55 protein-coding genes and 1 tRNA gene (2 of these 56 running past the window's edge) are annotated in these 56,348 nt (G+C 64.4%); 34 read left to right on the top strand and 22 right to left on the bottom strand.

The window, feature by feature from the left end; all coding sequences use genetic code 11:
- The 9 genes from nuoI to ACFSX5_RS00810 all read left to right on the top strand — a co-directional run.
- Window positions 1–98: the 3' portion of an NADH-quinone oxidoreductase subunit NuoI gene (gene nuoI / locus ACFSX5_RS00850; protein WP_386830871.1), read on the top strand. 391 nt of this gene lie to the left of the window's left edge; 98 of the gene's 489 nt are visible here — the last part of the coding sequence; its start codon lies beyond the left edge, outside the window; it ends in the stop codon at window positions 96–98.
- A gap of 8 nt (window positions 99–106) precedes the next feature.
- Complete coding sequence (locus ACFSX5_RS00845; RefSeq protein WP_386830869.1) at window positions 107–715, top strand: NADH-quinone oxidoreductase subunit J; 609 nt, start codon at window positions 107–109, stop codon at window positions 713–715.
- Between the two features lie 15 nt (window positions 716–730).
- Window positions 731–1,039, top strand: coding sequence for an NADH-quinone oxidoreductase subunit NuoK (gene nuoK / locus ACFSX5_RS00840; protein WP_386835541.1), 309 nt, complete (start codon window positions 731–733; stop codon window positions 1,037–1,039).
- Between the two features lie 11 nt (window positions 1,040–1,050).
- The gene (gene nuoL / locus ACFSX5_RS00835; protein ID WP_386830867.1) at window positions 1,051–3,183 is read left to right on the top strand and encodes an NADH-quinone oxidoreductase subunit L; all 2,133 of its coding nucleotides are present in this window, start codon (window positions 1,051–1,053) and stop codon (window positions 3,181–3,183) included.
- Window positions 3,183–4,757 carry an NADH-quinone oxidoreductase subunit M gene (locus ACFSX5_RS00830; protein ID WP_386830865.1) on the top strand — a complete coding sequence of 525 codons (1,575 nt, stop codon included), beginning with the start codon at window positions 3,183–3,185 and terminating at the stop codon, window positions 4,755–4,757. Before nuoL ends, ACFSX5_RS00830 begins: the two co-directional genes overlap by 1 nt.
- Window positions 4,758–4,766: 9 nt before the next feature.
- Window positions 4,767–6,212: an NADH-quinone oxidoreductase subunit NuoN gene (nuoN, locus tag ACFSX5_RS00825; protein ID WP_386830863.1), complete on the top strand. Its 1,446-nt coding sequence runs from the start codon at window positions 4,767–4,769 to the stop codon at window positions 6,210–6,212.
- Complete coding sequence (locus tag ACFSX5_RS00820) at window positions 6,213–7,043, top strand: biotin--[acetyl-CoA-carboxylase] ligase (protein WP_386830861.1); 831 nt, start codon at window positions 6,213–6,215, stop codon at window positions 7,041–7,043.
- Between the two features lie 70 nt (window positions 7,044–7,113).
- Entirely contained in the window at window positions 7,114–8,787 is a 1,674-nt protein-coding gene (locus ACFSX5_RS00815; RefSeq protein ID WP_386830860.1) for a ribonuclease J, read from the top strand.
- Window positions 8,788–8,866: 79 nt separating this feature from the next.
- Window positions 8,867–9,115: a DUF1467 family protein gene (locus ACFSX5_RS00810; protein ID WP_386830858.1), complete on the top strand. Its 249-nt coding sequence runs from the start codon at window positions 8,867–8,869 to the stop codon at window positions 9,113–9,115.
- 1 nt (window position 9,116) lies between these two features.
- Here the strand turns inward: ACFSX5_RS00810 and ACFSX5_RS00805 are convergent, their stop codons facing one another.
- The gene (locus ACFSX5_RS00805; protein WP_386830856.1) at window positions 9,117–9,437 is read right to left on the bottom strand and encodes an MmcQ/YjbR family DNA-binding protein; all 321 of its coding nucleotides are present in this window, start codon (window positions 9,435–9,437) and stop codon (window positions 9,117–9,119) included.
- A 322-nt stretch (window positions 9,438–9,759) separates the two neighbouring features.
- Here ACFSX5_RS00805 and proS point away from each other — a divergent pair, with 322 nt between their 5' ends.
- The 3 genes from proS to ACFSX5_RS00790 are packed head-to-tail and all read left to right on the top strand — an operon-like array spanning window position 9,760 to window position 13,155.
- On the top strand, window positions 9,760–11,109 hold the full coding sequence (gene proS / locus ACFSX5_RS00800) for a proline--tRNA ligase (RefSeq protein ID WP_386830854.1): 1,350 nt from the start codon (window positions 9,760–9,762) through the stop codon (window positions 11,107–11,109).
- 59 nt (window positions 11,110–11,168) lie between these two features.
- A complete protein-coding gene (locus ACFSX5_RS00795; protein WP_386835540.1) occupies window positions 11,169–12,476 on the top strand; it encodes an ABC transporter permease in 1,308 nt (435 codons plus the stop codon).
- Entirely contained in the window at window positions 12,469–13,155 is a 687-nt protein-coding gene (locus ACFSX5_RS00790) for an ABC transporter ATP-binding protein (protein WP_386830852.1), read from the top strand. Before ACFSX5_RS00795 ends, ACFSX5_RS00790 begins: the two co-directional genes overlap by 8 nt.
- A 129-nt stretch (window positions 13,156–13,284) precedes the next feature.
- On the opposite strand, the gene ACFSX5_RS00785 is transcribed toward ACFSX5_RS00790, so the two are convergent.
- From ACFSX5_RS00785 to ACFSX5_RS00760, 6 genes are all read right to left on the bottom strand, one after another.
- Window positions 13,285–13,701: an HIT family protein gene (locus ACFSX5_RS00785; protein WP_386830850.1), complete on the bottom strand. Its 417-nt coding sequence runs from the start codon at window positions 13,699–13,701 to the stop codon at window positions 13,285–13,287.
- Window positions 13,698–14,831, bottom strand: a complete 1,134-nt coding sequence (locus ACFSX5_RS00780) for a hypothetical protein (RefSeq protein WP_386830849.1) — start codon at window positions 14,829–14,831, stop codon at window positions 13,698–13,700. The genes ACFSX5_RS00785 and ACFSX5_RS00780 overlap by 4 nt, the downstream gene beginning before the upstream one ends.
- Before the next feature lie 45 nt (window positions 14,832–14,876).
- A complete protein-coding gene (locus ACFSX5_RS00775; protein ID WP_386830848.1) occupies window positions 14,877–16,037 on the bottom strand; it encodes a GNAT family N-acetyltransferase in 1,161 nt (386 codons plus the stop codon).
- A 113-nt stretch (window positions 16,038–16,150) separates the two neighbouring features.
- A complete protein-coding gene (locus ACFSX5_RS00770; RefSeq protein ID WP_386830846.1) occupies window positions 16,151–16,612 on the bottom strand; it encodes a RidA family protein in 462 nt (153 codons plus the stop codon).
- The gene (locus ACFSX5_RS00765) at window positions 16,609–17,922 is read right to left on the bottom strand and encodes a DNA polymerase IV (protein ID WP_386830845.1); all 1,314 of its coding nucleotides are present in this window, start codon (window positions 17,920–17,922) and stop codon (window positions 16,609–16,611) included. The genes ACFSX5_RS00770 and ACFSX5_RS00765 overlap by 4 nt, the downstream gene beginning before the upstream one ends.
- Window positions 17,919–18,203: a DUF3572 family protein gene (locus tag ACFSX5_RS00760; RefSeq protein WP_386830843.1), complete on the bottom strand. Its 285-nt coding sequence runs from the start codon at window positions 18,201–18,203 to the stop codon at window positions 17,919–17,921. Before ACFSX5_RS00760 ends, ACFSX5_RS00765 begins: the two co-directional genes overlap by 4 nt.
- A 99-nt stretch (window positions 18,204–18,302) precedes the next feature.
- On the opposite strand from ACFSX5_RS00760, the gene ACFSX5_RS00755 reads away from it, so the two are divergent.
- Window positions 18,303–18,674 carry a response regulator gene (locus ACFSX5_RS00755; RefSeq protein WP_386830841.1) on the top strand — a complete coding sequence of 124 codons (372 nt, stop codon included), beginning with the start codon at window positions 18,303–18,305 and terminating at the stop codon, window positions 18,672–18,674.
- A 68-nt stretch (window positions 18,675–18,742) separates the two neighbouring features.
- The gene (locus ACFSX5_RS00750) at window positions 18,743–20,113 is read left to right on the top strand and encodes a PleD family two-component system response regulator (RefSeq protein WP_386830839.1); all 1,371 of its coding nucleotides are present in this window, start codon (window positions 18,743–18,745) and stop codon (window positions 20,111–20,113) included.
- Between the two features lie 428 nt (window positions 20,114–20,541).
- Here ACFSX5_RS00750 and rpmG read toward each other — a convergent pair whose 3' ends face one another.
- Complete coding sequence (gene rpmG, locus ACFSX5_RS00745) at window positions 20,542–20,709, bottom strand: 50S ribosomal protein L33 (RefSeq protein ID WP_386830837.1); 168 nt, start codon at window positions 20,707–20,709, stop codon at window positions 20,542–20,544.
- Between the two features lie 267 nt (window positions 20,710–20,976).
- Complete coding sequence (recG, locus tag ACFSX5_RS00740) at window positions 20,977–23,085, bottom strand: ATP-dependent DNA helicase RecG (RefSeq protein ID WP_386830835.1); 2,109 nt, start codon at window positions 23,083–23,085, stop codon at window positions 20,977–20,979.
- 267 nt (window positions 23,086–23,352) lie between these two features.
- Between recG and ACFSX5_RS00735 the strand changes: the two genes are divergently transcribed.
- Window positions 23,353–23,643, top strand: a complete 291-nt coding sequence (locus ACFSX5_RS00735; RefSeq protein ID WP_386830833.1) for a type II toxin-antitoxin system RelE/ParE family toxin — start codon at window positions 23,353–23,355, stop codon at window positions 23,641–23,643.
- On the top strand, window positions 23,633–23,935 hold the full coding sequence (locus ACFSX5_RS00730) for a HigA family addiction module antitoxin (protein ID WP_386830832.1): 303 nt from the start codon (window positions 23,633–23,635) through the stop codon (window positions 23,933–23,935). The genes ACFSX5_RS00735 and ACFSX5_RS00730 overlap by 11 nt, the downstream gene beginning before the upstream one ends.
- Here the strand turns inward: ACFSX5_RS00730 and ACFSX5_RS00725 are convergent.
- Window positions 23,932–24,249: a hypothetical protein gene (locus ACFSX5_RS00725; RefSeq protein ID WP_386830831.1), complete on the bottom strand. Its 318-nt coding sequence runs from the start codon at window positions 24,247–24,249 to the stop codon at window positions 23,932–23,934. The genes ACFSX5_RS00730 and ACFSX5_RS00725 overlap by 4 nt on opposite strands.
- Window positions 24,250–24,628: 379 nt before the next feature.
- On the opposite strand from ACFSX5_RS00725, the gene ACFSX5_RS00720 reads away from it, so the two are divergent.
- Window positions 24,629–25,873: an epoxide hydrolase family protein gene (locus ACFSX5_RS00720; protein ID WP_386830829.1), complete on the top strand. Its 1,245-nt coding sequence runs from the start codon at window positions 24,629–24,631 to the stop codon at window positions 25,871–25,873.
- 665 nt (window positions 25,874–26,538) lie between these two features.
- Here the strand turns inward: ACFSX5_RS00720 and ACFSX5_RS00715 are convergent.
- The gene (locus ACFSX5_RS00715) at window positions 26,539–27,975 is read right to left on the bottom strand and encodes a response regulator (protein ID WP_386830827.1); all 1,437 of its coding nucleotides are present in this window, start codon (window positions 27,973–27,975) and stop codon (window positions 26,539–26,541) included.
- A complete protein-coding gene (locus ACFSX5_RS00710) occupies window positions 27,976–28,572 on the bottom strand; it encodes a hypothetical protein (RefSeq protein WP_386830825.1) in 597 nt (198 codons plus the stop codon).
- A 131-nt stretch (window positions 28,573–28,703) separates the two neighbouring features.
- Here ACFSX5_RS00710 and ACFSX5_RS00705 point away from each other — a divergent pair, with 131 nt between their 5' ends.
- Window positions 28,704–30,533: a PAS domain S-box protein gene (locus tag ACFSX5_RS00705; RefSeq protein ID WP_386830823.1), complete on the top strand. Its 1,830-nt coding sequence runs from the start codon at window positions 28,704–28,706 to the stop codon at window positions 30,531–30,533.
- Window positions 30,534–30,578: 45 nt separating this feature from the next.
- Here the strand turns inward: ACFSX5_RS00705 and ACFSX5_RS00700 are convergent, their stop codons facing one another.
- The 3 genes from ACFSX5_RS00700 to ACFSX5_RS00690 form a co-directional block, all read right to left on the bottom strand.
- Window positions 30,579–33,026, bottom strand: coding sequence for a PAS domain-containing protein (locus ACFSX5_RS00700; protein ID WP_386830821.1), 2,448 nt, complete (start codon window positions 33,024–33,026; stop codon window positions 30,579–30,581).
- A gap of 189 nt (window positions 33,027–33,215) precedes the next feature.
- Window positions 33,216–33,605: a response regulator gene (locus ACFSX5_RS00695; RefSeq protein ID WP_386830819.1), complete on the bottom strand. Its 390-nt coding sequence runs from the start codon at window positions 33,603–33,605 to the stop codon at window positions 33,216–33,218.
- 343 nt (window positions 33,606–33,948) lie between these two features.
- A complete protein-coding gene (locus ACFSX5_RS00690) occupies window positions 33,949–34,158 on the bottom strand; it encodes a hypothetical protein (RefSeq protein WP_386830817.1) in 210 nt (69 codons plus the stop codon).
- 144 nt (window positions 34,159–34,302) lie between these two features.
- Between ACFSX5_RS00690 and ACFSX5_RS00685 the strand changes: the two genes are divergently transcribed.
- Window positions 34,303–35,121 carry an HlyD family efflux transporter periplasmic adaptor subunit gene (locus tag ACFSX5_RS00685; protein WP_386830815.1) on the top strand — a complete coding sequence of 273 codons (819 nt, stop codon included), beginning with the start codon at window positions 34,303–34,305 and terminating at the stop codon, window positions 35,119–35,121.
- Window positions 35,118–37,088, top strand: a complete 1,971-nt coding sequence (locus tag ACFSX5_RS00680) for a glycosyltransferase family 2 protein (RefSeq protein ID WP_386830813.1) — start codon at window positions 35,118–35,120, stop codon at window positions 37,086–37,088. The genes ACFSX5_RS00685 and ACFSX5_RS00680 overlap by 4 nt, the downstream gene beginning before the upstream one ends.
- Here ACFSX5_RS00680 and ACFSX5_RS00675 read toward each other — a convergent pair.
- Window positions 37,053–38,168, bottom strand: coding sequence for a cache domain-containing protein (locus tag ACFSX5_RS00675; RefSeq protein ID WP_386830811.1), 1,116 nt, complete (start codon window positions 38,166–38,168; stop codon window positions 37,053–37,055). The two genes, ACFSX5_RS00680 and ACFSX5_RS00675, sit on opposite strands and share 36 nt — an antisense overlap.
- A 312-nt stretch (window positions 38,169–38,480) precedes the next feature.
- Window positions 38,481–39,008 (bottom strand): thermonuclease family protein, encoded by a 528-nt coding sequence (locus ACFSX5_RS00670; protein ID WP_386830810.1) that lies wholly within the window; start codon window positions 39,006–39,008, stop codon window positions 38,481–38,483.
- Between the two features lie 161 nt (window positions 39,009–39,169).
- On the opposite strand from ACFSX5_RS00670, the gene ACFSX5_RS00665 reads away from it, so the two are divergent.
- The 3 genes from ACFSX5_RS00665 to ACFSX5_RS00655 all read left to right on the top strand — a co-directional run bounded on the left by ACFSX5_RS00665 (window position 39,170) and on the right by ACFSX5_RS00655 (window position 43,871).
- Window positions 39,170–39,502, top strand: coding sequence for an FAD assembly factor SdhE (locus ACFSX5_RS00665; protein WP_386830808.1), 333 nt, complete (start codon window positions 39,170–39,172; stop codon window positions 39,500–39,502).
- Window positions 39,499–42,990, top strand: coding sequence for a transcription-repair coupling factor (gene mfd / locus ACFSX5_RS00660; RefSeq protein WP_386830806.1), 3,492 nt, complete (start codon window positions 39,499–39,501; stop codon window positions 42,988–42,990). Before ACFSX5_RS00665 ends, mfd begins: the two co-directional genes overlap by 4 nt.
- Window positions 42,991–43,136: 146 nt before the next feature.
- Entirely contained in the window at window positions 43,137–43,871 is a 735-nt protein-coding gene (locus tag ACFSX5_RS00655) for an invasion associated locus B family protein (protein WP_386830804.1), read from the top strand.
- A gap of 199 nt (window positions 43,872–44,070) precedes the next feature.
- On the opposite strand, the gene ACFSX5_RS00650 is transcribed toward ACFSX5_RS00655, so the two are convergent.
- Window positions 44,071–45,291, bottom strand: a complete 1,221-nt coding sequence (locus ACFSX5_RS00650) for an FAD-dependent monooxygenase (protein WP_386830802.1) — start codon at window positions 45,289–45,291, stop codon at window positions 44,071–44,073.
- 154 nt (window positions 45,292–45,445) lie between these two features.
- Here ACFSX5_RS00650 and ACFSX5_RS00645 point away from each other — a divergent pair, with 154 nt between their 5' ends.
- The 5 genes from ACFSX5_RS00645 to ACFSX5_RS00625 all read left to right on the top strand — a co-directional run bounded on the left by ACFSX5_RS00645 (window position 45,446) and on the right by ACFSX5_RS00625 (window position 49,599).
- Window positions 45,446–46,348 carry a TerC family protein gene (locus ACFSX5_RS00645; RefSeq protein ID WP_386830801.1) on the top strand — a complete coding sequence of 301 codons (903 nt, stop codon included), beginning with the start codon at window positions 45,446–45,448 and terminating at the stop codon, window positions 46,346–46,348.
- A complete protein-coding gene (locus ACFSX5_RS00640) occupies window positions 46,345–47,316 on the top strand; it encodes a quinone oxidoreductase family protein (protein ID WP_386830799.1) in 972 nt (323 codons plus the stop codon). Before ACFSX5_RS00645 ends, ACFSX5_RS00640 begins: the two co-directional genes overlap by 4 nt.
- A gap of 49 nt (window positions 47,317–47,365) precedes the next feature.
- A tRNA-Ser gene (locus ACFSX5_RS00635) sits at window positions 47,366–47,455 on the top strand.
- Window positions 47,456–47,639: 184 nt separating this feature from the next.
- Window positions 47,640–48,098 carry a tripartite tricarboxylate transporter TctB family protein gene (locus tag ACFSX5_RS00630; protein ID WP_386830798.1) on the top strand — a complete coding sequence of 153 codons (459 nt, stop codon included), beginning with the start codon at window positions 47,640–47,642 and terminating at the stop codon, window positions 48,096–48,098.
- A gap of 1 nt (window position 48,099) precedes the next feature.
- Window positions 48,100–49,599 (top strand): tripartite tricarboxylate transporter permease, encoded by a 1,500-nt coding sequence (locus tag ACFSX5_RS00625; RefSeq protein WP_386830796.1) that lies wholly within the window; start codon window positions 48,100–48,102, stop codon window positions 49,597–49,599.
- A gap of 3 nt (window positions 49,600–49,602) precedes the next feature.
- Here ACFSX5_RS00625 and ACFSX5_RS00620 read toward each other — a convergent pair whose 3' ends face one another.
- The 3 genes from ACFSX5_RS00620 to ACFSX5_RS00610 all read right to left on the bottom strand — a co-directional run bounded on the left by ACFSX5_RS00620 (window position 49,603) and on the right by ACFSX5_RS00610 (window position 52,614).
- Window positions 49,603–50,985, bottom strand: a complete 1,383-nt coding sequence (locus ACFSX5_RS00620; RefSeq protein ID WP_386830794.1) for an MmgE/PrpD family protein — start codon at window positions 50,983–50,985, stop codon at window positions 49,603–49,605.
- 74 nt (window positions 50,986–51,059) lie between these two features.
- Window positions 51,060–52,013 carry a Bug family tripartite tricarboxylate transporter substrate binding protein gene (locus ACFSX5_RS00615; protein WP_386830792.1) on the bottom strand — a complete coding sequence of 318 codons (954 nt, stop codon included), beginning with the start codon at window positions 52,011–52,013 and terminating at the stop codon, window positions 51,060–51,062.
- 91 nt (window positions 52,014–52,104) lie between these two features.
- Window positions 52,105–52,614, bottom strand: a complete 510-nt coding sequence (locus ACFSX5_RS00610) for a ClbS/DfsB family four-helix bundle protein (RefSeq protein ID WP_386830790.1) — start codon at window positions 52,612–52,614, stop codon at window positions 52,105–52,107.
- Window positions 52,615–52,738: 124 nt separating this feature from the next.
- Between ACFSX5_RS00610 and ACFSX5_RS00605 the strand changes: the two genes are divergently transcribed.
- From ACFSX5_RS00605 to ACFSX5_RS00585, 5 genes are all read left to right on the top strand, one after another.
- Window positions 52,739–52,975, top strand: a complete 237-nt coding sequence (locus tag ACFSX5_RS00605; protein WP_386830788.1) for a hypothetical protein — start codon at window positions 52,739–52,741, stop codon at window positions 52,973–52,975.
- A gap of 117 nt (window positions 52,976–53,092) precedes the next feature.
- Complete coding sequence (locus tag ACFSX5_RS00600) at window positions 53,093–53,269, top strand: hypothetical protein (protein WP_386830787.1); 177 nt, start codon at window positions 53,093–53,095, stop codon at window positions 53,267–53,269.
- A gap of 130 nt (window positions 53,270–53,399) precedes the next feature.
- Window positions 53,400–54,068 (top strand): 5-oxoprolinase subunit B family protein, encoded by a 669-nt coding sequence (locus ACFSX5_RS00595; protein ID WP_386830785.1) that lies wholly within the window; start codon window positions 53,400–53,402, stop codon window positions 54,066–54,068.
- A gap of 5 nt (window positions 54,069–54,073) precedes the next feature.
- On the top strand, window positions 54,074–54,967 hold the full coding sequence (locus ACFSX5_RS00590) for a 5-oxoprolinase subunit C family protein (RefSeq protein ID WP_386830783.1): 894 nt from the start codon (window positions 54,074–54,076) through the stop codon (window positions 54,965–54,967).
- A complete protein-coding gene (locus ACFSX5_RS00585) occupies window positions 54,964–55,743 on the top strand; it encodes a LamB/YcsF family protein (protein WP_386830781.1) in 780 nt (259 codons plus the stop codon). Before ACFSX5_RS00590 ends, ACFSX5_RS00585 begins: the two co-directional genes overlap by 4 nt.
- Here the strand turns inward: ACFSX5_RS00585 and ACFSX5_RS00580 are convergent.
- A complete protein-coding gene (locus ACFSX5_RS00580) occupies window positions 55,740–56,210 on the bottom strand; it encodes an Lrp/AsnC family transcriptional regulator (protein ID WP_386830780.1) in 471 nt (156 codons plus the stop codon). The two genes, ACFSX5_RS00585 and ACFSX5_RS00580, sit on opposite strands and share 4 nt — an antisense overlap.
- Before the next feature lie 119 nt (window positions 56,211–56,329).
- Between ACFSX5_RS00580 and putA the strand changes: the two genes are divergently transcribed.
- On the top strand, window positions 56,330–56,348 hold the start of the coding sequence (gene putA / locus ACFSX5_RS00575; protein ID WP_386830778.1) for a bifunctional proline dehydrogenase/L-glutamate gamma-semialdehyde dehydrogenase PutA. Its footprint extends 3,353 nt past the window's final position; 19 of the gene's 3,372 nt are visible here — the first part of the coding sequence; the start codon lies at window positions 56,330–56,332; the stop codon falls past the right edge of the window.

Raw genomic sequence — 56,348 nt, 5'->3', positions numbered from 1 at the left:
AGGAGCTCTATTTCTCCAAGGAGAAACTGCTCGCCAACGGCGACCGCTGGGAGCGCGAGATCGCTGCCCAAATCGCCGCTGACGCCCCTTACCGCTGAGAGCAAGCATGACCCTTCCGCTCTTCTTCTTCTATCTGTTCTCGGCAGTGGCCATCGCTTCGGCGGTCATGGTCATCTCGGCGCGCAATCCCGTGCACGCCGTGCTGTTCCTGATTCTGGCCTTCTTCAACGCCGCGGGGCTGTTCATGCTCGCGGGGGCGGAATTCCTCGCCCTGCTGCTGATCGTTGTCTATGTGGGCGCCGTAGCGGTCCTGTTCCTGTTCGTCGTCATGATGCTGGACGTGGACTTTGCCTCGCTCAAGCAGGGCTTCTTGCAGTATGCCCCCATCGGGGTCGTCGTTGGGGCGATTCTGCTGCTCGAGTTGTTGCTGCTGGCCGGGACCTTCGTGGTCTCGCCTGAAGCGGCGGCCGCATCGGCACTGCCGATAAGCGATGGCGTCGACAACATGCGGGCGCTGGGGCTGGTGCTCTACACGCGCTACGTATTCCTGTTCCAGGGGGCAGGCGCTGTTCTGCTGGTGGCCATGATCGGTGCCATCGTGCTGACCCTGCGCCATCGCAGCAACGCCAAGCGGCAAAACCCCATCGAGCAGGTGGCGCGTCAGCGCTCCGAGACGCTGGAAGTCGTCAAGGTCAAGAGCGGTCACGGATTGTAGGAGGCAAGAATGGGCTTGGGTATCGGGCTCGGTCACTACCTGACCGTGGCAGCCATTCTGTTCACGCTCGGCGTGTTCGGTATTTTCATCAATCGCAAGAACATCATCGTCATTCTGATGTCGGTCGAACTGCTACTGCTGGCGGTGAACCTGAACCTCGTCGCGTTCAGCGCCGAGCTGAGCGATTTGCAGGGCCAGGTGTTTGCGCTTCTGATCCTCACGGTTGCGGCGGCTGAAGCTGCGATCGGCTTGGCAATCCTGGTGATCTTCTATCGCAGCCGCGGCACCATCGCGGTTGAAGACGTCAACTCACTGAAGGGCTGAGAAGCAGCGCTATGATCATTCAGGCGATCGTTTTCCTGCCCCTGGTGGGGGCGCTCATTGCAGGCCTTCTGGGCCGCAGCATCGGCCATCGGCCGAGCGAGTTCATCACTACTGGCCTGCTAATCATCGCGGCAGTGCTGAGCTGGGTGGTGTTCATCCCCGTGGCCTTCGGTGGCGGTCTTGTAGGAGCCGAGACGGACGGCCACACCGCCGTGCTCAAGGTCGAGGTGATGCGCTGGATTCAGGTCGGCGAGATGGACCTGCGCTGGATCCTGCGCGTGGATACGCTCACTGCCATCATGCTGGTGGTGGTCAACACCGTCTCGGCGTTGGTGCACCTCTACTCCATCGGCTACATGAACGAAGACCCGCACCGTTCGCGCTTCTTCGCGTATCTGTCGCTGTTCACGTTCGCCATGCTGATGCTGGTGACGGCCGACAACTTCCTGCAGATGTTCTTTGGCTGGGAAGGAGTGGGACTGGCGTCCTACCTGCTGATCGGCTTCTGGTACACGCGTCCTTCCGCCAACGCTGCGGCGATGAAGGCGTTCGTGGTCAACCGCGTCGGCGACTTCGGTTTCCTCCTGGGCATCTTCGGTGCCTTCTTCGTCCTGGGCCATATCGACTTCGATAGCGCCTTTCAGGCGGCTGAAGGCTTCGCACAGACCGGCCTTCCGGTGTTCCGCTTCCTTGCCTGGGAAGTCGACGCCATGACCGTGATTTGCCTGCTGCTGTTCATGGGCGCGATGGGCAAGTCCGCGCAGTTCCTGCTGCACACCTGGCTTCCGGATGCGATGGAAGGCCCAACACCGGTGTCGGCCCTGATCCATGCTGCGACCATGGTGACCGCTGGTGTCTTCATGGTGGCGCGCCTGTCGCCGCTGTTCGAGACCTCGCCGGTGGCGCTCACTGTCGTGATCATCATCGGTGCGATCACCGCATTCTTCGCGGCGACCATCGGCCTCGTGCAGAACGACATCAAGCGCGTGATCGCCTACTCGACCTGTTCGCAGCTCGGCTACATGTTCGTGGCGCTTGGGGCAGGGGCTTACTCGGCAGGCGTTTTCCACCTGTTCACCCACGCTTTCTTCAAGGCGCTGCTGTTCCTTGGCGCCGGCTCGGTCATTCACGCGATGCACCATGAGCAGGACATGCGGAACATGGGTGGCCTCAGGAAGAAGATCCCGATCACCTACGCCATGATGCTGATCGGCACCTTAGCGCTGACCGGCGTCGGCATCCCAGGCACGAGCCTCGGCTTCGCCGGCTTCTTCTCCAAGGACTCGATCATCGAGGCGGCCTACGCCGTCGGCGGCAATCTGGGCATGTTCGCCTTCTGGCTGCTGGTTGTGGCCGCCGTGCTGACGAGCTTCTACTCCTGGCGTCTGGTGCACCTGACGTTCCACGGCTCCCCGCGGGACGCTCACCACGATCACTCCGGTCCGCATCCGAGCGCGGCGCATGCCGCCCCGGAGACGCACCAGGAGCCGATCGACGACAGCAACGCCGATCACGCACATGCCGCGCACGCTCACGATGATCACGGTCACGGCCACCACGGCTCGGCCTACGACAATGCACACGAGTCACCGAACGTGATGCTGGTGCCGTTGTATGTCCTGGCTGCCGGTGCCGTGCTGGCAGGTGCGGTGTTCTACGGGATGTTCTTCCACGACGTTGAGCACATCGAGCACTTCTTCGCTGGTTCCATCGTGGTGGACCACGAAATCATCGAGGCGGCTCACCACGTGCCCCTGTGGGTGAAGTGGAGCGCCACGATCGCGATGATCATCGGCTTCGTGACCGCCTGGTACATGTATATCCGTCGTCCGGACGTACCCGGCCGGCTGGCTGCCGCGAACCAGGGCCTCTACAAGTTCCTGCTCAACAAGTGGTACTTCGACGAGCTGTACAACACGATCTTCGTGAAGCCCGCGCTTTGGGTCGGTCGCGCCTTCTGGCATGGCTTTGATGACGCGCTGGTCGACAAGACCCTCACCGAGGGGCTCGGCCGCCGCGTCCAGAACGTCACGTCCTGGGTTGTGAAGCTCCAGTCGGGATACCTCTACCACTATGCCTTCGCCATGCTGATCGGCATCGCGGCGCTGCTGACCTGGGCCATCTCGGCCGGGGGACTGATCTGATGACGTTCGACAACACCATCCTGTCCATCCTGACCTGGCTGCCCCTCCTTGGCGCAGCCGTGCTGATGGTCACTCCCCGGTCCGCCGTGAACGCTATCCGCTGGATGGCGCTGATCGTCACGCTGATCGTCTTCGCGCTATCGCTGGCGCTGTGGCAGAGCTTCGATCCGAGCAACCCGGGCTTCCAGTTCGTCGTCAACATCCCCTGGATCGGCGACAACATCGGCTATCGCGTTGGTGTAGACGGCATTTCGGTGCTGTTCGTCGTGCTCTCGGCGCTGCTGATGCCGGCAGCGATCCTTGCGAGTTGGGGCTCGGTCGAGGAGCGGGTGAAGGAATACATGATCGTATTCCTGATCCTCGAGACCCTCATGATCGGCGTGTTTACCACGCTCGATCTGGCGATGTTCTATGTCTTCTTCGAAGGCACGCTGCTGCCGATGTTCCTGATCATCGGCATCTGGGGCGGCTCGGCGCGTATCCAGGCGGCGTACAAGTTCTTCTTCTACACCTTCGTCGGCTCGGTGCTGATGCTGGTGGCGATGATGGCCATGTACTGGAACGCCGGTACGACCGACATCATGCGGCTGCTCACACACGACTTCCCGTCCTCGTGGGAGCCGTGGCTGTGGTGGGCCTTCTTCCTGTCGCTGGCCGTGAAGATGCCGATGTGGCCGCTGCACCGCTGGCTGCCGGAAGCACACGTGCAGGCGCCGACCGCAGGTTCGGTCATCCTCGCCGCGATCCTGCTGAAGCTCGGTGGCTACGGTTTCCTGCGCTTCAGCCTGCCGATGTTCCCGGAAGCGTCGGCGCAGTTCGCCAACGTGATCTTCTTCCTGTCGGTCGCCGCGATCATCATCACCTCGCTGGTGGCGTTGGTGCAGACCGATATCAAGAAGCTGATCGCCTACTCGTCGGTGGCGCATATGGGCTTCGTGACCATGGGCATCTTTGCGGGCAACGCGCTCGGTATTCAGGGTGCCATGTTCCAGATGCTGTCGCACGGCATCGTGTCTGGTGCGCTGTTCCTGTGTGTCGGCGTGATCTACGACCGCATGCACACCCGCGACATCGCCGCCTATGGTGGTCTGGTGGAGCGGATGCCGCGCTATGCTTTCGCCTTCATGGTCTTCACCATGGCCAATGTCGGCCTGCCCGGCACGTCCGGTTTTGTCGGTGAGTTCCTGACCATGATGGGCGTGTTCCAGGTGAACACCTGGGTGGCCTTTGCAGCGGCAATTGGTGTCATTCTGTCAGCGGCTTACGCGCTTTGGTTGTATCGCCGAGTCATCTTCGGTGCGCTGACCAAGGAAAGCCTCAGGGGCATCCTCGACCTCGACCTCAAGGAAAAGGTCGTCCTGTATCCGCTGCTCGTGCTGACCATCGTCTTCGGCTTCTACCCCATGCCGATCCTCGACACGACGGCTGCGGCCGTGGACAACCTCGTCGCGCAGTATAGCGCCGCCACCGGTGCGGACCCCGCCGTCGCGATGGCGGATGCGCAGGCAGAACTCGTTTATGTAGCGCCGGAAGCCGGGGCTGCCGCCGAAGCAGCCCAGCCGGCTGCACACTAGGAGAGCAAGGTGAACTCAGACGTTATTGATTTCGCGAGCCTCGCTCCCGCTTACCCCGAACTGGTGGTCGCGGTGGGTGCCCTGGTGCTGCTGCTCCTGGGCGTCGTGATCAACAAGGAACGCTCCACCGTTGTCAGCCTGGCGGCAGTTGTTGTGCTGGTTTTGGCGGGAATCGTTCTGCTTTTCGTTCCCGCCGAAGGCGTGTTGTTCAACGGCGTGTTCATCAATGACAGCCTTGCGCGCTTCATGAAGGTGCTGGTGCTGGGCGGCTCGGCTTTCGCGCTGCTGCTGGCGCTGCCGCAAGCCGAGGAGTACGGCACCCACAAGTACGAGTTCTCGGTGCTGGTGGTGTTGTCGACGCTCGGCATGATGGCCATGGTGTCGGCCAACGACCTGATGAGTCTCTATGTCGGTCTCGAGCTGCAGTCGCTGGCTGCCTATGTGCTCGCCTCGATCAAGCGCGACGATAGCCGCTCGACGGAAGCGGGCCTCAAGTACTTCGTGCTGGGTGCGCTGTCCTCGGGCATCCTGCTCTACGGGGCATCGCTGGTCTACGGTTTTACCGGGCACACCAACCTGCAGGAGATCGTTCTGGCGATCGCCGGTGAAGGCCGCTCGATCGGGCTGATCTTCGGCGTGGTGTTCCTGCTAGCAGGCGTCGCCTTCAAGCTCTCGGCCGTGCCGTTCCACATGTGGACGCCGGACGTCTATGAGGGCGCACCGACTCCGGTCACCGCCTTTTTCGCCATGGCGCCGAAGGTCGCGGCGATGACGCTGATGATCCGCCTCGTGATCGAAGCGTTCGAGCCGATCACCCGGGACTGGCAGCAGATCATCATCTTCCTCTCGATCGCTTCCATGGTGCTCGCCGCGTTCGCGGCCATCGGGCAGCGCTCGATCAAGCGCCTGATTGCGTACTCCTCGATCGGCCATGTCGGCTTCGCCCTCGTGGGCTTGTCGTCCGGCACGCAGGTCGGTGTGGAAGGCGTCGCCATCTACATGGCGATCTACGTCGCCATGACCTTTGGCCTGTTCGCCTGCCTCCTGTCGCTTCGTACTGAAGTGGGACCGGTGGAAACCGTCGATGATCTCGCCGGTGCGGCGCAGACCCGGCCGTTCTCGGCCGCCATCATGGCCATCCTGATGTTCTCGCTGATCGGTATGCCGCCGCTCGCTGGGTTCTTTGCCAAGTGGCACGCCTTCCTCGCGGCGGTTGACGCACAGCTTTACCTGCTGGCAGTGATCGGCGTACTCGCCTCGGCCGTCAGCGCCTTCTACTACCTGCGGGTGGTGAAGGTGATGTATTTCGACCAGCCGGTGCGGACGTTCCAAGCGGTGCCGGCGGAGCTGAACATCATCATGGGGCTGAGCGGCTTCCTGATCGTCACCTACTACTTCACCGTGGGTGCGCCTCTTGCCAACCTGGCGCATACCGCGGCCGGAAGCCTGTTCTAGGTGACAGGCTTCGAGCTCGGCGCCAAGGCTCGTGCAGCCGGATACCGGCTGCAGGCCCAGGACAGCATCGGCTCCACCAATGCCGAAGCGCTGTCGGCCGCAGCGGGCGGCGATCCCGGGGGATTGTGGGTGGTTGCGCGCCAGCAGACCGCCGGACGTGGACGAAGAGGGCGACCCTGGTCGAGCCCACACGGCAATCTCGCTGCATCGTTGCTGCTGCTGCCTGACGCGGATCCTTCGGTCTCAGCCACGCTGGGGTTCGTGGCAGGGGTGGCCCTGAGCCGTGCCCTGGCAACCGTGCTGCCCAAGGGGCTCGTTCGCATCGGCATCGATGGGGCAGATGCTGCGGATGGTTCAGGTCGCGTGGCGCTGAAGTGGCCCAATGACGTGCTGGCGGATGGAGCCAAGCTTGCCGGTATTCTGCTCGAGGCCGGCAAGGCAGCGGACGGGCGGCAAGCTGTGGTCGTGGGGATCGGCATCAATGTGGTGGCAGCGCCCGAGGGGCTGCCATACCCGGCCACCAGCATAGCGGCACTCGGGGTCAGCCGGACCGCCGAACAGGTTTTCGAGGTGCTGAGCGACACCTGGGTTGAAGCTTTCGCGCTCTGGAACGAGGGGAGCGGTGTTGCCGCTGTGCTCGAGCAGTGGCGCGGCGCGGCTGCTGGGATCGGAGCGCCCGTGGCAGTTACTCAGGACGGCCAGACCGTTCGTGGGATTTTCGAGACGATAGATGAGGCGGGGCGACTGATCGTCCGGGCCAACGACAACCGTCGCATCGCGATCACCGCGGGCGACGTGCATTTTGGGGCAACGGCCAGCGCCCGAAGCTGACCACAACACTTACGTCCGCGACCGGCGACCGATGATCGCCCGGCGTGACGTCATGAAAGAAAGAAGACCCATGGCCAAGAACCAAAGGGATGAACTCGTTTTCGTGCCGCTCGGCGGCGTTGGCGAGATCGGCATGAACATGGGCGCTTATGGCTTCGGGCCGGAGCGCTCCCGCAAGTGGATCGTGGTGGATTGCGGCGTCACCTTCGGCGGGCCGAGCCTGCCCGGAATCGAGCTGATCATGCCGAACCCCGAGTTCCTGGAAGAGAACGCCGATGACGTTCTGGCGCTGATCCTCACCCACAGCCACGAGGACCACTACGGGGCCGTGCTGGATCTTTGGCCCGGATTCGAACTGCCGGTCTATGCCACGCCTTTCACCGCGGCGATGCTGGCGGCGAAGCGGGCAGGGGATGGCATTGTCGACAATGTGGACGTGACCATCATGCAGCCCGGCAAGGCTTTCGAGGTCGGTCCGTTCACGGTCGAACCGATCAACGTGGCGCACTCCATTCCGGAATCGAACGCCCTGCTGATCACCACGCCGGTGGGGCGGGTGCTGCATACCGGCGACTGGAAGCTCGATCCTACCCCCGTCGCCAACGCTCCGACGGATATCGCTCGCCTGCAGCGTATCGGCGAAGACACCAGCGTGCCCCTGGCGCTGATCTGCGACTCGACCAATGCCGTCAAGGATGGCGAGAGCCCGAGCGAGGCCGACGTTGCTGTCACCCTGGAGAAGCTGATCGCGGAGGCACCGCACCGCGTGGCCGTGACCACCTTCGCGTCCAATGTGGGCCGGGTCATCTCCATCGTTCGCGCTGCCGAGAAGGCCGGGCGCCAGGTGGTGATGTCGGGTCGGTCGCTGCACAGGATCATGGGCATTGCCAAGGAACTCGGCATGCTCGAGGGCCTTCCGCCACTGCTCGACCAGGATGCCTATAAGAGCATTCCGCGGGACAAGTGCGTGCTGATCTGCACCGGCTCGCAAGGTGAGGCGCGGGCGGCAATTGCCCGCATTGCGCGGGGCGAGCACCCGGTGATCGAGCTGAACGCCGGCGACCGCATGATCTTCTCGTCCTGGGCCATTCCCGGCAACGAGCGCGAAGTCATCGATATCCAGAACCGCCTTATCGACAAGGGCATCGAGATCATCACCCGCGACGACGGGCTGGTGCATGTCACAGGCCACCCGCGCCGGGGAGAACTGCGCAAGCTCTACGAGTGGGTGAAGCCGCAGGTGCTGGTGCCGGTTCATGGCGAAGCAACGCACCTGCAGGCACACGCCCGACTGGGGCGCGAAGCTGGCATCCCGAATGTCTGTGAAGCGCGCAATGGCGACATGGTGCGCCTTTTCCCGGAGGCAATGACCTTCCCGGCAGAGGTGCGCGTCGGCGAGCTCTATCTCGACGGGTTGGTGCTCTGCACGCCCGAGGAGTCAGGCGTGAAGGACCGCCGCCGGCTGTCGTTCGGCGGCCATGTGGTGGTCAGCCTCTGCGTCAACAGCAATGGCCAGGTTGTCTCGAAGCCTCAGTATGTGATCGAGGGCCTGCCCGAAACCGAGGACGAGTCGGTCACCGAGCTTGTCGGGGATGCAGTGAACGGAGTGCTCAAGTCGATGCCGCCAAAGCGGCGGGCCGACCCTGAGGCGCTGAACTCCGCCATCTTCAAGGCGGTGCGGAACGAGGTGAACGCCTATTGGGGCCGCAAGCCCAACGTGTCCGTCTTCGTCCATCGCACCTGAGTGATCAGGTGCGTCGGTTCGCGCCCTTTGCTCGCATGACGGCGGCGGCTATTCTGCCGCCGTCCAGAGGGGTCCGCTAATGCTGCAGTTCGGCTCTTACGTCGCGATCTTCTTCGTCGTGTGGTGGTTGTGCTTCGTCGCCGTGCTTCCCATTCGGGCGCGGAGCCAGATCGAAGCTGGTTCCATCGTGGCCGGCACCGAGCCCGCCGCGCCCGTGTTGCCGCGGTTGTGGATGCGCCTCGGCATTGCCACGGCTCTCGCAGTTGTCTGCACCGGGCTGCTCCTGTGGGCGCTCAGCAACGAGACCCTGCTGCGGTACTGGAGCTGAACTAGCGGCGTTTGACTGCTGCGCCGTTTCCGTGGGCCATTTCGAGCGCGGCCCGTAACTCCTCATCGCTGGCGGCGTCCAACGTGATGGTTGTCCAGCCCTGCTTACCCCAGGCATTGGGCACCGGGCTGAACACCTCAGGCGCCAACTGGCACTTGAACTCCTGCTCATCCGGGGTGAACACCAGGTTGGCGGTGCGGCCGTCGGCGGCCAGCGTGGCGTAGGTACGCCTGACCTTGAAGGCCGTCCGGTCGAAGTGAGGGGCCTCGGTTGTGCCGGGCAGCGAAAGAGCTATGCGTCTGAGGTCTGTCGCTGTTGCCACCGCTTCTCCTCCCTCATGGCCTTCTCGACGTTCTCATCCACACAACAAAAAAAGCGGGGCCATGGCGGCCCCGCTAGCAAAGTTGTTCGACAATACGTTGGTCTTAGGCGCGCTACAAAGCGGCTGCCAACGCTCCTCCCTTGACGTTGTCGACGTCCGGCGGTTGTGGACCGCCTTTGCTTTATTGGCAGGGACCGTAGCAACTTGGATTAAGCCTGTCACGCAGATTCTGCATGTCTTCCATGCTTGCAACGGATGGACGAACAGGGTTTGAGTGGGCATCAACACAAGCCTTGAGTCCAGCCGCCCAACGGGGGTTTCCATGCGTCTATCCCGCTATTTCCTGCCCGTGCTGCGGGACGTCCCCAAGGAAGCCGAAATCGTCTCGCACCGGCTGATGCTGCGTGCCGGCATGATCCGGCAGCAGGCCTCGGGCCTCTATTCCTGGCTGCCGCTCGGCTACAAGGTGCTGATGAAGGTGCAGCGCATCATCGAAGAGGAGCAGAACCGCTCCGGCGCGATCGAATTGCTGATGCCCACCATCCAGTCCGCCGATCTCTGGCGCGAGTCCGGCCGCTACGAGGCCTATGGCAAGGAGATGCTGCGCATCGAGGACCGGCACGAGCGCGAATTCCTCTATGGCCCCACCAACGAGGAGATGATCACCGACATCTTCCGGGCCTATGTGAAGTCCTACAAGGATCTGCCGCTCAACCTCTACCATATCCAGTGGAAGTTCCGCGACGAGGTGCGGCCGCGCTTCGGCACCATGCGTTCCCGCGAATTCCTGATGAAGGACGCCTATTCCTTCGACCTCGATAAGGATCGCGCGGTCGAGGCCTACGAGCGCATGTTCGTCGCCTATCTGCGCACCTATGCGCGGATGGGGCTGACGGCGATCCCGATGCGGGCCGACACCGGGCCGATCGGCGGCGATCTCAGCCACGAATTCATTATCCTGGCAGACACCGGCGAGAGCGCCGTGTTCTGCCACCGGGATCTGCTGGACAAGCCGATTCCCTCCAAGGACCTCGACTTCCGCGGCAATCTCAAGCCGATCATCGAGGACTGGACTTCGCTCTATGCCGCGACCGAGGAGATGGTGGACGAGGCCGCGTTCGAAGCCGCCGTCCCGGAGGACAAGCGGGTTTCCGCCCGCGGCATCGAAGTCGGCCATATTTTCTACTTCGGCACGAAGTATTCCGAGCCGATGAAGGCCAGCGTGACCGGGCCGGACGGCAAGGAAGTGACCGTGCATATGGGCTCCTACGGCATCGGGCTGACGCGCGTGGTGCCGGCGATCATCGAGGCGAGCCATGACGAGGCCGGTATCATCTGGCCGGTTTCAGTGGCGCCGTTCGAGGTGGAACTGATCAACCTCAAGGCCGGCGATGCCGACACGGATGCAGCCTGCGACAAGCTCTATGGCGAGCTGGCGGCTGCCGGGCTCGACGTGTTGTTCGACGACCGCGACCAGCCGGCCGGGGCGAAGTTCGCCACTGCCGATCTGATCGGGGTGCCGTACCAGTTGATCCTCGGGCCCCGCGGGCTCAAGTCCGGTGAAGCCGAGATCAAGCATCGCAAGAGCGGTGAGCGTGAAACCCTGCCGCTGGCCCAGGCCGTCGAGCGGCTCAAGGGGCTCATCGAACCGCAGAGGAATGCCCACATTTGACCGACACGTCGCCGCCGGCACTCAACAAGGGCACGCGCCCGTTCTCGCGGTTCGAGTGGATGGTGGCCGGCCGGTACCTGCGCGCTCGCCGCAAGGAAGCGTTCATCTCGGTGATCGCCTCGCTGACCATGGTGGGCGTCGCCATCGGCGTGGCGACGCTGATCGTCGTCATGTCGGTGATGAACGGCTTTCGCGCCGAGCTCCTGACCAAGATCCTCGGGCTCAACGGCCATTTCACCGCCATCCCGATCGAGAGCAAGTTCTCGGACTATGCGGAGACGGTCCGCGTCCTCGAAGAGGTGGATGGCGTGAGCTTTGCCGTCTATTTCGTCGAGGGGCAGGCGCTCGCTTCGGGGCAGGGGAACTCAACCGGTGTCACCGTCCGCGGCATGGACGAGGAGAACATCCAGAAGCTGAACCTGCTCCATCAGGCGGCGGAGCAGGGCGGCTGGGATGGATGGGATGAAAGCCGCGGCATCGCCATCGGCTGGCGCCTGGCGCAGACGCTGGGGGTGACGCTGGGGGATCAGGTGACGATCATCAATCCGAACGGGTCGATGACGCCGTTCGGGACGGCGCCGCAGATCAAGTCCTATCCGGTGAACGTGATCTTCGATCTCGGCATGGTCGAGTTCGACAGCTTCTTCATGTACATGCCGCTCGAGGCGGCGCAGGACTATTTCAAGCTGGTGGACGAGGTGCTGAAGCCGGGCATGGGGCCGCTCGACCCGCTGGCGACGGACGAGGAGATCGATGCCGCCTATGAGCGGATCGGGCTCGCCTCGGCAGCCGAGGTGTTCATCGACAACCCTGATGCGGTGACGCTGATGCGGCAGCGGATCGAGCAGATTCCGGATATGCGGCCCATGGTGCTGACCGACTGGCGGCAGCGCAACGAGACGTTCTTTTCGGCGCTGCAGGTGGAGCGGGTGGTGATGTTCACGATCCTCTCCATGATCATCCTGGTGGCGGCGTTCAACATCATCGCCAGCCTCATCATGCTGGTGAAGGACAAGAGCGCCGATATCGCGGTGCTGCGCACCATGGGGGCGACGCGCGGGGCGATCATGCGGATATTCTCGATCACCGGCACGGCGGTTGGCGTGATCGGCACGCTGACCGGGCTGGTGCTGGGGCTGATCGTGGCGGCCAATGCCGAGTCGCTGCGGGCGTTCGTGTCGAATACGCTGGGGGTGGCGGTGTTTCCGCCGGAGGTGTTCTTCCTCTCCTCGCTGCCGTCCAAGACCGACCCGGTGGAGGTTGCCGTGGTGGTGAGCGTGGCGCTGGGGCTGAGTTTCCTCGCAACGCTCTATCCCGCCTGGCGGGCGGCGCAATACGACCCGGTGGAGGCGCTGCGCTATGAGTGAGCCGCTGCTGGTCCTCAGGGACGTTCATCGCCACTACGGCACCGGCGACACTACCGTGCGCGTGCTCGAGGCGGCCAATCTCAGCGTCAATGGCGGGGAGTTGGTGGCCCTGGTGGCGCCGTCGGGTGCGGGCAAGTCGACGCTGCTGCACCTGTCGGGCCTGCTGGAGAGCCCGCAGTCGGGCGAGGTCGAGATCATGGGGATCAAGACCAGCAAGCTCGGCGATCGGGGCCGCACGCAGCTGCGGCGCTCGACGGTGGGCTATGTCTACCAGTTCCACCACCTGCTGCCGGAGTTCACCGCGCTCGAGAACGTCTCGATGCCGCAGATGATCGCGGGCAAGTCGCCGGACGAGGCGAAAGGGCGCTCGATGGAGTTGCTCGACCTGCTCGGCATTGCGGCCCGCGCCAGCCACCGGCCGGCGGAACTGTCGGGTGGCGAGCAGCAGCGGGTGGCAATTGCGCGGGCGGCGGCCAACCATCCCAAGGTCATCCTGGCCGACGAGCCGACGGGCAATCTCGACCCGGAAACCAGCGACATCGTCTTCGAGGCGCTGCAGTCGCTGATCCGCGTCGAAGGGGCGGCTGCCCTGATCGCCACGCACAATCACGAGCTGGCGCGGCGGGCGAACCGGATCGTGACGCTGCGCGGCGGCCTGGTGGTGGATCACCAGCTATAGCGCGGCAACCTTATCGCAGCGGTTGAGGTTCTTCCTTCGCGAGGAGACCCGAAAATGACGCTGCTGATGATCGCCGGCACCATGGTGGTGCTCGGCGTACTCACCGCAACTTTTCACCGCGCCTAGGCTCTAGAGAGCTGCGGCGATTGCTTTCGCGAGGTCGGCGAGTTCTGCGTCATCGGCCCGGCTGCTGGCGTGTGCACCCAGTTCCGCGCCATCATAGACCGGGATCAGGTGGAAGTGCAGGTGGAACACCGTCTGCCCGGCCGGAGCCTCGTTGAACTGTGCCAGGCGGAGACCATCCGCGCCGGTGACGCTCTTGAGAGCAACGGCCACCCGCTGCACCAGCGGCATAACGGCGGACAGTGCCGCGGGGTCGGCGTCCAGCAGGTTGCGAGAGGCGGCCTTGGGGATCACCAGCGTGTGGCCGCGCGACTGGGGGAAGATGTCCATCATCACCAGCGCGACGTCGTCCTCGTAGACCGTGTGGCAGGGCAGTTCGCCGGCGAGGATCTTGGCGAAGATGTTGCTGGGATCATAGCTCATGGAGTTACGCTCACTGGCTTGAAGTCGTCGGGTTGGCCCTTCTGGAAATAGCGGAAGCGGAAATAGTTCAAAACCGCAAGCCCCGTCAGCGTAACCGGCACATAGCGGAAGCCGCGGCGGATCAGTGAGAGGGTGATCCGCACCGCCGTATCGGCGCTCATGGCGCCCTTGCCCATCGCCGAGGTGAAGGAAGACGGCACGATGTGACGATAGATCAGGTCGTCCGAACGGTAGAACTCCCGCGCCTTGAGGGCGTAGGCGCGCTTGGAGGCGGAGTAGTCCTTCAGGTCATCGAGCCCCATGTCGCCATGGAACTCGACTTCGGAACCAACGGCCCAAACTTCGGGAGCCGTTAGTCGGGTCTTGCCCATGTCGGTGAAGAGTTCGATCAGGTCGCGGAAGGTCGTGTAGTTGGCGTTCCAGCAATCCCCGGTCTTGGCGCCGTGCGCCAGCACCAGAACATCAGCGTTTTCGAGCTTCTGGCGGATGCCTTCATAGTCACCGGGAGCAAAGTCGACGCCGGACTTGGCGGTCTCGACAAGGGCGCCGGCCCGCTTCAGGCGGTCGACCATGGCGCTACCGAAGGCACCACCCGCGCCAGTCACTACGAAGCGCCGCCCTTCGATCTGGCAGCCGGTGCCGAAGACCAGGTCGAAGGCATTGGAGAAGGAGGAGAAGAAGCTGTTGGGGTAGACGTGGTGCATGGCGTGGTAGTTGTTGTCCACCCACAGCCGACCCTGCTGTCCGCCGACGCGGTCCATGGCCATGTGGTTGAAGTCGATGCCTTCCTCGCGCAGCGTCAGCACGAGCATGACGGTGCGGATGACCGCTACCAGTGCCACGGGTTCCCACGGGAAAACGAACAGGAAGACCAGCGTGCCGAGCATGGACGTCAGGTACTCGGGCAGCACGTGAAACCAGATATTGGCTTTCACGTAGGCCGGGTTCACCTGCATATCCATGCCGAGGAACTTGTGGTGAACCCAGTGCCAGGACGAGAACCGGCGGAGCAGCGGGTTGGACGACTTTTCCCAGCGGTGCAGGGCCCAGTGCAGCGCGTCGAAGAGGGCAGTGGAGACCACGAACACGACGGCGGCCTGGACGACGAAAATGAAGATTCCCCAGATCATGATTCCTCATAACCTGCGATGACGGTGGGGGAAAGCGAGGATGGCCTACTGCTTCCGTTCGCCGCGGCGGAACGGTGTATAAGTCTCCAGAACCTCCTGGGACTCGAGGACGGCTTCGCGCTCATGCTCGAGATGGTCGGCTACGGCGCGGCGGAGGCTGGGGTGGGCAATCCAGTGCGTGGAGTGGGTCGAGACGGGTACATAACCGCGCGCGAGCTTGTGCTCGCCCTGGGCGCCGGCTTCCACCACCGCCAGCTTGTGGGCGATGGCGAAATCGATGGCCTGGTAGTAGCAGACCTCGAAGTGGAGGAAGGGCACATTCCTGGTGGCGCCCCAGTTCCGGCCGTAGAGGCGGTTGCGGCCGATGAAGTTGATGGCACCGGCGATCGGCTCCTGGCCGTCATAGGCGAGGATCAGCAGCGTGCGGTCGGCCATGGTCTCGCCGATGCGGGAGAAGAACTCGCGGTTGAGATAGGGGCGGCCCCATTTGCGGGCGCCGGTGTCCTCGTAGAATTCGTAGAACGCGTCCCAGTGCTCCTCACGGATGTCACTGCCGGTCAGCCAGCGGATCGTCACGCCGTCGGCGAGGGCATCCCGCCGCTCGCGCCGGATAGTCTTGCGCTTGCGCGACGACAGGCTGTCGAGGAAGCCATCGAAGCTCGTGAAATCCTCGTTCAGCCAATGGAACTGGGTGTCGAGGCGGTGGAGCCAACCAAGGGACTCCATGGCCGCTGCCTCTTCGTCAGGCACGAAGGTGGCGTGGACCGATGAGGCGTCGCGCTGGACTGCCAGTTGTTGGGCGGCGGAGAGCAGGGCAGGGGCGGCTTCGGGCGTCCCGAGAAGTTTCGGTGCCGTTGCCGGGGTGAATGGGACGGAACACTGGAGTTTCGGGTAGTAGCTGCCGCCGGCGCGTTCGAAGGCGTTGGCCCAACCGTGGTCGAACACATACTCGCCCATGGAGTGGGACTTGAGGAACAGCGGCATGAGGCCCACCGGACTGCCGGCCTCGTCGGACACCAGGATGTGCTGCGGCTGCCAGCCGGTGCGAGCGGTGGCGCAGCCCGACTGCTCGAGCGCCAGGAAGAAGGCGTGGTCCAGGAACGGGTTGTCCGGCCGTCCATCGGTGGAGGGGACAAGACTGTTCCAGGTGGCGGCCGGGATGTCGGCCGTCGCCGGATAGACGGTTGCGGTGAAGCCGCTGGACAAGATCGGGATCGGAGCCTTCGAGGACACTCAGGGCGATATGGGGCCGGCGGGCACCCGCTTCAACACTGGACCCAAAGGCACCGGCTGTCACCGGGCGCTTTGCGCCGGTCCAGTCACATCACGTCGATGACGGCGTCGATCTCGACGGCCGCACCAAGCGGCAGGGCGACCACGCCAAAAGCGGCACGAGCATGCTTGCCCTTGTCGCCGAGCACACCAACGAGCAGGTTGGATGCACCGTTGGCGACGAGGTGCTGCTCGGTGAAATCGGGAGCGGAGGCGACGAGAACGGTGAGCTTCAGCACCTGCTTGATCTCGGTAAGTGGAACGCCTGCGGAATGAACCACTTGCGACAGGATGTTGATCGCTGCGAGTTCGGCCGCGTTGCCACCCTGCTGCACGTTCATGGTGTCGCCGAGCCGACCACCGACGACACCGTTCTCGCCGCTGGAAATCTGACCGGAAACATAGAGCAAATTGCCCGACCGGGTGACGGGAACGTAGCTCGCGACCGGTGCCTTGGGCATCGGCAGCTCGTAGCCGTACTCACGCAGCTTATCGATCGGGTTGGTCATCGCATCTTGCCTTCTATGTTGTCATCGTCCGCCGGTTGTTCCGGCTTAGGAGCGTAGAGTTTGCCGCGAACTACGGCCTCGCGACCGAACCGGGAGCGCACACGGTCCATGGCCCGCTCGGCAGCGGCGCGGCGAGCAACTGCCGGCTCCAGCAAATCGACAGGGTCCTGCCCATCAGACTCTTCCAGTCCCGACAGGCCGATGCCGATAAGCCGATAAGCGGTGCCGTCGACCTCGCGCTCCAGCAGGCTACGGCCGGTCTCGTAGAGCACGCCGGCGAGCTGTGTCGGCATCATCAGGTGGCGGGCGCGGGTGCGCAAGCGAAAACCGGCCGATTTGAGCTTGAGCGTGACGGTGTCGCCCACCAGCCCTTTGGCCTTCACCCGCTCCGACAGGCGCTCCGCCAGTTTGAGCAGTTCCCGAGACAGCGTGTCGAGATCACTGATGTCACTGTTGAAAGTGGTCTCCGAGGAAATCGTCTTCATCTCGCCATCGACGGAGACCGGCCTGGTATCCTGCCCACGCGCGAGCCGCGACAGGCGCGCACCGGATTCACCGTAGCGCCGGATGAGGTTGACCGGATCTTCGGCCTGCAGCTGGCCGATGGTGACGAAGCCGTCCCGCCGCAGGGTCTCGGCGAAAACCTTGCCGACGCCGTAGATAAGGCTGATGGGCTTAGGGGCGAGGAAGTCGACCGTTTCAGCGGTGCCGATGACGGCGAAACCCCGGGGCTTGTCGAGATCGGAGGCGATCTTGGCGAGGAACTTGTTGTGGCTGAGCCCGACCGAGGCGGTGACGCCAAGTTCGGTCTCTACCCGTCGCGCGAAGCGCGCCAGCACCAGGGCCGGCGGGGCGCGGTGAAGGGCTTCTGTCCCGCGCAGATCGAGGAAGGCCTCGTCGATCGACAGCGGTTCCACCAGCGGGGTTAGTTCGTCCATCATGCGTCGAATCTGGCGGCTGACCTCGGCATATTTGGCCATGTTCGGCTTGATGATCACCGCGTTGGGGCAGAGTTCGCGCGCCTTGAACATCGGCATGGCCGAGCGCACTCCGGACTGGCGCGCGATGTAGCAGCAGGTGGAAACGACACCACGGACGCCGCCGCCGATGATCAGCGGCTTGTCGCGCAGGCTCGGATCGTCCCGCTTCTCGACCGAGGCGTAGAAGGCGTCACAGTCCACATGGGCGATGCCAAGCGCGAACAGCTCCTGATGCCCGAAGAGTCGTGGCGAGCCGCATTGGCTGCACCGCCTCGGCAGGGCGGCAGCGGTTCCACTGGTCAGGCAATCGCGGCAGAGCCAGCCGGTCACGACCACTCCGAGCGGTTCTGTTGATGCCAGACCTGCATGAACTGCTCGGGGGTGATGCCGGCATTGGCACACAGGGCGAGCAGAATCGGTTCGTTTGCGGCAAAATAGTCTATGAGCCCGTGCTGCAGGTCGGGGGTGCCGACCGATCGGCGCAGGGCTTCGGGATCGAGGCCGGCCACCTGCATGAAGGCCATGAGTTCTTCCGGGTGTTCCGCCAGGAAGCTCAGGCAGGAGTCGGCGAGGTCGGAAACCCGGGGATTTGCTGAATCGGAACGGGGCACTGCCGGCTCGTTTTGACGTTTCGTAAGAGATTGCATGCTAGCTGAAGCGGGTCGCAAAGCGAAGCGGCACCAGCGCCCCAGAGGCGCGAGGAAGGATCGATGCCCAAGACCGTCATGATCGTTGAGGACAACGAGCTCAACATGAAGCTCTTCAACGATCTGCTTGAATCACGGGGATATTCCGTAATCCAGACCCGCAATGGAATGGAGGCGCTCGATCTTGCGCGCGCCCATCATCCCGACCTGATCCTGATGGATATCCAGCTACCGGAAGTGTCGGGGCTGGTCGTCACCAAGTGGCTCAAGGATGACGAGGAACTGGCGCATATCCCGGTGATTGCCGTCACGGCGTTCGCCATGAAAGGCGACGAGGAGCGAATCCTGCAGGGCGGATGCGAGGGCTACATCAGCAAGCCGATCTCCGTGCCTCACTTTCTGGAAACCATTGCCCGCTACATTGGCCCTGCTTGACCGTGCGCGGCGGGCCGCCCGCCTGGGCCGGCTGATCTGCCGCGACCACCGTTTGCCAGGGCCAGCCAGTGACAGCGCGCGTTCTCATCGTCGACGACATCCCAACCAATGTCCGTCTGCTCGAGGCCCGGCTCGCCGCCGAATACTATGATGTCGTGACGGCCAGTTCTGGCGCGGAGGCGCTGGACATCTGCGCCACCCAGCATGTCGACATCGTGCTGCTCGACGTGATGATGCCGGTGATGGACGGGTTCGAGGTGTGCCGCCGGCTCAAGGCGGACCCGCGCACCCATCACATTCCGGTGCTGATGATCACGGCGCTGGACCAGCCCTCGGACCGGGTGCGGGGCCTGGAGGTGGGCGCCGACGAATTCCTCTCGAAGCCCGTCGACGACATGCAGTTGATGGCGCGGGTGAAAAGTCTCGTCCGGCTGAAGTCGCTCACCGACGAGTTGCGGTCGCGGGCGCTCACGGGTCAGCAGATCGCCGTCGAAGACGCCATTCGGGCGATGGACAGCATCTCGGCGGAAGCAGGTTCGATCCTCCTCATCGACAGCGACGCCCGTCATGCCGAGCGCATCAAGCAGTATCTCACGGCGGAACACCGCGTGGATATACTGACCCAACCTGCTGATGCCGTTTTCCAAGTTGCCGGTGCGCAGTACGAACTGGCGCTGGTGGCGATGGATCTCGTGGACTTCGATCCGCTGCGGGTGTGCTCGCAAATCCGGACGCTGGAGCACACGCGGTCGCTGCCGATCATCCTGATTGCCGACGAGACCGACAAGCCGCGCGTGGTGCGGGCGCTGGACCTCGGCATCAACGATTTCATCATGCGGCCGATCGAGCGCAACGAGCTTGCCGCGCGCGTGCGCACGCAGATCCGCCGGCAGCGCTATGCGCTGGAGCTGCGCCAAAGTGTCAATAATACCATGGCTTTGGCGGTCACGGACGAACTGACCGGGCTCTACAACCGGCGCTATTTCGACCGCCACATGCATGTGATGCTGGGCAAGGCGCACTCGCAGGACCGGCGGCTGGCGCTGATGATGCTCGACATGGACCACTTCAAGGCGGTGAACGACGGCTATGGCCACGACGCCGGCGACATGGTGCTCAAGGAGTTCTCGGCGCGGCTGAAACGCAACATCCGCGGGGTGGACCTGGCCTGTCGGTTCGGCGGCGAGGAGTTCGTGGTGCTGATGCCCGATACCGACCAGAATCAGGCCGAAGCCGTGGCTGAGCGGGTACGGCAGGCGGTGGCGGAGCGGGCGTTCGAGGTACCGGGCGGGCGGGCCTTGCGGATCACGGTGTCAGCGGGGGTGGCGCTGCGCGAGAGCGCGGCGGATACGGCGGAAACGCTGATCAAGCGGGCGGATGTGGCGCTCTACCGGGCCAAGCGCGAGGGGCGAAACCGGGTCGTGTTCGACGCTGCCTGAGATCGGCGCAAGTTTAGCCGTTAGGGTTAGCCGTTATAGCTAACAATCGGTTAGCGGTCGTTAACCCTCTCATTTCCTTGAGTTTTAGCGCGCCGGCAGTAGGGTGAGGCCAACACGACGAGCCGGGCAGAACCGGTGACCGTCGCGGGTTCCCTACGGCTCATCTCAGGTCCGCCGCAACTCCTGAGTCCCGTAGGGCGGTTGGTCCGGATGCGGTGAGAGTGGCCTCTTCGACAAGCCGCTCCGGACCAGCCACTCCCCCCTTTTCCTAGCAGATTCGGTAGTTTCCAGCTGCGAAACGTCACCGCCTGAACGGGTTCTGCAGCGAATCCTGAACGCGGATGAACGAATCCTGACGCGCAAATGAGCATGAAAAAACCCCGCATCAACGATGCGGGGTTTTTCGTGACGTGAAGGTGAGCCGGACCTTACTTGATCTTGGCTTCCTTGAACTCGACGTGCTTGCGGGCGACGGGGTCGTACTTCTTGAACGCCAGCTTCTCGGTTTGAGTGCGGGCGTTCTTCTTGGTCACATAGTAGAAGCCGGTGTCGGCCGTGGACACGAGCTTGATCTTGATGGTGTTGGCTTTGGCCATTCGGGTGTCCTCGACAAACAAAAGTGCGCCGCCCACGAGGCAGCGCCGGAATTTGGGCGCAACCTACGGATTTCGCGGCTGGAGTCAAGGTGAAGCTTTGATGGGCACCATGTTACCGCACCCACAGTGTCATCCCCGCGCAGGCGGGGATCCATCCTGAGATACCCGAACCACCACCTGGCGGCTGTTGAGGCATCTCGGGATGGGCCCCGGCTCAAGGTCGGGGTGACATCGACTGTGTGGGTGGCGCAGCGGAAACCAGAGGAACTAGCCGGCGCGGATGAGCGGGATCGCGAGGTCCTTGCGGAAGATGTAGAGCAAAGCGCGGGCCGCTTCGCCGCGGGGGCCGGTGAGACCGGGGTTGTCGCGGAGGAGGGCCTTGGCCTCCTCATGGGCGTAGTCGAGCAGGTGCCGGTGCACGTCGGGGACGGCGATGCGGTAGCCGGGCATGCCGGACTGCCTGGTGCCGAGCAGGTCGCCCTGGCCGCGCAGTTCGAGGTCGCGCTCGGCGATCTCGAAGCCGTCTTCGGTCGACTTCATGGTCTCGAGGCGGGCCTGGGCGGTCTCGCTCAGCGGCTCCTTGTAGAGCAGCAGGCAGGCGGAGCGGATGGAGCCGCGGCCGACGCGGCCACGGAGCTGGTGGAGCTGGGCGAGGCCGAAGCGCTCGGCGCGCTCGATGATGATGATGGAGGCATTGGGGACGTCGACGCCGACCTCGATGACGGTCGTGGCGACGAGCAGCTTGATCTCGCCGGCGGCGAAGCGGGACATGACGTCCTGCTTGGCGGCGGCGGACATGCGGCCATGGACCAGGGCGACCTGGTCGCCGAACACCTGGCGGAGCTCGGCGGCCCGATCCTCGGCGGAAACGACTTCCAGCGTCTCGCTTTCCTCCACCAGTGGGCAGACCCAATAGGCCTGGGCACCCTCGGCGATGCGGGCGCGGAGGCGGGCGACGACGCGGTCGTATTCGTTGACCGAGAGGACGGCGGTGTCGATCGGCTGGCGGCCGCGCGGTTTTTCCCGGAGGACGCTGACCGCCATGTCGCCGAAATGGGTGAGCACCAGCGTGCGCGGGATCGGCGTTGCCGTCATCACCAGGAGGTCGGTGTGCTGGCCCTTGTCGGAGAGGGCGAGGCGCTGGTGGACGCCGAAGCGGTGCTGCTCGTCGACGACGACGAGGCCGAGATTGCGGAAAGCGATATCGGACTGGAACAGGGCGTGGGTGCCGACGGCGATATGGGCTTCGCCCGAGGCGAGGGCGGCGAGGCGGGCGCGGCGCTCGGCGGCGGGGAGCTTGCCGGTGAGGAGTTCGATGCGCAGGCCCGCGGCGTCGCAGAGGGGTTTCAGCGAATTGTAGTGCTGGGTCGCGAGGATCTCGGTGGGCGCCATCAGCGCCGACTGGGCGCCGTCCTCGACCATGGCGGCCATGGTCATCAGCGCCACGGCGGTCTTGCCGGAGCCGACATCGCCCTGCAGCAGCCGCGACATGCGGTCGGGCGCGGCGAGGTCGGCCCTGATCTCGCTTATGGCCTGCTCCTGGCCGGCGGTGAGGCTATAGGGCAGGGCGGCGCGTACCCTCTCGGTTACGGTTCCGTCGAAGCGGCGGGCGATGCCGCGGGACGAGACCATGGTGGAGCGGATGAGCTGCAGCGCCACCTGGCCGGCGAGGTATTCGTCATAGGCGAGGCGCATGCGGGCGGGGGCCCAGAGCTCGGCCTGTTCAGGATTTTCCGGAGCATGGACCTGGCGCAGGGCGTCGGCGAACGGGGGCCACTGGCGCTCGCGAACGGTGGCGGGATCAAGCCATTCGGGGAGGGGCGGGACGGTATCGAGCACCTGGCGGACGAGTTTGCCGAGCGCCTTGTGCGACAGCCCCTGGGTGAGCGGATAGACCGGCTCGACCAGCGGCAGGGTGCTGAACTGGTCGGCGGGCACCACGTAGTCGGGGTGGGTGATCTGCTTTTGGCCGTTGAAGAAGCCGATCTGGCCGGAAACGTAGCGCTCTTCGCCGACCGGCAGCAGCTTTTCCACCCAGCCGCCCTGCGAGCCGAAATAGACGAGGCTGACCTCGCCGGTCTCGTCATGGGCAAAGACCCGGTGCGGCACCTGCGGCTTGCCGCGCGGCGGCGGCTGGTGGTGATCGATATGGAGGCGGAGGGTGACGGTCTGGTTGAGATACGCCTCGGCGATGCCGACCTGCCGGCGCCGGTCGACCACGCCGGTGGGCATGTGCATCAGCAGGTCGAGCGCAATCGCCTCCTGCCCCTCCGGCGCGCCGAAATAGCGGCGCAGCAGCGCCGCCAGCTTGTCGCCCACGCCCTTTATCGAGGGCAGCGAGCGAAACAGCGGCGAAAGGGCGTCGGGACGGGACACGATTCTGGCAGGGCCTCCTCAGGCGGAGGGTAGTGGAGCGGGGGCGGGGGAGGGAAGGGGGCGGGGAGCGCTCACCGGGTGTCATCCCCGCGAAAGTGGGGATCCATCCTGAGATGCGGCATCACCATCTGGCGGCTGTTCGGGTATCGCAGGATGGGCCCCGGCTCAAGGCCGGGGTGACATCGGGGGTGGGGAGGGATCGGGGTCGAGCATACGCTCCGTCAAGTGACGCTTGACGCTTGACGGCCCGAGGCTTACCTTTGCTGCATGGACGTGGAGAGCATCAGGCACAAAGGGCTTCGCCGGTTCTTCGAGACCGGTGTTGCCAGGGGCCTCGTTGGCGAGGTGGACCGCTTGCGCAAGATGTTGGCTTTCATCGACGCGGCCGAGAGCCTGGACGAACTGTCGGTGCCGCCGAATTTCGGACTGCACGAGCGTACCGGCGACCGAAAGGGCACCTGGGCCATGACCGTGACCCGGAACTGGCGGCTGACCTTTCGCGTCAACGAAGACGGCGCCCTGATCGAACTGGACCTGGAGGACTATCATGGCTCTTAGGATGCACCCGTTCCTGACCGTTCATGTCGGGGACTTCCTGAAGACCGAGATCGTTGAGCCGACCGGCATGAGCATCAAGGCGCTGGCGGAGCATTTCGGTGTGTCGCGGCAGGCGTTGAGTACGCTGCTGAACGGCGGCGCCAGCCTCTCGCCCGACATGGCCATCCGCTTCGAGAAGGCGTTCGGGATCAAGGCGGACACGCTGCTGCGGATGCAGACGGCGTATCAACTGGCGCAGGCGCGGCGGAATGAGGCTCAAATCGAGGTCAAGCCGCTGACACGGGCGGCTTAGCCGACCTGCCGGCGCCGGTCGACGACGGCCGGCTCCTGCCCATCCGGCGCGCCGAAATAGCGGCGCAGCAGCGCCGCCAGCTTGTCACCCTCGCCCTTGATCGAGGGCAGGAAGCGAAACAGCGGCGAAAGGGCGTCGGGACGGCCGCGATTCTGGCGGGGCTCCCTGGCGCGGAGGGTAGTGGATTGGGGGCGGGGTGAAGGGGTGGCGGGAAGGGCAACACCAGTGACCACTAAGGGGTGGGTAGCGGACTGTCGGCTTTCAATCGAGATGCTCTGGACCGTGCCGCAGGGGTTCACCCACGCGCCACGCACCCCGAAAGCCTCGCAGAGCATCTTCTTGGATGTACGATCGAAGGCGTTGAGCGTCCAACTCTGGTTTCAATTTCCCCAAATCTGACCCTTCTGCGGATTGAGGCATCGCGTCAGCCTCCTGATCGTGGTTACGATGTTGCAGACATGATGACATAGCCTCTTATCGCCCTCAGGGCACGGAAGCTCTCATGCAAGGTGCTGCGCTTCGAATTGGCCACGCTGCGGCAGGACTGCGGCACCCCCATCGAGGGCATGCTGGTGGTGGCCGGAAGCCCGAGTAAGGACCCGGCGTAACGGTCGCAGGCTGCTGACATGGGCTGGCATAATGGTGATGCATGGTCCTTTGAACGGCTGCGCTGGTGCCGCCAGGAGAGGACCAATGACCAATATCGATCGCCGCACCTTTACCAGTTCTGCCATTACCCTCCTCGCCGCGGCCGGCCTCGGCTCGGGTTCCGCCATGGCGCAATCGAGCCTCACCAAGCCACAGCCGACGCGCATCGCCATTCCCGAACGCGAACTGGCTGACCTGAAGGAGCGGCTGCGCTCGGCCCGCTGGCCGGTCGAGGTCGATCCTGGCCAGTGGACCCGTGGCGTGCCGCAGGACTATATGCGCCGCGTCGTCGATTACTGGGCCAACAGCTTCGACTGGCGCGCCATCGAAGACCAGCTCAACGAATATGAGCAGGTCAATTTCGAGCATGAGGGCCAAGTGCTGCATGCTTTCCACGTACGCTCCGCCCGGCCCGACGCCATTCCGTTGGTGTTGATCCACGGTTGGCCCAGTTCGGCGGTGGAATATCTCAAGGTCATCGAGCCGCTAACCAATCCTGCCGTGGGACGGGCCTTCCACCTGGTCATTCCCAGCCAGCCGGGCTTCGGTCTGTCGCCGGCCTCGAGCCAGGTCGGCTGGACCTCGGTCAAGACGGCCCAGGCGATTGCCGGGTTGATGGCCGACCTGGGCTATGAGCGCTACGCCATTCACGGCAGCGACATGGGCGCCGATGTCGCCGGGCAGCTCGACCAGATCAGCGCCGGCAAGGTCATCGGTGTGCACGTGGCGACCGATACCGACACCATCGTGGCGGTGGCCTCGTTCATGGGCCAAGACCTTTCCTCCAATACGGTGCTTAACGATGACCAAAAGGTCCGAGTCGGGGCCAAGTTTGCCGCCTTGCCCGACGACATGGGCTATATCGGCATCCAGTCCACGCGACCCAAAACGCTGGGCTATGCTCTGCACGATTCGCCGATCGGCCAGCTCGCCTGGATCGTCGAGAAATTCGATGCCTGGACCAATCCGAGCAAGGCCCTGCCGGAAGACGCCGTCGATCTCGATCAGCTGCTGACCAATGTCACTCTCTATTGGTTCGGCGGCGGTGGTGCGGCCTCCGCAAACGCGGTCTATGAAAGCATGAAGGCCATGAGCTGGGCGCCGCCGACCGACACGCCGCAGGGCGCTTCCGCCTTCAACGCTGACGATCTGGCCCGGCCACTCTTCGACCCCGAAGCCAGTTTGCTGTTTTGGCGCGAGCATGCCGAGGGCGGCCATTTCCCAGCTATGGAAGAGCCCGAGCTCCTGGCCAGCGATATTAGGGACTTCTTCACCAGCCTCGCCGGCTGACGGCTAAGGCTAGGCAAAGCGGGCGGGGCTCGGCAAAGCCTGGCTCCGCCTTGCAGTGAGCCCGCCATGAACACTACCTCTTACGTCCCACAAAAAGCGGTAGGCGCTTCCCATCCAGCCTAAGTTGAACAAAACCGGACACTTTGGAGGCTCGTATGCTTAGACCTGTCCTAATCATAGCGTGCTGCTTGGCATCAGTTGCAGTCGCCAGCGCTTACGAGTGTCCAATAGGCACCGACGATGTTTTGCAGGTGACGAAATGGTCTGCTGAGCGCGTTGACGACCAGTGGACCAAGACGGTGGCCACGCTACGGAACATATCGGGTGCCGAAGTTCTGCCAGTGCGCATGGCAGACTCTTTGTGGATGGCCCTGGTCCTTCAGAATGGGACATGGCTGGCATGATCATCGTCGAAAAAGCGTTGCCATCAGGTAGTGAGACGACCATCACGGTTCAGGGTACCAGTCTGTCCTATTTGGTATCCGTCGACCAATCGACGACCAAACTCCACGCGTGCATGCAGTAGCGGCTACGGGGTGGGAAGCTGACCGTCTGCTTTTCAGATAGCTCATCGAGATTAAGCAGACTTTGGGTACCGGTCATTGGCTTCAGCGTGAGAGACCGTTCTGTCTAGGCTCGGCGTTTCCGTGCAAATCCCGGTAACGCTACATACGATCAAGCGGCACTACGTTCTTGGACGTGTAGGCAGACAACTCGCCCAGCACGGCAGAGAGCGCTGTCCGCAAGGTCTCATCTGCGAATGGCTTGAAGATGATCTTGAAGGGCGACGGGGCCCGGTCCGTCAGGCGATCGCTATAGCCCGTCATCAGCAGGATGCCGAGCGCCGGCCGTAACCGCCTGGCTTCGTGGGCGAGGTCAAGACCGGACATTTCAGGCATGGTGATATCACTGACCATCACGTCGAAGTGCCGCTCGCGCAGCAACGCGAGTCCCTCCGTGGCGCTGAACACTACCTCTGCCGCAACCTCGGCCTGCTGCAGCATATCGGCAACGCTTTGCGCGACCACCGGGTCATCATCGACCACGAGAGCTCGCAATCCGACCAGACCGGGAGTTACGAAGATAGCCCGCGCCACTTCCACGGCCTTCGGGAGCAGGATGTGCACTGCCGTGCCCGCACCGGGCACGCTGCTTATAGTGGCGATGCCGCCAGACCGCCGTGCAAACCCATACACCTGGCTCAGTCCGAGCCCTGCGGCGGGGGGTGGCTTGGTGCTGAAGAACGGATCGAACACCCGGTTCAGCGCCTCGGCGGCGATGCCGGTTCCGGTGTCGCTGACGGTGATCACCACGTGCGGACCGCGCAACTGCTCCGACATGGTTTCGGCGCGCGGTACGTTCCGCATGCTCAGCATCAGCTTGCCACCATTGGCCATGGCGTCGCGTGCATTAGCTGCCAGGTTCACAAGTGCCACTTCCAGCGCCTGCGGATCGATCTTCGCCGGCCACAGGTGATCAGCGATGTCGGCTGACACCTGGATATCTTCCCGAACAGCCTGCCGCATGATGCCAAGAAGCTTCGGTACAGTGCTCGCGAACTCGACCACCACGGCAGACGCATCGGTCTGCCGCGTGAAGCCCGAGAGCCGCTGGACCGCGCCTTTGCCCTTCTCCACTGATTCCAGCATCAGCGCGGTTATCTTGTCAAAGCGCTGATCATCGCCGCGGTGTCGGCGCAGCTGGGCTATGCCGCTCTGCAGCCCCATCAGCAGATTGTTGAAGTCGTGCGAAAGGCCGCCCGCCAGTTTACTGAGGGCGTCGAAGCGCTGCCACATGGCAACCATGGTGTCCTGCTGTCGTCGAGCCAAAATCTCGCGGCGGATGAGGAAACTCGCCAGCAGGATCAGCAGGACCGACACGCCACCGACTAGAACCAACGACTGCATCGCCAGCGTGGCTGGGCCTTGGTAGACCGCCAGGGGCATGCCAACTCTCACGGTCCACCCGGTGCCAACAATGCCGTGCGAGCCGGCGCGCAGGCCTTCGATACTCAACAAACCGTCACCGGCATCTTCGATTTGGCCCACAGCGTCTGGCGTCGCTGCCACCACTCGACCGTCTTCGTCGACGATCCACGACACCTAACCAGATGGCAGAGTGCTGCTGCGCATGGAGTCGATCAGCGTTTCCGGGCGCAGCACGGCACTGACGATGTAGGACACTTGGCCTTGGCGCACGACCGGCACCCGCACCGCGAACCCCGGCTTGCCTTCCGGGCCGTTCACCATCGCGCCGACTACGGGTTCGCCCGTGGCGGCAACCCGTGCGTGGCTCTCTGCATCCACCACCGCTAGAGTCCCGGTTGAGAGAGGCGGTGACGCCACCAGGAACTCGCCACCGAGATCGCTGACGCGCACGCTGAACCATACCGGCACGCTATGGCGCAAGCGCTCCGCCAACTCGGCGAAGGGGGCGACCTGAAGAGGCGGATCAAGACGTGGAGACTCGCTGAGGATGGTCAGCAGCTCGATCTGGTTGGACAGTTCCTTGGCAACGGCAGTCGCCGCACGTTCCGCGGCGCGGGCGAGTTGAGCGTCGTAGTCGCGCTGTTCTGCACCCGCATAAAGCTGGGTAACAACTGCCGCCGTGACCGTCATCGGGATGATGGCCGCGAGCACCAGCAGCATCCCATACCGCATAGCAGAGAGCCGCAGCGCGGCTCGGCGAAACATGTTCATGGCTTCACGATATCAGAACTCAGGGGGGAGAACAGCGGGTCGCAATAGGCTGAACACCTATCTCGATAAGGCGCTCGGCCTGCGTCGGCGTATGCCAAGCTTAGCCGGGTGACGTCACGCGGCTATGGAACTTGACTGTCATTGCTGGCAAGGTCACCGCCAACCGGGCGAATGACTCGGGCATCGCAACAGAGATCGCCAACTTGCCAGAGCAACTTGCTGCCCGATTGTTGTCCCAGACAAGTGACTTCAGGGCCCTGATCGACATCGCTCCGGCCATGGTGTGGGTGGCTACGGAAGACGGTGCATGCACATTTCTGAGCAAATCCTGGGTCAGCTTCACTGGACAAGACGCTGCTGACGGGCTGAGCTCAGGTTGGCTCCAGGCGATACACCCCGACGACCGAACCGGTGTCCAGTCCGCCTTCGTGTCCGCCCGGGCCGACAAGCGCTCGTATCAGACGGAATACCGCGTCAGAACCGCCACGGGTGGGTACCGCTGGGTGCTGGATTCGGCATCTCCGATCATCCGCCCCGATGGTCTGCTTCAGGGCTACATCGGGTCAATCGTCGACAATGAAGACCGCAAGGTGGCGGAGCTGGAGCGCGAGCGCAGTGAGCGCCGGCTGCAGGTCGCCTTAACTGCGTCCGGCATCGGCACCTGGGAATGGGACGTGGTCGGCAATCACTTCACCTTCTCGCCCAGAGCTCTCGAGATTTTCGGGTTCGAACACGGGCCGGTGACTTACGAGCGCCTGCAGGACTGCATCCTTGCCGAGGATCTGCCGGAAGTGCAGCGGCTGTCGAAACTGGCGCTTGATCCGGCGGTCCGCGCACATGCGCCTTACCGCTATCGCATTCGCCGGGAGACAGCCCAGCGGGTCCGCTGGGTGGAGGCGCATGGCGAGGCGCTGTTCGAGAGCCACAACGGCGCCCTGCGGCCCCACACCTACATTGGCACCTTTCTCGACATCACCGAACACGTGGAACAGGAACGGCGGGCCCGTGAGGACGCCACCCGCCTCGAACTCGCACTCCACGCGGCCGATCTTGCGGTGTGGGAACTGGACATCGCCAATGACCGGGTGTCACCGTCTCCGGCGCTGAACAAGCTCTACGGCTTTGCTGACGATGCAACACCGACAGCGGATGAGTTCCGGTCGCGGTATGCCCCCGGAGAGCAGGAACGATTGGAGCAACTCGGCCGGGAGGCGCTGGCCCGCGGGGAGGACCGAATTTGCGCGGAGGTGAAGCACTTGCTGCCGGACGGGACCGTCCGCTGGCTGCTGATCCAGGCGCAGAGCGCTGCTCCCCTTCCCAGTGGCGGCCCCAGAGCGATCGGCGTGGTCATGGACATCACCGAGCGAAAACTCCACGAAGAGAGTTTGGCAGTAGCTGCCCGAGAAATGGAGCACCGCGTCAAGAACTCGCTCACCTTGGTCCAGAGCCTGGTTCAGCAGTCCTTTCGACCGGACCGTCCCTACGACGAGGCAAAGGCCATTTTCGACCAAAGGCTGCGAGCCTATGTGGATGTCACCGATCTGATCTCCGGCCGCGAAAATCAGGACATCGAGATTGCGTCCCTGCTGACCCGAGCCCTGAATCCTTTTCGGCAAAGCGAGGCTGATCAGTTCTTGCTCGAGGGATTAAACAGCTCTGTACCGTCGCGCATCGCATTCGTGCTTGGCCTGGCGCTGCATGAGCTTGCTACCAACTCTGTAAAGTACGGTGCACTCAGCGTCCCTGAGGGACGGGTGAAGGTCTCGTGGTCGACTTCGGACACCGAATTCCGGCTCGACTGGACAGAGATGGGTGGACCGCATGTGACGCCGCCAACACGTAAGGGGTTTGGCACCCGCCTGCTGAGCGGTGCGCTGCTGACCAACGTCAAGGGTACGGCGAACCTGGAGTACAATCCCTCGGGAGTGCGCTTCCAACTTGTAGTAGGTCAACCCCGCTAGCGCCTTGTTTCCGAAGGGCCTTCATTCCGGTGACGCTGATACGTGTCAGTTCGATGAGGAGCCAAGCTCCGCAAGCCGCTGAACCAGGTCTTGCCTTGTGAACGGCTTGTTTAGTTTCGGTAGGCTCGGGTCAATACCATCGAGTTCGGCATAGCCGGTGATGACCAAGGCTTTGCCAATAATGCCCTGCTCCAACAGCCGGAGCGCTAACTGGCATCCATTGATCCCTGGCATCAGGTGATCGGTGACGAGCAGGTCAGGCCGCAAGCCTTCGTCGATCAAGTCAAGCGCCGCCGCGGCAGAGTCGGCTTCCACCACTTCGAACCCCAATTCGGACAACATGTCAGCGGTGCTCAGGCGCACTACGGCTTCATCGTCAACCAGCAACGCAACACCTTCGGATGTGGGCTCACTCTCCAGTGCTCTCGTGTTCTGCTCTCCACCGTCGGCTTGGCCCGTGCTTCTCTTGAGCCAAAGCTCGACATTAGTGCCCAGTCCGGGCTGGCTCGAGATGGTGAGGGCGCCGCCCAGTTGGGCGGCGAGACCATGCACCATGGACAGCCCCAGCCCCGTGCCGCGACCGATGCCCTTCGTCGAAAAGAACGGCTCTATGGCCCGGGCGAGGGTCGCTTGATCCATGCCACTGCCCGTATCGGCAACGGACAGCCGGACATAGCGCCCCGGCGCCAGGCCGGATCGAGTATCAGCGAGCGCCGTCTCGGCTGAGACGGTAATCCTGACTGTGCCGCTATGGTCTACCATTGCATCTCGTGCGTTCACCACCAGATTGAGCAGCGCCATCTCGAGTTGATTGGCATCAGCCCTGGCGGGAGGCACATCGTCTGCTACCTCCACGATCAGCCTGATCTGCGGCCCCATTGTGCTCGAGAGGAGCCCCGACATTCCACGTACGAGCTTAGCGACGTCGACGCCGGTCGGCTGCAGCGGCTGCCGGCGAGAAAAGGCCAGGAGCCGCTGCACCAAGGTTCGCGCTCGATCGGCAGCCTGCAGGGCATTGGTCACAAGGCGCTGTTCGCGCTCGTCGCCAGTGCCTTTGCGATGAAGTCGATCGAGGGTCCCGAGGATCGGTGCCAGCAGGTTGTTGAAGTCATGTGCAACTCCGCCGGTGAGTTGACCCATGGCTTCCATTTTCTGGGATTGGTGCAATGCCTCCTCTGCAAGGATCTGTCGGGTAACGTTTCGGCTGGACCCTATGATACGGCCGATCCGGCCATCGGCGTCCCGCACAGGCACGATGGATGTGTCCCAATATTGCGGGCCGCCGTTGAGTTCAAAGGCCTCTCGGTACTGCAGAACCACTCCGCTCTGGATCACCTGACGGTAGGCGTCGACCACCTTCTTGGCCGCTTCCGGCGGCATGAAGTCCTCGATGCGCTTGCCGCGGATGTCGTCTATCTTGAAGCCGACGCCTGCTTCATGCGCCGGATTGATCTCCTCAGCGGTAAAGGAGCCGTCTGGCTCGACCCGCACCATGAACAGGGCCTCCGGCGCATTCTCGAAGTAGGCGCGATACAGAGCATCGCTCTCCCGCCGGGCCCGCTCAGTTTCCCGCAGTTTCTCCTGCTCGCGCTGGCTTTCCGCCAGAGCCTCAGCCACGCGCCGTTCAAGACTTTCGTTGAGTTCACGTAGTTTCGCTTCGGCTCGGGCCCGCTCCACCGCCTGCCAAGTCTGCTCAACGACCTCCCGAGCCAGGCCGGTTTCGCTCTCCGTCCATTGATGTGGCTCGGGGTGATGCAGATAGAGCATCGCAACAAAGCGACCCTCCTTGAACAGGGGGACGGCAAGTACTGATCGAGTGTCGATAGCTGCGAAAGCTGCAGACGACGGTCCCACCCGTGGGTCGGTGTTCACGTCATCCACCCACATCATGCGCCCGGCGCGCAGTTCACCAACGATTTCCGGCCCGAAGTTGTCCATGCGGTGGCGACCGGCCACACTGCCAATCCGCCCGTCGATCCAGTCGCTTTCGACGATCACGTCCTTACCCGTAGGGTCGACTTCCCCGTACCCGACGCGGGCTATACCCAGTTCGCGTCCCAAGGCTTCTGCGGCCGCCGCCATGATCTGAGCCGCGTCCGCCAAGCCGTGAAGCCTGCGTTCCAGCGACAACCGGAATGCGTCGCGGCGACGACTGATCACCGTCTCTGTGGTCTCAGTGCAGGCGCAGAACATGCCGCCGACGCGGCCCTCATCGTCAAGGATGGGGGAATAGGAGAAGGTGAACCAAGTTTGCTCTTCGAACCCCTTGCGATTCATCAGTAGCGGCAGGTCTTCCTGGAATGTGGCCTCACCGGCTAATGCTGCCTCGATCAGGGAGATAATATCCGGCCAGATCTCCTTCCAAATCTGGTCGAAGCGCCTGCCCAGCGCGTCCGGGTGCTTGGCGCCGAGAACCTGGGCGTAAGCGTCATTGTAGAGAAAGCCGAGCTCCGGCCCCCAAGCCACGAACATCGGGAACTTCGACTGCAGCATCAGGGCTATCGCTGTTCGAAGAGCCTGGGGCCAATTCTCCGGTTTTCCTAGGGGCGACTTCGACCAGTCGTTCTCCCGCATGCGGCGCGCCAGCTCGCTGGTGCCGGCTAAGAACGCAGCGCTGGAAGCTGATAGGTGGGACATGAACTGACCTCTACTTGCCGGAGCAAGTCCAAACCCTCCTCCGGACTAAGACGGCGGAATCGAGTTCGATTGGGTAATGAGCTGGGAAATCGCCGTCACGAGTTGCGCCATGGCGAAGGGTTTCTGCAGGAGAACGCTGTGCGGGACGCCATTGGCCGCCCAATCGGCAGCGCTGTCGCCCGTCATGTAGATGACAGGGATAGTGGGGGAAAGTTCCCGGGCCCGGTGGGCAACGTCCCATCCTGATGGGCCGGCGCCCATCCTTATGTCGGTGATCAAGCCACGAAAGCGGGCGACATCCTTTTCTAGCTCCTCGATTGCTTTGATGCCGTTGTCCACAACAAGGGTGTCGTAACCGCCCTCTGCCAAGGCGTCTTCGAGGTTAGGCAGAAGAAGCGCCTCGTCTTCGGCAAGCAACAGGACGGCAGTGTTCATGTAGAGGCCCCTTCGACGAGAGCGCCCCGGGACGAGGACGTCGGCGTCTCTGCCGAGGTCCCTCAACTTTGGCTCCATCGTAGCCGCTAAGAATGCTGCCGCAGTGTTTTTGTTCCGGCGGCAGAGTGGTAGTGCCGCGACTGACAAGAGATTTCTGCCGGGCTGTTCGTTCGGGGGCGAGAAGCAACTCGGCGACTTAGCCGCTAGAGTACGCTCACTGTACCGGCTTCCAAGCGTACATAGTCTCAGTCCGTTGCGAAAACCTGAGGCGGCATGGGGATTGCTAGCGTGCTAGCCTCAGTCCTACGAGCCTATCCGAAGGGGTCCTTAAAAGAACATCCAATCATGCCGTCCGCGCTTTCCAGCAGATGTCGATGGCCATCAGGGTGACGGTGACCAGGGCGAGCTTGATGAAGATGGCCAGCTCCTGACCTTGCAGCCAAGCGGGGCCGCCATGATGAGTGGCATACAGGCAGGCGAACGCGACCGCCAGGATAGCGGTGAAACCTGTGACCAAGGTCGACAGCAGGTGACGGCGGCTCAGGTGAGGCAAGGGGCGCTCCTGTGAATGGGGGCCACCCTGCCAGCTGCGGTTCACCGCGACCTTTCACGGATCGGCGCATTTTTACGGAAGACTGCAAGTGACCTTTGTCCGGTTTGCGGGCAGCCTTGCCGCTGATTCCTGGACGAGGCGGACATGAAATACGCTCTTCGCATCTTCGGCCTTCTAGCCGTGGTCTTTGCACTCTACGTCATCGTGGGCGAGCAGCTGGTGGGCTCGAGCGGTGATGCCTACGTCAATACGCGCCTCGCTGAGATCCAGAGCCCGACCGACGGGGTGGCGCAGCTTGCCCTTGGGCCGCTTGGCAGCCGCATCGCGCTGAGTGAAGCCATCGGCAACATCGCGCCGCGGGCGGACAATTCCTTATCGTTCCTCGGCCCGGAGCAGCAGCGCGCCATCTACGCGGCGGATCTGGAAGCCAATGCTACCCAGCCGGGAACTGAGCCGGCGGCGGTGCTCGAACGGCGCATCGAGGCACTCGATCGTCTTATCGAAGAACAGCGAGCCCATCTTCTTGCTGGACAGAACACCGCGCTCCGAAGCACGGCCAATGGCATTATCTGGAGCATCAATGCGCATTCGGGACAGTCAGTCGCAGCCGGAGACACCATCGCCACTCTCGCCGACTGCGATGCAGCGTTCATCCACGCCAGCATCGACCAGCGGCTGTATAACCGGCTGAAGGTTGGCGACAACGCCCAGTTCCGCTTCCACGACGGCCCGGTTCTGGATGTAACGGTGGCCCTGTTGGCTGGCACGGGACCGCGTAGTCTGATCGAGACCCTTGCCATCAGTCCCACCGAGCGGCTGCTAGACGGCTATTCGGTGCTGCTTACGTCCCCGGCGCTGAACCAGCAGGGCTCCTGTCCGCTCGGCCGAACCGGACGCGTGGTGTTCAGCGAGGGACCACTCTCCGGTGCCGGCGAGTGGTTCTCCGGACTTGGCCTTCGATGATCCTGTTTCCGGAGTGGCTGGTCGCTTGGGTGCCGAGCCTGCTGGTGGCCGGCATCGGTTTGGGCATCGCGCCTATCTTGTCGCGCCACAACGGCTGGATGCGAGCGGCTTTCATGCTGCTGGCGGCATTCTTTTCAGTGCGCTACCTAGTGTGGCGCCTGACGGAGACCGTGGCGCCGATCGGCTTCACTCTGGATGCGCTCGCCAGTTGGTCCTTCGCCCTGATCGAAGCTGCGACCGTCATTTCGAGCCTGTCGGCCTTCCTCATCCTGTCACGCCACCGGGCTCGCTCCGGCGATGCCGACGCCAATCTTCCGTGGGTGGAGAAGGTCGCTCCAAGTGTGGCGGTCGTTGTCGCCACCTACAACGAGGAATGGTCGGTGCTGGAGCGGACGCTGGCCGGTGCCTTGGCGAGTGAATACCGCAACAAGACCATTCACGTGCTCGATGATGGCCGCCGCGAATGGCTGCGTGAGCGCTGCGCCGAGCTCGGCGTGGAGCATGTGACGCGACCCGACAACGATCACGGCAAGGCTGGCAACATCAATCACTTCCTTCGCGAGCTGCGGAGGCGAGGCGAGGAGCCGGACTTCGTTGCCGTGCTAGACGCGGACTTCGTTCCGCACCGGGATTTTTTCACCCGCACCCTGGCGCTGTTTGCCGACGAGACCATCGGCCTGGTCCAGACTCCGCAGCACTTCTTCAATCCGGACCCGATCCAGCATAATCTCGGCATCAGCCGCTCCTATCCGGACGAGCAGCGCTTCTTCTTCGACTACATGCAGCCGGCCCGAGATGGCTGGGACATTGCAGTGTGCTGCGGCACCTCCTCCATCGTCCGGTGGACGGCGCTGGAGGCTATCGGCGATTTCCCCACCTCCAGCGTCACCGAAGACTACATGCTGACGTCGGTGCTCAAGATGAAGGGCTATTCCACGGCCTATCTGAACGAGCCGCTCAGCGAAGGCCTGGCTCCGGAAGGACTCAAGGAATACATCACCCAGCGATCCCGCTGGTGCCTCGGTCTGATGCAGATCGTGCGCAGTCCTGCTGGCCCCTTCAGCACGGAGCCCCTCCGCTTTCGCGACCGCTGGAGCGTACTCGACTCCTGCCTCTACTGGCTGACGACGTTCCCCTTCAAGATCGCGTGCATCGTCTATCCGCTGCTCTACTGGTATCTCGGCGTTACGGTGGTGGACGCGCCGCTCTATGAGGTTATCAGCTATTTCGGGCCCTACTACCTCGCCACAATGGTGTTCCTGAACTTCGTCTCGATCGGCATGTTCGTGCCCATCGTCAACGATATCAGCCAACTGGTCGGGGCTTGGGAGATCAGCCGGTCCGCAATCACCGGCCTGATCAAGCCGCATGGCCATGCCTTTAAGGTGACCATGAAGGGGGGCGATCGGGACCGTATCGTCATTCAGTGGCCGATCATGCGACGGTTTCTCGCCGCCTTTATTCTGACCGTAGGCGGCCTGTTGATAGGGCTGACCTCGGACTATCTGTTCGACGCCCACGCCGGCGAGGGCAAGATCGTCATCCTGTTCTGGACGCTCTACAATCTACTGGTTCTGGCCGGCACTATGTTGGTCTGCATCGAACTGCCACGAACGGCATCGATCCTGCGCTCCAACCCGGAACAGGTGGAGGTGCTGGTCGATGGGGAAAGCCGCAGGGTGTGGCTCACCGACATCCATGCCGAGGCGCTGCGGCTCCGCGGTTTGGCACTGCCCGTCGGCAAGGCCTTCACGTGTTTTGTACCTGGCGTGGGTGAGATTTCGGCCGAAGTCACCCTCTCACTCAACGCCGCCGTCGATGCTCGAATCACGCTGACGGCGGCTCAGCGGGAAGACCTGATCGAGAAGCTTCACACCCAGACGGGAGCCCCCGGCACTGCTGGTGTCGCAGCAGCGGGGCTCGGAGCCGGGCTATTGCGGCGTCTCATTGCTGGAACTGTTCGCTGAACTTCGTCCCTGAGCACCAAGCCGCGACTGCAACAAGGCAATTGCGTCCGATAGGATCGTAGCTTCTGCGAAGCGTCGGTGCTCGCGCACATAGGGTGTCGGCTCGCCACGGGCGAGTTGCAGGAAGTTCTCGGCCAGGCTGCGCAGCGGCCGGAGCAGGATGGCCGCGATTACCCCGAACGCCACCAGCATCAGTAGGAACACCGCTGCAGCCATAGTCAGCATCTGGGTGCGGAAGGTGGTTTCAGCGCCCTGCACGTAGGTGGGATCCAACCGGGCGACCATGCTCCAGCCGAAAGACGGCAACGACTGGTAGCTGAACTGCGGTAGCGTGGTGGCGAAATAGGTTTCCCCATCAGGCCACACCTCGTTCTCAGTTGTCTCTACACCGAGGGAGGCGGCGCGGAAGCTGCGGAGGCCTGACACATCGGATACCGATGGATCAGTTTGCAGGATGATCGTGCCGGCACGATTCAGAATGAATGCGTCAAGCTGGAGGCGCCCGGCGGCTTCCGTGGCGAGTTGCTCTACCCACTCCCAGTTCACATGCGCGCCGAGGACACCCGCCACCTGTCCGCGCTCATCCCGTATCGGGGCGGAGAAATCCACAAAGCGGATCGGATCATCATTGTTGCTCTCGAGGAGCTTTGCCAGCAGCACCGCTTCATGAACATCGCCGGCGAAGGGACCAGCTAAGCCCTGCTGAAACCAGGGTCTCTGGGCGACATTCTCCCCCTCCAGCATCCCGCCACTCGCTGCGAGCACGGTACCGCTGCGGTCCGCAATGCCGATCCAGGAGAACTTGTCGATGTTCGGCTCAAGGCCAACAATGGTCGCCTCCGCCAATGCCGGCTCGAATTCACCGGAGACACGCTCGGCTGCCCTCTCTACCCGCTGCCATTCTTCAAAGAGGGACCGGCTGAGGAAAGTGCCCAGCGCCTCCGTGCGCACATGCACCGCCTGTTCGGAGGTACTGACGCTGTACGATCGCAGCCCCGATTGGAAAAGCCAGGTCAAGGCCGCTAGGCCCGCACACAACACCAGCGCGAGCACCAAGGAGAGCAAAGACCTCAACTTCATCCGAATCCCCTTCGTGGACAGGCAAGGGGCGAAGGGTTGCTTCGTGCCGGGCGGACGAGAACCCCTCGGCGGCAACTTTGGTGAACATGGCGTTAACGCACTCTCGTGCGGCCTCTTCGCCGATGGTAGTCTGATTGCCAACTAGCTGACAGCCGTTCCCTATCCGGACGAGTGTCGCTCCTACTCGTATTACATACGCCCGGCGGCCCAATGTCGGCTTTCGGGTAGAGACCAACATCAGCCTAATGACCGATACGGGGTCGAAAGCCGCCGCAGCGTTGCCCGTCTTCTTCAATCAGCCAGTCGCCCCAGCTATCGCTTCTCCTGCACCGGCCGCCCCTGCTGGCGTGCCTGCGCTCGCCAGAGCCTCTTCCGGGCATCCACCGGTTCCAGATGACGATACTTCCCGCCGGAGAACTTCGGCCAATCTAGCGCCAGGCCAGAGCGGACGAGTTCGGCGGCTAGGTCGCGCCCGTCGGGCAGGAAGCACTCGGCGACTACGCGGTCGTAGGAGAGTTCGGGCCTGATCCGGGCGGTGACCGTCTGCCCTTTGCACAACTGGACCATGGCCCACTTGGCCTTCTGACCCCAAGGATGGTCGAGTTCGGGGGCGTCGATGCCGGCGAGGCGGATGCGGGTGCCGGCGATGTCGAGGGTGTCGCCGTCAATCACCCAGCACTGGCCGCGCAGGATCGTCTCGCGTGGGCGTGGCGGTGGCGGAGATCGCCGAAGCACCGCGATCGCGTCCTCTGTGGAGCGGAAGGGTGAATCTTCGACGGGCGGCGGAGCCGGCGTGCGGCGGCCGGAGAGAATCCGCACCAGAATGCGAAAGAAGCGCATGTCCTTCCCCCAAAGACTGCGTGTCTCCGGCGGCGATGGCCGGGATGGTGCAGCATTGCCGGAAAAGACCGGCAAGGGAAGCGGACGTGCTCTGTCCGGTAAAGCGAGTGTTGCGAGTTTCCGCAACCACCACCTTTCCCCGGCATTGATGCGGCACCAACATGCGCGTAAGAACGCCGGCACATCCTCAACCCCTCAGCATCATGGTGCGTCGAATGACTGCCGGTGAAGACATTGCCATGCGCAGGAAGCGCCTTCGGTATCGGGCGTGGCACCGGGGGACGCGGGAGATGGACCTGGTGCTGGGGCCGTTCGCGGATGCCGAGATCGAGGGGCTCGACACTGTCGAGCTCGATCGGCTGGAGCGGCTGATGGATGAGGAGGATCCGGCGCTGTTGACCTGGGTGCTGGGGCAGGCGGAGCCGCCGGCGCATGTGGATAGCGAGTTTTTGGAGCGGGTGATCCGGTCGCACCGCCAGCGGATGAGCGCATGAACGAGCACAAGCTTCCCGAGGTGCCGGTGCGCACGCTCGCCAATGTTCCCGACGGCATGCAGCCGATGGTGCTGGCGCGGCTGGTCGAGGAGCGGCTGAAGGCGGCGCCGGACGATCCGGTCAGCCTGGTGTTCGTGGCGCGCGACGGGCGGCGGCTGCAGCGGATGGAGGAGATTCTCTCCGCCATGCTGCCGGGGCATCCGGTGCTGACGCTGCCGGCCTGGGATTGTTTGCCCTATGACCGGGTGTCGCCCAATACCGTCACCATCGCGGCACGGATGAACACGCTGGCGGCGCTGGTGGGCGATGCCAAGGGGGCGGTGGTGATCACCGCCGTCAACGCGCTGATCCAGAAGCTGCCGCCGCGCGAGGCGGTGGAGGAGATGAGTTTTTCGGCCGCCACCGGCAAGGTGGTGGATAGCGAGAAGCTGATCGCCTGGGCGGCCAACAATGGCTATCTCCGGGTGCCGACGGTGCGCGAGAGCGGCGAATATGCGGTGCGCGGCGGGCTGGTGGACCTGTTCCCGGCCGGCTCGGAAACGCCGCTGCGCTTCGATTTCTTCGGCAAGCAGCTCGAATCGATCCGCACCTTCGACGCGGATACGCAGCGCACCACCGGCATGCTGAAGCGGGTGGAACTGACCCCGATCAGCGAGGTGGTGCTGAACGAAGAGAATATCCGCCGGTTCCGCCAGAACTATACGGCCGCCTTCGGCGGCAACACGGTGGACGACACGCTCTATGCCTCGATCAGCGGCGGGTCGCGCTATTCGGGGACGGAGCACTGGCTGCCGTTCTTCTACGAGCATCTGGACCGGCTGAGCGACTATGTGGGCGACGCGCCCTATGTGTTCGACGACCAGGCGGTGGATGCCTACGAGACGCGCGTGGCGCAGATCCGCGACTATTACGAGGCGCGCGAAACCGCGCGGCTGCAGCCGGCGGTGGCCGGGGCAGGGGCGCCGTACAAGCCGGTGAAGCCGGAGCTGCTCTACGACGTCGACACACATCCGTACGGGCTCTCCGGAGCTTCGGTGGTGCAACTGACGCCGTTCCTGGCGCCGGGGGTGAAGCGGAACGACGATGCCGGTGGGCGCATCGCGCCGAGCTTTGCGGCGGAGCGGCAGGCGGCGGATACCAATCTCTTCCAGGCGGTGGTGGAGCGCCTCTTGGCGGAGCGGCGGCGGGGGCGGCGGAGCGTCGTGGCCTGCTGGAGCCCGGGCTCGCGCGATCGCATGGCGCAGGTGCTGCAGGATCACGGGCTGACCAATCCGCGGCTGGCCGAGAACTGGCGCGATGCCGAGACGACGAGCGCGGCGACCACCTCGCTGGTGGTGCTGCCGCTCGAGACGGGGTTCGAGACCGACGAGCTGCTGGTGCTGAGCGAGCAGGATATTCTCGGCGAACGGATCCTGAGGCCGCAGCGGCGGAAGCGCGCGCAGGATGCGCTGACCGAGGCGGCGGGGCTGGCGGCGGGCGATCTGGTCGTCCATGTCGATCACGGTATCGGCCGGTTCCTGGGGCTGGCGGTGATCGAGGCGGGCGGGGCGCCGCATGAGTGCGTCGAGCTCGAATATGCCGGCGACACCAAGCTCTACCTGCCGGTGGAGAACATCGAGCTGTTGACGCGCTACGGCTCGGACGACAGCTCGGTCACGCTCGACAAGCTCGGTGGCGTGGCGTGGCAGGCCAGGAAGGGCAAGCTCAAGAAGCGCATCCGCGAAATGGCGGAGCAGCTGATCAAGATCGCGGCGCAGCGGCAGTTGATGCGGGCGGACCGGGTGGAGCTCAATCCCGGCTCATATGACGAGTTCGTGGCGCGCTTCCCCTATGACGAGACCGAAGACCAGATGGCCGCCATCGAGGCGGTGTTCGACGACCTGACCTCGGGCCGGGTGATGGACCGGCTGGTGTGCGGCGATGTCGGCTTCGGCAAGACCGAGGTGGCACTGCGGGCGGCGTTTGCGGTGGCGCTGAGCGGCAAGCAGGTGGCGGTGGTGGTGCCGACGACACTGCTAGCGCGGCAGCACTTCCGGACTTTTGCGGAGCGCTTCCAGGGGCTGCCGGTGCGGGTGCGGCATGCCTCGCGCATGGTCAGCGCCAGCGAGCTCAAGGCGACCAAGGAAGGGCTGGCGGACGGGCAGGTCGACATCGTGGTCGGCACCCATGCGCTGCTGGGCAAGGGCATCAAGTTCAAGGACCTGGGGCTCCTGATCGTCGACGAGGAGCAGCACTTCGGCGTGTCGCACAAGGAGCGGCTGAAGGAGCTCAAGGCGAACGTGCATGTGCTGACGCTGACGGCGACGCCGATCCCGCGCACGCTGCAACTGGCGCTGACCGGGGTACGCGACCTGTCGCTGCTGGCGACGCCGCCGGTCGACCGGCTGGCCATACGCACCTTCATCTCGCCCTTCGACCCGCTCTCTGTGCGCGAGGCGCTGCTGCGCGAGAAATATCGCGGCGGGCAGAGCTTCTACGTGGTACCGCGGATCAAGGATCAGGGGGACATCGCCGAGTTCCTCCGCACGCAGGTGCCGGAGGTGAGCTTCGTTGCCGCCAATGGGCAGATGGCGCCGGGCGAGCTCGACGACATCATGAACAATTTTTACGACAACAAGTTCGACGTGCTGCTGGCGACGACGATCGTGGAGTCGGGGCTCGATATCCCGAACGCCAACACCTTGATCGTGCACAAGGCGGATCAGTTCGGGCTGGCGCAGCTCTACCAGATCCGCGGCCGCATCGGGCGGAGCAAGCAGCGCGCCTATGCGCTGTTCACGGTGCCGGCGGACAAGAAGCTGACCGATACGGCGGAGCGGCGGCTCGGCGTGCTGCAGTCGCTCGAATCGCTGGGTGCTGGCTTCCAGCTCGCGAGCCACGACCTCGATATCCGCGGGGCCGGCAACCTGCTCGGCGACGAGCAATCGGGCCATATCCGCGAGGTCGGGTTCGAGCTCTACCAGTCGATGCTGGAAGAGGCGGTGGCCAACCTCAAGGCCGGCGGCGACGCCGAGTACGAGGACAAGAACGAGTGGAGCCCGTCGATTTCGCTCGGCATGCCGGTGATGATTCCGGAAGACTATGTGCCGGACCTGCAGCTTCGCATGCAGCTCTACCGGCGCTTGGGCGACCTTACGGAGGTGCGCGAGATCGATGCCGCCGGTGCCGAGCTGATCGACCGCTTCGGACCGCTGCCGGAAGAAGTCGAGGCGCTGCTCAAGGTGATCCTGGTCAAGGCGCTGTGCCGCAAGGCCAATGTCGAGAAGGTGGACGCGGGGCCCAAGGGCGCGGTGCTGACGCTGCGGAACGGGGAGTTCCCGAATCCGACGGGGCTGGTGAAGCTGGTGGCGGACCCGGGCAACCAGGTGCGGGTGAAGCCGGATCAGAAACTCGTGTTCGCCCGCAACTGGCCGACACCGGAGACGCGGCTCAAGGGGGCGGCGGCGATCCTGTCACGGCTGGCGCGGCTTGCCGAAAGCGCCGACTGAGGCCGGCGCATATACCCTTTGGCCATAAAGTTTTGGCAGGAGGGTTCGGTCATGTTATTGCCGGATTTCAGCCCTTGAAGGGCAGTCTCATTCTCCGGCGTGGCGCCCGACGCCTATCGAACCGCCACAAGAGCCAAGGACAGTCTATGAACCTCAGGAAACCTCTCGTTGCTGGCCTTACGGCTGCCGCGCTGACGCTGTCGCCAATGGCCGTGTTCGCCCAGGACGCTGCGCCCGCAACCGATGCCCCCGCTGCCGAAAGCACCGAAGCGCCTGCCACCGATACGGCTGCTGCTCCCGCCGCTGGTGCGGCCCTGCCGAGCCAGAACTGGCTGAAGGTCTGCGACCCGCTTCCCGATGGGCAGCAGGCCTGCATCCTGCGCCAGGTGGTGCTGGCCAATGGTCAGTTCCTCGGCTCGTTCCTTCTGCGCGACGATCCGGGCCAGGAATCGCGGCTGCTGGCCGTTGCCGCGGTGCCGCTCGGGGTGCTGCTGCCGTTCGGCCTGACTTGGCAGATCGATGGCGGCCAGGAAATCAAGGTCCCCTACATGCTGTGCGATCCGCAGTCCTGCGCGACGCAGCTGGTGATCAACGAGCAGTTCATCAACTCGATGAAGCGCGGCAACAAGCTGACGCTGACCGCCAAGAACCGCCAGAACCAGGACCTGAAGATCGAGATCGACCTGGCCGGCTTCACCGCCACCTATGACGGCGATGCCGCGCTGAACTTCGACGAGTTCCAGCAGGCGACCTCGGGTGAGCAGGCTCTGGAGCAGGTGCTGCAGGACCGCGCCGAAGCGCTGCGCCGTCAGCTCTCCGAAGGCGGCGATGGTGAGGCTCCTGCCGAGGGCGATGCTCCGGCCGAGGCACCCGCTCAGTAACGCCGGATTGCAGTTTGATAGAGAGGGCGCGGGAAACCGCGCCCTTTTCGTTTGCCCAGTGCGCAGTCACTGGCAACGCCGGGACAGCGGCGGATCTGGTTTCCGAAACGAGATCTTGCGGCAGTCATGGCATCTCGGGATGGGCCCCGGCTCAAGGCCGGGGTGACATCGTGGGTGTTGTAATTTTTGAGGAAGGCAATCAGCGTCGCGCTACGCCCATGCCGAGGCTGAAGGCGCGGCGGCGCAGGGGGGGCGCGAGCCGCAAGGCCCACAGCCCACTGGCGCGCAGGGCCTGGGCGGGCAGCAGATCGGTGATCAGCGAGCGGAACAGGGCGTCGACCATGCCGCCAGTGCGGCCGAGATCGGCAGCGCGACGGCTGGCATAGGACCGTGCCGCTTCGACGGACCAGGTCGGGCGCGCCGGATCGGCTGCGGCCACGGCAGCGGCAAGATCGGCAACGTCGCGCAGGCCGAGATTGAGCCCCTGGGCGCCGATCGGCGGGAACGCGTGGGCGGCTTCGCCCACAAGGGCGATTCCGTCCTGGCCGGCCCGATCGACGCTGAGGGTCGAGAGTGGGAAGACGAAGGCAGGCGTCACCACCGAGATGCGGCCGAACAGACGCTGCGACTTGTGATTTATCTGGGCCTGGAGCTGTTCGGGCCCGGACGAGCGGATCGTGTCGAGCACGGCATGGTCGTCGATCCAGACGAGGTTGGCGCGCGTGCCCCCCGCCGGCACCAGCGTAAAGGGGCCTTGCGGGTAATGGAATTCCACCGAGGTGCCGTCAAGCGGGCGGCCAAGCTCGAGGTCACAGACCAGAGCGGACTGGGTGAAGGCGTGCTCGCGGACGGTGAAGCCGCCGGCCGAACGAACCAGCGATTTCTTGCCATCGGCGCCGACGACCAGTTCAGCGTTGAGTTCGCTGCCGTCGCTGAGGGTGACGTGATAGGTGTTGCCATCCCGCCTGATGCCAGTAGCGCCAAGGGGGCGCACCTCAAGGTTCGGTAGCGTTTCGGCTACCGATTGGAAGCGCTCCATCAGCTTGATGTTGGGGAAGTTCCAGCCGAAGGCGGCAAGCCCGATTTCCGCGGCGTCGAACAGGGTCTCGGGTGCGCGGATCAACCGGTCCGTGGCGTCGATGATGCGGATGCGGGTCAACGGGTGACCGATGGCTTCCGGTGCGTCGACGAGGCCGGCGGAGCGGAGGAAGTCGACGCTGGGTTGCATCAGCGCCGAGGTGCGGCGATCGGGTGGCGCTGGTGGCGCCAGATGCACGGTCTGGAGCCCGGCGCGGGCGCAGACGATGGCTGCGGCTACACCCGTGAGGCCGCCGCCGACCACCAGGGCCTGGACAGGGGCGCCGAGGGCAGACGCGGGGGTGAAAGAGTCCATCGGTACCTCGAAGACTGGCTGGTCCATCACATACCACCCAGGCGCAGACCGAGGCCAGCCGTTTGCCGGAGCGGCACGACCCGGAAATCCCCGGCCGCGGAACTTGTGGTGTTTGTGGGGCTTTTCGGCTCGCAGAGGCGCACCTACATTGCGCGCCACGAGTCTCAACAGGAGCCCTGTGATGCTGGAACTACTCACCGATCCCACAGTCTGGGTGGCGTTCGCGACCCTGACGGTGATGGAGATCGTGCTCGGCATCGACAACATCGTCTTCATCTCGGTGCTGGTGTCGCGGCTGCCGCGCGAGCAGGCCGAGTTCGCCCGTAAGCTCGGCATCGGGCTGGCGCTGGTGTTCCGCATCATCCTCCTGCTGCTGATCAGCGTGATCGTGCAGTTGCAGGATCCGGTGTTCAGCGCCTTCGGGCATGACTTCTCGTGGAAGGACATCATCCTGATCGCCGGTGGCGGCTTCCTGATCTACAAGGCGACGCACGAGATGCACGCGGCAATGGAAGAGCCGCATGAGGTTGGCCTGGCGGAAGCCGCCAAGGCATCGATGCAGGCGATCCTGGTGCAGATCGTGGTCATCGACATGGTGTTTTCCATCGACTCCATCATCACGGCCGTGGGCATGGTGCCGGCGGATCAGGTGGCGGTGATGATAGCCGCCGTGCTGGTGGCGGTGGCGGTGATGTTCTTTGCCTCCGGGCCGATCGCCAAGTTCGTCGCCGATCACCCGACCACCAAGATGCTGGCGCTGGCCTTCCTGTTGCTGATCGGTGTGTCGCTGGTGGCCGACGGGCTCGGGTTCCACATCCCCAAGGGCTATATCTACTCGGCCATGGGCTTCTCGGTGCTGGTGGAAGCCATCAATATCATCGTCAAGCAGCGCAAATTGGCGCGGGCGGGGGTCTCCGGTTCCCCCAATCCGCCGGTGACGCCGTTTACCGGTGACACCGGTTCGGTGGGCGCGGCGCAGGGGGTGGCTGCGGTTGCTGCCAAGCCACGCGGACGCTCGACGCCGGCGTCGCGGGCGCAGGCTCGGCCGAAATCGGCTCCTCGCAAGCCCAAGGCACCGAAATGACCAAGGCTGTCGTCATCCACGAGATCGGTGGCCCGGAGGTGCTCCGCTATGAGGATCGTCCGGTGGGCGCGCCCGGACCGGGCGAGGTCCGGGTAAGGCACACCGCGATCGGGCTCAACTTCATCGACACCTATCAGCGCACCGGGCTTTATCCGATGCAGACGCCGTTCGTCGGCGGCAATGAGGGAGCAGGGGTGGTGACGGCGGTCGGGCCGGACGTCACCGAATTCCGTGTGGGCGACCGCGTGGCGTACCAGGGGACGCCCGGCGCCTATGCCGAGGAGCGAATTGCGCCGGCGCAGCGCATGGTGCGGGTGCCGGATGGCATTTCCGACGAGATTGCTGCGGCGATCATGCTTAAGGGGCTGACGGCCTACTATCTGCTGTTCAAAACCTGGGCGGTGCAGCCGGGCGAAACGCTGCTGTGGCACGCCGCAGCAGGCGGGACGGGCCTGATTGCCACGCAATGGGCCAAGGCGCTCGGCGCGACGGTGATCGGCACGGCGGGCAGCGCCGACAAGGTTGCGCTGGCCAGGGCGCATGGGTGCGACCACGTCATCAACTACCGCGAAGAGGATTTCGCTGAGCGGGTGAAGGAGATCACCGGCGGCCGCGGCGTCGATGTCGTCTATGATGGGGTGGGCAAGGCGACCTTCGACAAATCGCTCGACTGCCTCCGGCCACGCGGGCTGATGGTGAGCTTCGGCAATGCTTCGGGCGTGGTCAGCATCCCCGACCTGACGGTGCTGGCGCGCAAGGGCTCGCTGTTCGTGACGCGGCCGACCAGCAATGCCTATCTCGGCCGCCGGGAGGACCTGCTGGAGGGCGCCGAGGCTCTGTTCAAGGCGGTGCTCGACGGGTCCATCAAGGTGGAGATCGGCCGGACCTTCCGCTTGAGCGATGTGGCGGCGGCGCACCGGGCGCTCGAGGGGCGCGAGACTACCGGCTCTGTCGTGCTGCTGCCGTAGCGGTCGAGGCTGGACAGTTCGGCGGGCCGCCGGTAAACGGCTGCCCTACGGGTAGATGGCAGAGTGGTTGATTGCTCCGGTCTTGAAAACCGGCGAAGGTGCAAGCCTTCCGGGGGTTCGAATCCCTCTCTACCCGCCACTCCACTACAGACTTCAAACGACTCTCGTGATCGGCCACTGTCGGTCGCGCGAGCCTGCGTGCGCCGGGTACGGCGCATTCCGTTCAGCGAAACCCGGCGGCGGGGGCGGTTGTTTGGGGGCGGCTGAGGGGCGAGGTTGGGGTGAATACGAAGGTCGGCCTGCGCCGGCGGGTGGGGAAGCGCATGATTGATCGAGAAATGCTGGCGGGGCTGGTGTTCATGGCCGCCGGCATCGTCGCGGTTGCGGTGGGCTGGGGCTATGGCTTCGGCAGCTTTGCGGCGCTGGGCGCCGGCGCGATGCCGGTGCTGGTGGGCGCGGGGCTGATCGGGCTTGGGGCCGTGCAACTGCTGCAGGCGCGGGTGGCTATGCGGGCAGGGGAAGCGCTGGTGTCCGCCTTCCCACGGGCGGAACTGCGGCCACTGGCCGTCATCCTTGCTGCCGTGCTGGTGTTCGCCTTGCTGGTGGACCGGGTGGGGCTGGTGCCGGCGCTGGTGGCGCTGGTGGGCATCAGCTGGTTCGCCGAGCGGGGCGGGCGCGGGGTCGAGCTGGCCGCGGTGATGGTTGTCGTCGTGCTGCTGATCGTTGCGATCTTCTATTGGGGCCTCGGCATTCCCTTCCGCCTTGTGGCGTGGAGGTTCTGAGATGGATCTCGTCGCCTATCTGGCCCAGGGCCTCTCGGTCGCCGTCACGCCCGCCAACCTGCTCTACTGCCTGCTCGGGGTGACGCTCGGCACCGCCATCGGCGTGTTGCCGGGGGTGGGGCCGATCATCACCATCTCGCTATTGTTGCCGCTGACTTTCGGGCTGACGCCGGAAGCCAGCATCATCATGCTGGCGGGCATTTTCTATGGGGCCGCCTATGGAGGCTCGACCACGTCGATCCTGGTGAACCTGCCGGGGGAGGCCTCCTCGGCGGTGACCTGCCTCGATGGGCACAAAATGGCGCAGCAAGGGCGAGCGGGGGCGGCGCTGGCGGTGGCGGCGTTGGGCTCGTTCTTTGCCGGCACGGTTGGCACGCTGATCATCGCCATGGCCGGGCCGCCGCTCGCCGGCATCGCCATGCGGTTCGGGGCGGCCGAGTACGCGGCGCTGGTGTTCGTGGCGCTGCTGACCACGGCGGCGATGACACGCGGCGGGGTGGTCAAGGGCGTGGGCGTGGCGCTCCTCGGCATGGCGTTCGGCACGGTGGGGTCGGATGTGTCGACCGGCATGTTCCGCTTCACCTTCGGGATTCCGGAACTGCGGGACGGGATCGAGTTCGCGGTGCTCGCGGTGGGGCTGTTCGCGGTGGCCGAGATCATCGGCAATATCGGCGAGCCGCAGGGCACGGCGGTCTCGTCCAAGGCGATCGGGCGGCTGTGGCCATCGCGTGACGATTTCCGGCGTGCCTGGCCGGCGGTGCTGCGTGGCACCGGACTCGGGGCGCTGCTCGGCGTGCTGCCGGGGGCGGGGCTCGCGATGAGTTCGTTCAGCGCCTACATGGTGGAAAAGAGCACGGCGAAGGAGCCGGAGCGGTTCGGCGAAGGCGCGGTGGAAGGCGTGGCGGGGCCGGAAGCGGCGAACAATGCTGCCTCGCAGACCGCGTTCATCCCGACGCTGCTGTTGGGCGTGCCGGGCAGCCCCACCATGGCGTTGATGCTGGGCGCCTTCATGATCCATGGCGTGCAGCCGGGTCCGCGGATGATGGGCGACCATCCCGAGCTGTTCTGGGGGCTGATCGTGTCGATGTGGATCGGCAACCTGCTGCTGGTGGTGCTGAACCTGCCGCTGATCGGCATCTGGGTGCGGCTGCTGCAGGTGCCGTATCACTGGCTCTATGTGTTCGTGCTGGCCTTCGCCTGCGTCGGCGTGTTCGCCATGGGCGGGTCGCAGTTCGACCTGTTGGCGCTCGTGTTCTTCGGGCTGCTCGGCTACCTGCTGCGGGCGGCCGGGTGCAATCCTGCCCTGTTTATCCTCGGCTTCATTCTCGGGCCGATGTTCGAGACCAATTTCCGCCGGGCGATGACGCTGTCGCGGGGAGACCCGATGGTGTTCCTGGAGCGGCCGATCAGCCTGACCTTCGTCTTGATCGGTGTCGTGGTGCTGCTGGCGACCACGACCTCGTTCGTGCGGCGCGGGCGGGCGGAGGCGGAGGTGGCCTGAGGGTCAGCGCCCGAGCGCGGAGAACATCGCCTCGACATCGGCCACAAGGTTGATGTCGAGGAGCTGTTGTTCGAGGCTCCGGGCCGCCTTGGTGGGCAGCACGTCGGTGACGTTGGACCGGAACTTGTCGAGATAGACCGATTCCGGCGCGGGATTGCGCTCGGTGCCGAGCATGTCCTCGACAGTGTGGGTCAGGATGCGGCCGTCGTGAAGCTCGACGGTGACGACGCCGCGGGAGCGGCTGGTGTCCCTGGCGGCGATCGGATCGGGCAGGTGCACGACCTTGTCGGCCAGAGCGTTGATCACCGGGTTGCGCAGGTTCTCGGGCGCATAGGCGTTCTTGTCGAACCGGCCCAGCGCCAGCGCCTCGGCGACGGTGTGCTGCAGACTGATGCGGCCATGCCATGAGGTCAGCGGGCGGCGCTTTTCTTCGACCGGTTCGCAGATGGTCGCGAAGGATCGGGGCATGATCTCGCAACGGATTTCGCGCACGTCATCGGGCTTGATGTCGTACTGCTGGCGCAGGGTCAGCGCGGCGGCGATGAACGGCATCATGGTGTAGGCGCAGGGGTAGAGCTTGGGGGCGATGCGTAGGCTTTCCCAGCGGCTGCCGAGCTCGCCGGTGAGGGCGTCGAAGTTGAAGGTGACGCCGTTCTGGATGTAGCTGCGGTACCAACCGAAGCGGCCATCGAAGACGCCGGCGGGACCGGAGATGCCGTGGCGTGCGAGCGCGGCGGCGCGCACGGCTGCAGAAGCGGCGAAGCCGACATGCAGCGTCTTGGTCGAGGTGCCGTCCTGGAACGAGGCGATGAGGCCACCCGACAGGCTGCCGGCGGCGCCCACGGCATCGACGGTCTGTGCCAGCGAGAGCTGCCGCAGGCGGGCGACGGCATAGGTGGCGGCGAAGACGCCGTAGACGCTGGTGGGGTGGAAGCCGAGTTCGTGCATGCGGACCGGCGCCACCTGGCCAAGCCGGCAGACGATCTCGGAGCCGACGACCACAGCCTCGAGCAAGTCGCGGCCTGAAAGGCGCAATTGCTGCGCCACCGCCAGGCTGGCTGCTGCCACCACGCAGGTAGCGTGGATGTTGGTGGCGATGTGGGTGTCGTCATATTCGAGGACCGCAGCGGCGACGCCGTTGATGAAGGCGGCGCCGGCCGGCGAGGTCTCCATCGGGTCGACGAGGCTGTGGGCTCCGGTCCCGCCTGCATCTGAATCGGCGGTGGCGAGCACGGCCTTGCGTACGGTGTCATGCGAGCCGGACGCCAGTATCACCCCGACCACGTCGAGCAGACGGAGCCTGGCGTTGTGCACCACTTCGGCCGGTGCATCGTCGAGCGAGAAGTCGAGGGCCCAGCGGGCGATATCGGCGGAAAGATTGGTCACGGCGCGGTTCCGGATGGTGGACAAGCGAGCGCCCGCGACCCGGAGGGGTTCGCGGGCGCTGCAGGGGGAGAGTGTTACTGCTTCAGCCCGAGATCGGTCAGCACCGTTTCGAAGGCGTCGTAGTCGCTGCGCAAGGCAGCTTCGAGGTCTTCACTCGGGATGAAGCGCGGCGACACGCCGGCCTTGGTCAGCTTGTCGGCAAAGGCGGGGTCCTGAATGGCTTCTTCCAGTGCGCCCTGGATCTGCGCCACGAGCGCCGGGTCCATGTCGCCCGGACCCATCACCATCTGCCAGCCGGTGCCGGTGATGCTGTTGTAGCCGAGTTCGCCCAGCGCAGGCAGATCCGGGAATTCGGCCAGCCGATCGGGACCGGGGACCGCCAGTGGCGTGACCGTGTCCTGCCGCGCCTGCGGAATGGCTGCGGCGTCCATCATGAACTGGATGTCGCCGGCAAGCACGGCCTGGACGACCTCGGACGCGCCGCCATAGGCGATGTGCGTGGCCTCGATGCCCATCTTGCTCAGCATGTCGACGGTGGCGACATGGCCGGTCGAGCCGACACCCACCGAGCCGAAGTTCATCTCGCCGGGATGTTCTTTGCCGTAGGTGACGAACTCTTCGATGTTGGCGACCGGCAGCGACTTGGAGGCGACCAGCATGCGGACGGCCTCGCTGACATTGGCGATGGCCGTGAAGTCTTCGAAGGGATCGAAGCCAACAGGCGACAGGTGCGGCGCGGTGGTGAAGATGGCATTGCCCGCCAGCAGCAGGGTCGAGCCGTCATTGGCGGCGCGTGCCACCTGTTCGGCACCGATGGTGCCACCGGCGCCACCCACATTCTCCACCACGAAGGTAACGCCCAGGCGGTTGCCGAGTTCATCGGCAACGAGGCGCCCGACGATGTCACCGGCGCCGCCGGCGGCGTAGGGCACGATCATGGTGACGGTATCGACGGGGTAGTCCTGCGCGGCGGCCGGAATCGCAGTAGCGACAAGGGCTGCACCGGCAGCAAACAGCAAAGTTCTCATTTTTCGTTCCTCCCTAAGCAGATTGATAGAGGAGGGCGCGCTGGCGGCTACCCCCTGAGCTTGGACGTTTCGGTTGGCGGAATGAGCCGGGCTAGCGGGTCGTGGAGTGCAGCCAGCGCCGGATGCGACCGCGGGCATTCGCATAAGGCGAGGAACTGTTGAGCTGTATCATCCGGCCTTTTGTCCACTTTGCGTACCAGGCAGTGTCGTAGAGTTCGTGGTCGGAGCGGTGGGACACGCTCTGCACCAGGCGCGATTTGGCAGCCCGGAGGCGCTCCAGCAATGCCGTCCAACTCAAATGCCGGTAATCCGAGTAGAACTTTTGGGCCAGCAGGCCCAACTGGTTCCAATTGAAGCCGGCTTCTGGAAAGTCGACGGGCTTTCCGGCGTCATCCCGCTCCAGCCACTTAAGCACGAGCTCATTCCAGCCAACCAAATAGCTGACGAGGTCGGCAGGGCTGATGAGCGTGCCCTTGGCGTGACCCTCCATGGAGCGCTCGTGGGCCCGGTCCTCAGGCACGCGGACAAGGTCGGCCATCAGCCGGTCAAATGACACGTCGATGGCTTCAAGCAACTCATTCCGGGAAGTGGGTACCGGCATGCAAGCCCCCAAAACTGCGCCATGGTGGGCCGCACCGGCGGTCAACGATGCCTACAACCAAAAGGAGCTAGCTTGCGAGGCAAATCAAGCTTGGCTACACAGCAGCCTTTGAGCGGGGACCGACATGAGCCGCAAGGAATTCGAAGCGTCGCGTATGCGACGGATGAAGCGGGTGGCGGCGCGGCACGGGCTGACCATTCTGACCGCCGAGAAGATGAAGTCGCTGGGGCAGCCCGGTGGGCACGCACTTCGTGATGACGAGACGCATCAGGTGGTGTTCGGAAACGTGCCCAAGCCTTACTCGGCGGATCTCGATGCTATCGAGGCATATCTCGATCAACTCGAAGCCGGGGAAGAGTAAGGGCAGGCGGGATTCGTGTCCACCGGGCCGGAGCCGGGTTTCGGCCAATTCCCATTATTTGTTCCGTAAAGGAATCGTCCCACACTCGACCTGTGGCTCACTGTGGAGGCGCGTATTGTGTTTACCTTGATCAACGCTGACGCCGACGACGACGACGCCGAAATCACCGATCCCCAGGAAATCGCCGAACTGTTCGCCGCCATCGCGGCCGTCGCCATCGAGGCGATCGGCCCCGACCAGGCGCGGGAACTCTTCGACGCCGTTGTCGAACAGGAGGGCCGCGAGCCCAACTAACCTCTTCGGACTACCGGCGCCGGCGGCTCGCGCCGCCGGCACATGACGATCCCGGCGCATGCGGTCCGTGGCCGTTGACCACGCCCGGCGAGTTGGGCAAGGACTCGGGTGCGTAACCCGAAGGTGGTCTGTGCCTGTTGCCGAGCCGATCGACGATATGTCCTTGCCGCTGCTGATGCCGCTTGGCGACAGCGCCTTGCTGGTGCGGTTCGCCGATGCGCTGAGCGACGACGCCAATGCGGCGGCCATCGGGTTCGCGCGCGCGGTTCGGGCGCGGGGGCTGCCCGGCGTGGTGGAGGTGGTGCCGAACCTCGTTTCGGTGTTGCTGCGCTACGATCCGTTGCGGATCAGTTACGCGACGCTCGCCGGAGAGGTGCGGCTGGCGCTGTGGGGCGGCGTTCCGGCTGCGGATGCAGGGCGCGAGTGGAGCATTCCCGTGCGGTTCGATGGGCCCGATCTGGGGGAAGTGGCCGCGCTGATCGGGGTGAACATCGCCGAGTTCATTGCTGCGCATAATCGGAAGCCGCTGAGGGTGCTGGCGACCGGTTTTGCGCCGGGGTTCGTGTATTGCGGCTTGCTCGAGCAGGCGCTGGTGGTGCCGCGGCGGGGTGCCGTGCGGCCGGAAGTCCCGGCCGGTAGCGTGTTGTTCGCGGCGGGACAGACGGCGATTGCCGCCACTGCGATGCCGACGGGATGGCACGTGATCGGCTCGACGGAGTTTCGCAATTTCGAGCCGGAGGCGGAGCCGCCGACACGGTTGGCGGCGGGTGACACGGTGCGTTTCGAGGTGGCGCGGTGACGGCGTTGCTGCGGATCGTGCGGGCGTCGCCGCTGACCACTGTTCAGGACGCGGGCCGGTTCGGGGCGCTGGCGCATGGGATTGCGGCATCGGGGCCGATGGACCGGCGTGGGTATGAGGCTGCCGGGCTATTGGCCGGGGCAGGTGCGGGTGGTGTCGAGTTCACCCGGGCGGGGATCGAGATCGAACTGGTGGCGGGGCGATGCCGGGTGGGCTTTGCCGGTGGCGACTTCACCGCTGCGCAGGGCGGCGCGAGGGTCGGCTGGCCGGGTTTGGTGGAGCTGAGTGCGGGTGACCGGTTCTCGGTGACGCCCGGCGCGTGGGGCAATTACGGCTATCTGCGCTTCGGCGGCGACATTGATGTGCCGCTGGTGATGGGCAGCATGGCGACCAACAGCCGGGCCGGGCTCGGGGGTCTCGCGGGGCGGGCGCTGGTGGCGGGGGATGAGATCCGGATCGCTGGCAAAGGTAAGCCGGCGGTTACGGTTTTGCCCGCAGATGCGCCGGAGGAGGGGCCGATCCGCGTTGTGTGGGGGCTGCATGCTGATCGGTTCAGCCCGGCCGTGCGCGAAAGGTTTGTGGCGAGTGCATTCCGGGTTTCCATGCGGCTCGACCGCATGGGGGTGCGGCTGGAGGATACTGAGGGCGTGTTCGCTGCGACGCGCATGCTGGGGCTGGTGTCGGACGCGGTGGTGCCGGGGGATATCCAGATCCTGGGGGACGGCGCGCCGATCGTGCTGATGCGGGACCATCAGCCGACCGGTGGCTATCCGCGCATCGGCACGGTGATCAGTGCCGATCTCGACCGCCTGGCGCAGATGCGGCCGGGCACGGCGATTGCGTTTCAGCCCGTGACGGTGGAACATGCGCAGCAATTATTGCGGAGCCAGGCGGGATGACCTCGATCGACCTCAATGCCGATCTCGGCGAGGGCATGGGAACGGACGAGGACCTGCTCGCCATCGTCTCGAGCGCCTCGATCGCCTGCGGGGGCCATGCCGGCGACGCCCAGACGATCCGGCACATCCTCAAGATCTGCAAGGCGCGCGGCGTGCGGGCGGGGGCGCATCCCGGCTATGTCGACCGGAAGCGCTTCGGGCGGTTTCGGGTGGTGATGCCGCTCGACCAATTGCTAGGGCAGATCCGCTCGCAACTGTTCCTGGTGCGCTATATCGCCGATGAGGTGGGGGTGAAGCTGAGCTATGTGAAGCTCCACGGCGCGCTGGCCAACCAGACGGCCGAAGAACTGGCGTTCGCCGTCGGCATCTTCGCGACCATCCAGGCCATGGACCCGAAAATGGCGGTGCTGGCGCTCGACAACTCGCAGCAGGTGCGGGCGGCGAAGGCCGTCGGCATGCCGCTGATCCGCGAGGCCTATGCCGATCGTGCCTATACGGCGGAGGGGCTGCTGGTGCCGCGCAGCGAGCCGGGGGCGGTGATCGAAGACCCGGAAGCGGTGATCGAGCGTTGCCTGCGGCTGGCGAAGAGCGGGGAGATCGTCGCTGCGGACGGGACGGTGCTCCAGTCCGCGGCGCGTTCCATCTGCCTTCATGGCGACACGCCCGGGGCGGTGGATCTGGCGCGCGAGGTGCGGGATGCACTCGAGGCGGAGGGGATCACCATCGCCGCCAACGCGCCGGAGATCGGAGCAGAGGAGCCGGTGCCGGCGTCCTAGTCGGCGGCGTCGTCCTTCACCGCTTCCATGGAGACATGGGTTGAGGTGTGGGCGACGTGGGGCAGGGCGGAGATCTTCTCGCCCAGCACCTCGCGATAAGCGGCGATATCCTTGGTGCGGACCTTGAGCAGGTAGTCGAAGCTCGAGGCGATCATGTGCGCCTGTTCCACCTCGGGCAGGGCACGGACCGCCTTGTTGAAGGCTTCCAGCGCGGCTTTGCGGGTGTCGCTGAGCCGGACTTCTACGAAAGCGACATGCGGCAGGCCAAGGCGGGTGGGGTCGATGACGGCACGATAGCCGAGGATGTAGCCTTGCTCCTCGAGCCGCTTGATGCGGGCCTGGCACGGGGTCTTCGACAGATTCACCCGCCGACTGAGTTCGGCGACGCTGATGCGACCGTTGCGGGAGAGCTCGTCGAGGATGCGTCGGTCCATCTGGTTCAATGGGCTGGGTTGCGGCTGATCCATGGGCGATTGTCCTGAGAAGACTCGGTTCTATGTAGCACTGATCTGTTGGTAGGCGCTACTTCAGGCGGATCGCCTTTGGAGCTTGTGGCACAATCAGGCAGTTTTCCAGGTGTTTCGCCATGATTTCTGCTTCCGACG

Origin of the sequence: Devosia albogilva (assembly GCF_042685625.1) — a bacterium.
GTDB classification, from domain to species: Bacteria; Pseudomonadota; Alphaproteobacteria; order Rhizobiales; family Devosiaceae; genus Devosia; species Devosia albogilva.
The sequence above is the reverse complement of the archived record's forward strand: the minus strand, read 5'-3'. Positions and strand labels throughout refer to the sequence as shown.

Bases quoted from the DNA above. Each gene is read 5' to 3' on its own strand.
- ACFSX5_RS00685 (WP_386830815.1), top strand. From the start codon at position 34,303: ATGAAATACGCTCTTCGCATCTTCGGCCTTCTAGCCGTGGTCTTTGCA.
- nuoL (WP_386830867.1), top strand. From the start codon at position 1,051: ATGATCATTCAGGCGATCGTTTTCCTGCCCCTGGTGGGGGCGCTCATT.
- ACFSX5_RS00755 (WP_386830841.1), top strand. From the start codon at position 18,303: ATGCCCAAGACCGTCATGATCGTTGAGGACAACGAGCTCAACATGAAG.
- ACFSX5_RS00830 (WP_386830865.1), top strand. From the start codon at position 3,183: ATGACGTTCGACAACACCATCCTGTCCATCCTGACCTGGCTGCCCCTC.
- ACFSX5_RS00645 (WP_386830801.1), top strand. From the start codon at position 45,446: ATGCTGGAACTACTCACCGATCCCACAGTCTGGGTGGCGTTCGCGACC.
- rpmG (WP_386830837.1), bottom strand. From the start codon at position 20,709: ATGGCCAAAGCCAACACCATCAAGATCAAGCTCGTGTCCACGGCCGAC.
- ACFSX5_RS00580 (WP_386830780.1), bottom strand. From the start codon at position 56,210: ATGGATCAGCCGCAACCCAGCCCATTGAACCAGATGGACCGACGCATC.
- ACFSX5_RS00585 (WP_386830781.1), top strand. From the start codon at position 54,964: ATGACCTCGATCGACCTCAATGCCGATCTCGGCGAGGGCATGGGAACG.
- ACFSX5_RS00695 (WP_386830819.1), bottom strand. From the start codon at position 33,605: ATGAACACTGCCGTCCTGTTGCTTGCCGAAGACGAGGCGCTTCTTCTG.
- ACFSX5_RS00615 (WP_386830792.1), bottom strand. From the start codon at position 52,013: ATGAGAACTTTGCTGTTTGCTGCCGGTGCAGCCCTTGTCGCTACTGCG.
- ACFSX5_RS00815 (WP_386830860.1), top strand. From the start codon at position 7,114: ATGGCCAAGAACCAAAGGGATGAACTCGTTTTCGTGCCGCTCGGCGGC.
- ACFSX5_RS00670 (WP_386830810.1), bottom strand. From the start codon at position 39,008: ATGCGCTTCTTTCGCATTCTGGTGCGGATTCTCTCCGGCCGCCGCACG.
- ACFSX5_RS00680 (WP_386830813.1), top strand. From the start codon at position 35,118: ATGATCCTGTTTCCGGAGTGGCTGGTCGCTTGGGTGCCGAGCCTGCTG.
- ACFSX5_RS00735 (WP_386830833.1), top strand. From the start codon at position 23,353: ATGGACGTGGAGAGCATCAGGCACAAAGGGCTTCGCCGGTTCTTCGAG.
- proS (WP_386830854.1), top strand. From the start codon at position 9,760: ATGCGTCTATCCCGCTATTTCCTGCCCGTGCTGCGGGACGTCCCCAAG.
- mfd (WP_386830806.1), top strand. From the start codon at position 39,499: ATGAACGAGCACAAGCTTCCCGAGGTGCCGGTGCGCACGCTCGCCAAT.
- ACFSX5_RS00605 (WP_386830788.1), top strand. From the start codon at position 52,739: ATGAGCCGCAAGGAATTCGAAGCGTCGCGTATGCGACGGATGAAGCGG.
- ACFSX5_RS00610 (WP_386830790.1), bottom strand. From the start codon at position 52,614: ATGCCGGTACCCACTTCCCGGAATGAGTTGCTTGAAGCCATCGACGTG.
- ACFSX5_RS00650 (WP_386830802.1), bottom strand. From the start codon at position 45,291: ATGGACCAGCCAGTCTTCGAGGTACCGATGGACTCTTTCACCCCCGCG.
- ACFSX5_RS00790 (WP_386830852.1), top strand. From the start codon at position 12,469: ATGAGTGAGCCGCTGCTGGTCCTCAGGGACGTTCATCGCCACTACGGC.
- ACFSX5_RS00630 (WP_386830798.1), top strand. From the start codon at position 47,640: ATGATTGATCGAGAAATGCTGGCGGGGCTGGTGTTCATGGCCGCCGGC.
- ACFSX5_RS00710 (WP_386830825.1), bottom strand. From the start codon at position 28,572: ATGAACATGTTTCGCCGAGCCGCGCTGCGGCTCTCTGCTATGCGGTAT.
- ACFSX5_RS00655 (WP_386830804.1), top strand. From the start codon at position 43,137: ATGAACCTCAGGAAACCTCTCGTTGCTGGCCTTACGGCTGCCGCGCTG.
- ACFSX5_RS00625 (WP_386830796.1), top strand. From the start codon at position 48,100: ATGGATCTCGTCGCCTATCTGGCCCAGGGCCTCTCGGTCGCCGTCACG.
- ACFSX5_RS00795 (WP_386835540.1), top strand. From the start codon at position 11,169: ATGGTGGCCGGCCGGTACCTGCGCGCTCGCCGCAAGGAAGCGTTCATC.
- ACFSX5_RS00675 (WP_386830811.1), bottom strand. From the start codon at position 38,168: ATGAAGTTGAGGTCTTTGCTCTCCTTGGTGCTCGCGCTGGTGTTGTGT.
- ACFSX5_RS00845 (WP_386830869.1), top strand. From the start codon at position 107: ATGACCCTTCCGCTCTTCTTCTTCTATCTGTTCTCGGCAGTGGCCATC.
- ACFSX5_RS00780 (WP_386830849.1), bottom strand. From the start codon at position 14,831: ATGATCTGGGGAATCTTCATTTTCGTCGTCCAGGCCGCCGTCGTGTTC.
- ACFSX5_RS00730 (WP_386830832.1), top strand. From the start codon at position 23,633: ATGGCTCTTAGGATGCACCCGTTCCTGACCGTTCATGTCGGGGACTTC.
- ACFSX5_RS00720 (WP_386830829.1), top strand. From the start codon at position 24,629: ATGACCAATATCGATCGCCGCACCTTTACCAGTTCTGCCATTACCCTC.
- ACFSX5_RS00700 (WP_386830821.1), bottom strand. From the start codon at position 33,026: ATGCTGCAGTCGAAGTTCCCGATGTTCGTGGCTTGGGGGCCGGAGCTC.
- ACFSX5_RS00785 (WP_386830850.1), bottom strand. From the start codon at position 13,701: ATGAGCTATGATCCCAGCAACATCTTCGCCAAGATCCTCGCCGGCGAA.
- ACFSX5_RS00770 (WP_386830846.1), bottom strand. From the start codon at position 16,612: ATGACCAACCCGATCGATAAGCTGCGTGAGTACGGCTACGAGCTGCCG.
- ACFSX5_RS00810 (WP_386830858.1), top strand. From the start codon at position 8,867: ATGCTGCAGTTCGGCTCTTACGTCGCGATCTTCTTCGTCGTGTGGTGG.
- ACFSX5_RS00640 (WP_386830799.1), top strand. From the start codon at position 46,345: ATGACCAAGGCTGTCGTCATCCACGAGATCGGTGGCCCGGAGGTGCTC.
- ACFSX5_RS00665 (WP_386830808.1), top strand. From the start codon at position 39,170: ATGCGCGTAAGAACGCCGGCACATCCTCAACCCCTCAGCATCATGGTG.